The organism is Umezawaea endophytica, assembly GCF_025061645.1.
GTDB classification, from domain to species: Bacteria; Actinomycetota; Actinomycetes; order Mycobacteriales; family Pseudonocardiaceae; genus Umezawaea; species Umezawaea endophytica.
The window spans coordinates 25,561-81,560 of record NZ_JANYMP010000007.1 but is presented as its reverse complement, the minus strand read 5'-3'; the positions used below and the strand labels follow the sequence as shown (position 1 = coordinate 81,560).

The following is a 56,000-nucleotide window of genomic DNA, read 5'->3' as shown; positions in this document are numbered from 1 at the left end:
CCAGGACCACGTCCAAGCGGGCGCGCAGGTCCCGGTCCATCCGTTGTTCGTCCACTTAGGATCCTTCCAGGAAGCGGAACAGTTCCCCGGTCACGAAGTCCGGGTTCTCCTCGGGGAGCCAGTGCCCGGAGCCGGGGACCTCGACCGCGCGGACGATGGTCGTGGCGAGCGGTTCCAGCGTCGGACGGGTGGCGGAGAGGGTGCCCTCGGCCGTCATGAGCATGGTCGGCACGGTGGTGGGGCGAGCCGCGGTGTTGTCGCGCTCGTCCTGGTCCAGGGTCCGGTACAGCTCGAACCCGCCGGTCAGCACCGAGGGGCGTCGGTACGTGCGGGCGAACTCGTCCACCTGCTCCGGGGAGAACGGCGACCGCGCTCCCGGACCGCCGAAGCTCACGCCACCGTGCGCGACCAGCGGGTAGAACGACGCCAGGTACTCGCGGACGTCGTCGTCGACCAGCATCTCCGGGATGGTCGCCTGGGTGTGGAAGGCCATGTGCCAACTGAAGGTCTGGTACGCCGCCGCGCTGAGGGCGGGGCCGGGCACGGGGTAGTCCAGGTGGGCGTAGCGGACCACCTCGTCGGGGTACTGGATGGCGTAGCGCAGTCCCACACCGGCGCCGAGGTCGTGCCCCACCAGCCGGATCGCGTCGAGCTCGAGTTCGTCGGCGACCAGGCGGTGCACGTAGCGGGCGAGGGTCGCCTTGTCGTACCCGGTGGGCGATCCGGTGCTGTCCCCGAGCCCCGGCAGGTCCAGCGCGTACACCGTGTACTTCCGCGCCAGGTCCGGCATGATGTCGCGCCACTCGTACCAGGACTGCGGCCACCCGTGCAGCAGGACGAGCGGTTCTCCCGTCCCGCCCTTGACGTAGTGCAGACGCACCCCGTCCACGTCGGCGAACTCGTGCGTGAACTGGCGGTTGAACGCCTCGTCGTTGCGGGTGGCCGCGTCGAACGCCTCCGCGGCCTCGCTCGACGACGGGGCGGCCGTGCATCCCAGTGCGCACAGCAGGATTACCACCGCGGCGACCAAGCGACGACACGTTCGGGTCTTGCTTCCGACCATCAGGTCTCACCTCCGCCGCGGAGTCTTTTCCGCCGGGTGACCCACTGGCAAGATTCGTTGCCGATCGGCAAGATGTGCGGTCGTGGACGACAACGAGGACTCCGTGCTGGCCGACTTCGGCCCCCGCCTGCGCGCGCTGCGCCTGGCTCGCGGCGCGACCCTGGCCGACCTGGCCGCCCGGACCGGACTGACCACGAGCACCCTGTCCCGCCTGGAGAACGGCAAACGGCGCCCCACGCTCGAACAGCTCCTGCCGCTGGCGCGGGTGCACGGCGTCCCGCTCGACGACCTCGTCGGCTCGCGCCACACCGGCGATCCGCGCGTGCACCTCCGCCCGGTGACGCGCGACGGCATGACCTTCGTGCCGCTGACCAGGCGCGCGGGCGGCATCCAGGCCTTCAAGGTCGTCTACCCGCCCGCGTCCCGGTGGGGCTCGCCCGCGCCGAAGACCCACGACGGCTACGAGTGGATCTACGTCATGAACGGTTCCGTCCGCTTCCTGCTTGGCGAGCGGGAGTTCCTCCTGCGGCCCGGTGAGGCCGCGGAGTTCGACGCGGGGGTCCCGCACTGGATCGGCAGCGCCGACGAGCACCCCGCCGAACTCCTCACCCTGATCGGGCCGCAGGGGGAAAGGGCTCACCTCACCGTCTCGTCCGGGTGATCCGGGGGAGCGAGGACGACGAAGGTGAAGTCCTCGCGCGCCCTCGCGCCGACGGCCAGTGGCAGGCGGACGCGGCCGGAGTCGACCAGGTCGGCCACGGCGGACCGGCTCAGGCCGAGCCCCGTCGTGAGCAGCTTCTCGACCCGAACGGGCACCGGGAGCTCGAACCTGACGACGACCTCGACCGACGCCCCGCGCTCGAGGTCGTGGAACGGCGAGTCGGTCTCCAGGTCCCACGTGCCGTTCCAGTCGAGCCGGTGCCCCGCCTTGCCCGCCAGTGCCGTGTCCGTGGCCAGCGCGCGCACCATGGCCGGGGCGTTGTCCTCGAACATCAGCAGCCGCTCGTGGTCGAGCGACCGCACGTGGACGCGCTCGTGGACCGGGATCTTCGACGTGCGGCCGCACAGCTCGCAGCAGATCAGCATCCAGACGTCGAGGAGCTTGCCGCTCGCGTTCACCCGGAACTTCCCGGTGGGGTGGTGGCGGGTCGACCTGCACGACACGCAGGCCTTGACGACGGCGGGCAGTCCCAGCTCTCGGACCACCCACAGCGCTTTCCGGTCGACGTCGGCGGGCGCGCGGGTATCGCGGGATTCGTTCATGGTTTCGGTGGGGTCCAATGGTGACGGAGGCGCCAGGCAGCGCTTCGCCGCGCTGTGAGCGCCTTCCGGGATCCGGTGGCGACCGGCCGACGCCTGACGGGCACGTCGACCGGCACGACGTGCTGCTCCACGTCGCGTGGGGAAACCCGCGCCGATCAGCGGGGCGGGTTTCGGGCGTTGCGTCGGAGGGGACGGGGAGAAACCCGCCCCGACTCCGCGGTGTGCCACCGGTTACAGGTCCATGGTCGCCATGGTGGTCAAGCGGTGCGCCTTCGGGCAACGCATTTTCCGGAGCCCGGTCGGAGATCCGGCCGGTATGTCCTAATCGGACATCGTGAGGGCGCGGCGCCACTGGGCCGCGACGACGTGGCGCAGCCGTTCGGTGTCGATGGCGTCGGGGTCCAGCAGGCGTTGCAGGCCGATCCCGCGCAACTGCCCCATGATCGCGATGGCGACGTCGCCGGGGTCGGTGTCGGGGCGGACGCTCCCCTCGGCGATCGCGGCCTCGACGTCGGCGCGGAGCCTGGTCCGGAAGCCCTCGTCGCGGTCGCGGAAGATCTCGGTGAGTTCGGGCGCGGTGGCGGCTTCCGCCCACAGCAGCAGGAACGCGCGGTTGATCACGGTGACGCCGCCCAGCGCGCCGATGTAGCGCTCGACCACGGCCAGCAGGCGTTCCAGGCCCGGCGCGATCCGGTCGATCCCCGGCACGAAACCGGTCTGGGTGGCGTGGGCCAGTGCTTCGACCAGCGCCTGCTTGGAGCCGAAGTGGTGGTTGACGATCCCGCGGCTGTACCCGGCGCGTTCGCCCACCCTGGCCAGGGTGAGGGAGCGCAGGCCGGTTTCGACCACCAGTTCCGCCGCGGCGGTGATCAGGGCGGATTCGGTCCGCTCGCGGCGCTCCTGCTGGGTGCGCCTCCCGGTGGGGCTGTCGACGGCCATGGCACGAGTGTAGAGGATTAACTTGCGTGTTGGTTGACAAGTATGTGAGGCTGGCGGCTCCCGAAGACCTGAGGAGAACTCGTGAACGACCTGACCGACCACGCCCTGGACGTGCTGCTCGCCGAAGATCCGGGTGGCCCCGTGGTCATGCTCAACCTGCTGCGCTTCCGGCCGGACGGCGGCCGTGAGACCTACCAGCGCTACGTCGACGCGGTCGGTGAGCGCATGGGCGTGAAGTACGGCCTGACCATCGACTACCTGGGCGAGGGTGGACGGGCGCTGGTCGCCGAGGAGGGCCAGGCGTGGGACATGGTCGCCCTGGTGCGCTACCCGAGCAGGCGGGCGTTCGCCGACATGGCCCGCGACCCCGAGTACCGCGCGGTCGCGCACCTGCGCACCGAGGCGCTGGTGGAGTCCGTGCTGCAACCGACGGTTCCGCTCGGGGGCTGAGGGTGGCACACGTGGTGTTCGTGCACGGCAACGCCGAGACGGCCGCGGTGTGGGAGCCGCTGCTCGCGGAACTCGGGCGCGACGGGGTGACGTGCCTGTCACCGCCGGGGTTCGGCGCGCCGCTGCCGGAGGGCTTCGGCGCCACGGCGGGGGAGTACGACCGGTGGCTGGTCGGGGAACTGGAGGGGTTCGGCGAGCCGGTGGACCTCGTGGGGCACGACCTCGGCGGCGCCCACGTCGTCCGGGTCGCCATGAGCCGCCCCGACCTGGTGCGCAGTTGGGCCTGCGACGCGGTCGGCGTGTTCCACCCCTCCTACGCCTGGCACTTCCTGGCCACGCTCTGGCAGACGCCGGGGGTGGGTGAGGTCGACGTGGCCAGGCGGTTCGGCGGGTCAGCGGCCGAGCGGGTGGAGACGTTGGTCCGCCGCGGGTTGCCCCGCGCGGTGGCGGAGCGCATCGCGCCCGCGCAGGACGCGGCCATGGGGCGGGCGGTGCTGGCGTACCACCGGTCCACGGCCCAGCCCGTGATGGCGGAACTCGGGCGGGACCTGCCTGCCGCCGCCGCGCGGCCGGGCCTCGCGATCCTCGCCCGCCAGGACGTCCTGCTGGGCACGGAGGCCCAGCGGCGCGAGGCGGCCGTGCTCGCCGGGGCGCGGGTGGAGGTGCTTGCCGGGCTCGGGCACCGGTGGATGGTGCAGGACCCGGTCCGCGTGGCGGAGGTGCTGACGGGTTTCTGGGAGGCGACCGGGGCGTGTGTCGGAAGCGCCGGTCACGGCCACTCGACGGGGTAGATCGCTATCTCGGCCAGACCGGACCACCAGCCCGGCGACGGACGCCGCCAGGCCACCCCTTCCGCCTGACGTCCTCCTGACCCGGCGTCGCGCGGATGAGGCCCTAACGCCCTCGCAGCCCAGGGGACACCAGCCCCGCGACCGCGACGACGACCAGCAGCACACCCATCACCAGTGCGATGACGGGCAGCACGGCGGCCTCTCCCGCCGAGACCATTCGCGCGGCCGTGCTGATGACCACGGCGACGCCCAGGAGCAGGCTGACCCAGCAGGCGCGAGCCGTGGGCGGGACGACGTGCCACTTGGTTCCGCTGTTCACGAGGACCTCCCGAGACTGGTGATCACCGACCCGGCCGAGGTGCCCCCTCCGCGCGCGGGGCAAACGGGGACCGTCTCAGTCGGTCAGCACCACGATCTTCCCGGTCGCCTCACCCGCCTCCATCCTGGCGTGGGCCTGGACGATGCGGGAGAAGGGGAACACCAGGTCCAGCGGGACGACCGCCGTGCCGTCGGCGACGGCGTCCAGGAACTCCTGGAGCACGTCGGCGGGCAGGTCGCTCGCGTCACCGCCGTACGCGCTGAGGCGGACACCGCGCGGCAGGTAGCCGATGGGGTAGAAGTCCGGCACCGTCCACTCGTTCGACAGCATCCCGGCGAAGCACACGACCCCGCCCTCCCTGGTCGCCCGCAGCGTGTCCGGGAGGGTGGGCGTGCCGACGAGTTCCAGCGCCGCGTCCACGCCCTCGGGGAGGACGCGGCGGACCTGGTCGGCCACCGCGCCGTCGTCGATCAGCACGTGGTCGACGCCGAGGTCGGTCAGCGCCTTCGCCTTGGCGGGGTTGCGGGTCGTCGAGAACACGGTCATGGAGCGCTGCTTGGCGAGCACCGCCACGGCCATGCCGACCGACGCGGTGCCGCCCCTGACGAGGATGGACTGCCCTTCCCGGACGCCGAGGCCGACGGTCATGGCGCCGTAGGCGGTTTGCAGCATCTCCGGCACCGCGCCCAGCGTGGACCACGGCAGGTCGCTGCGGAAGCGGCTGACCTGGGTGGCGGGCACGCACGTGTAGTCGGCGTAGCCGCCGTCGAACGTGCGACCCATGCCGCCCATCATCGCGAACACCTGCGCCCCCACCGGGAACTCCCCGCCGGGGCAGGCTTCCACGACACCCGCGGCCTCGATGCCGAGCACGCGGGGGAAGGTGACACCCTCCGCCAGGCCCAGCCGGGTGTGCAGTTCGGACCGGTTCAGGCCGAACGCCCTGACCCGGATGAGGACCTGGCCGGGCTCCGGCTCGGGAACCGGGAGTTCGCGGATGGCCAGTGCTTCCGGCGGGCCGGGGGCGTCGAGCACGATCGCGCGCATGGTGCGGTGTCCGTTCATCGTGGGTGAGTGGACAGGCCCAGCGCGATGTCCACGATCATGTCTACCTGGCGACGATCTCCGCGTACGGCCGTCCACGCCGTTCAGGCCCGCGCCGCCGTCACGTGACGACCTGGAGGAACGCCTGGTCGATCTCGCGGTGCGTGTAGTTGATGCCCCGCGCGGCCTGGTCCATCGTCCAGGTGATGGGCCGGAAGTCCGGGCCCGTGCGGTAGCCGCCGGAGAAGACCTCGTTGCGGTTGCCCGACGGGTCGAAGAAGTAGATCGTCCCGCCTCGGGTGATGCCGTGCCGGGCGGGGCCGAAGTCGATCGGCACGTCGTCCATCGACATCACGTCACCCGCCCGCAGCAGGGCGCTCCAGTCGTCGACCTCGTAGGCGAAGTGGTGCAGCTTCCCGTTGGGGCCCTTGACGAACGCGATGTCGTGCGGCTGGTCGCCGCAGTACATCCAGGACCCCACCAGGTCGGAGTCCTCCGCGCCTGCCACGAGTCGCTCGGCCGGGCGGAACGCCAGCGCCTCCTGGAAGAACCGCTCCAGCAGCGCCGGGTCCTCGGTGGTGATCAGCGCGTGGTTGATCCTGGGGACGCCGATCCCGCGCAGGCCGCGGGGCCACGGGTCGGGGTTGAGCTTGCCGACCTTCGTGCCGAGGTAATCGACCTCGGAGTACAGCTCCAGCACGTGCTCGGACGGCAGCGTCACGCGCAGCCCGTCGCCCACGCCCGCGTTGTCGCCCTTGGACATCCGCTCGCACGTGGCGCCGAACGCGCGCACCCGGTCCTCGACCGCGTCGAGGGTGCCGTCGCCGGTGACCTTGTAGCCGAACTTGACCAGGCCGACGCCTCCCTCCTCCAGCACCACCGAGTGGTGGTCGTCCTCGTCCCACGACTTGAGGTAGACCCGGCCGCCCTCCTCGTGCACGACGTCCATCCCCAGCGTGTCGAGGTAGTGCTGCCGCGCCTGCGCCAGGTCGGTGACCCGGACGTGCACGTAGCCCAGCCTGATGACAGCCATGGGTACCGCCCTTCGTTCCGTAAAGTTCTGGTAGTTCGGCGAGTGTATGACCACTTCAATCGATTGTTCAAGTCTGAACTTCATCAAATGTGCCGGAATCTTGTGCAACTATCGAGAGGTGACCGAGACCAACGAGGAGATCGGCCGGACCGTCGACGTCGGCGGTGTGGCGACCAACTACCACGACCTGGGCGACGGGCCGCCGGTGCTGCTGGTGCACGGGTCCGGGCCGGGGGTGTCGGCGTGGGCGAACTGGCGCACGGTGCTGCCGGTGCTGGCCCGTCGGCACCGCGTCGTCGCGCCCGACGTGCTCGGGTTCGGCTACACGCAACGACCTCCGGACGTCGCCTACGGCCCCGACGTGTGGCTCGACCACCTGCTGGGGTTCCTCGACGCGCTCGACCTGCCGAAGGTTTCCGTCGTGGGCAACAGCTTCGGCGGCGCGCTGGCCCTGCGGCTGGCGGCGAAGGCCCCGGAACGCGTGGACCGGCTCGTCCTGATGGGCAGCGTCGGCGTGCCGTTCGACCTCACGCCGGGGCTGGACGCGGTGTGGGGGTTCGAGCCGTCGTTCGCCGCGATGCGCGACCTCATGGGGGTCTTCACCTACGACGGCGCGGCGGTGGACGACGACCTCGCGCGGCTGCGGCTGGACGCGGCCACGCGGCCCGGTGTGCACGAGGCCTACTCGCGGATGTTCCCGGCGCCCCGGCAGGACGGCGTGAACGCGATGGCGCTCGACGACGGGGTGATCGGGGCGCTGCCGCACGAGACGCTGATCGTCCACGGCCGCGACGACCGGGTGATCCCGCTGGCCACGTCGTTGCGGCTGCTGGACCTCATCGACCGCTCGCAGCTCCACGTGTTCGCCCGGTGCGGGCACTGGGTGCAGATCGAGCACGGGGCGCGGTTCGCGGCCCTCGTCGAGGGGTTCCTGGCGGAGGGGTCAGGCGCTGCGGCCCGGTGACCGGGACGGCTCGGAGATCCTGACCAGGTCGGCCCGGTGCTCCACCAGCGCCTTGGCCAGCGCGCCGTGGTCGCGGGTGGTGATCGCCCTCGCCAGGCGGGCGTGCACCTCGACGTTGTGGTCGATCACCTCCTCGACGGCCGGACCGGAGAACTCCGCCCGCACGAGGGTGCCGCGCAGGAGCGTCACGATCGACTCGTACATGCCCGCCAGGACGGGGATCCGCGCCGCCCTGGCGATGGCGCCGTGGAAGCGCATGTTCGCCTCCAGGTAGGCCCTCGGGTCCTGCTTCGCGTTCCGCAGCTCCTCCAGGGCCCACGCCAGGTCGCGCGCGTCCTCCGGGGTCGCCCGCTCGGCCGCCGCCGTCGCGAAGCCGTCCTCCAGGAGGGACCTGGCCTCGAACAGGTCCACCGCGTCGACCAGGAGGCCGCGGAACCACAGGTCGATCACGCCGAGGCGGACCTGCGGGGGCGGCTGGGAGATGAAGACGCCGCCCTGGGCGCCCGGCCTCACCTGGACCACGTCGCGTTCCCGCAGGATGCGCAGCGCCTCGTTCATGGCGTTCGCGCTGACGCCGAAGCGTTCGATCAGCTCGGTGCGCAGGGCGAAGCGGGCGCCCGAGTCGAGCCGCTGCGCCAGGATCTCCTGTTCGAGGTCGGCGGCGATCCGTTCGGGGATGGACGACATGGTCGGAGTCTTCCACAGCGAGTGGTCTGGTCGCCCGCGGTGCCGTGGGGTGTCGGAGTCGCCGAAGTGGTCGTGCGGTGGGATGGCTCTTGGCATCATGGCCCCGACGAGGAGGACCACTTTCATGAGCGCGGCGTCGACCGGTGGCTGGGTGGCGGCGCACGACGCCGTGGTCGGGTGCGCGGTCTACGTGGACGGGCTGCGGCTGCCCGGCCCGTGGACGCACGAGACCGCGGCGGCCGAGGTGCGCGAACGGGGAACGGGCTTCGTGTGGCTCGGGTTGCTCGAACCCTCGGCCGAGCAGGTGCGCCCCGTCGCCGAGACCTTCGGGTTGCCCGCGCGGTCGGCGGGGGACGCAGTGCGCGGCTACCTGCGGCCGAAGGTGGCGCGGTACGGGGAGGTGACGTTCCTGGTGCTCAAGACGGCTCGGCACGTCGCCCACGCGTCGCCGGGCGGTGGCGGGGAGATCGTGGAGACCGGCGAGGTGATGGCGTTCCTCGGGGCGGACTTCATCGTCACGGTCCGGCACGGGTCGCACTCCAGCCTCAGCGGGTTGCGGGCCGAGTTGGAGGCGGCGCCGGAACGGCTCGCGCTGGGGCCTTCGGCGGTGCTGCACGCCATCGCGGACCACGTGGTGACGAGCCACCTCGACGTGACGGAGGCGTTCGAGGGGGACATCGACGCGATCGAGGCACTGGTGTTCGCGCCGGGCAATCCCGTGGGCGCCGAGCAGATGTACCTGATGAAGCGCGAGATCGTGGAGTTGAGCCGGTCGGTGACGCCCCTCGCCGTCGTGCTGCGCGGGGTGGTGGAGAGCCCGGAGGTGCGGGAGGAGGTCCGGGAGGGGTTCCGGGACCTGCTCGACCGGCTGGCCGCGGTGTCGGAGCGGATCGGGTCGTTCGACCAGTTGTTGACCAGCCTGCTCTACGCGACGCTGGCGAAGATCACGCTGCGGCAGAACGACGACGTCCGGAAGATCACCTCGTGGGCGGCGATCGTGGCGCTGCCGACGATGGTGTTCGGGCTGTACGGGATGAACTTCGAGCACATGCCCGAGCTGCGGTGGGAGTACGGGTACTACGGGGTGCTCGGGTTCGTCGCCGTCGGGTGCTTCGTGCTGCACCGGATGTTCAAGCGGAACCGGTGGCTGTAGGGGGTTCGGAGCCGCGGGGTCCACTGTGGATGGTGGAGATCGACCTGAGGATCAGGTCCGTGAGCTTGTCGAGGTAGTCGGGTTCCGCTGCCGCGCCGCGCACGCTCAGGCGCCAGTACAGGGGTGACGCGATCAGGTCCTGCACCAGTTCCAGGTCCGCGTCCGGCGCCAGTTCGCCGCGTTCGGCCGCTCGGTGCAGCATCGCCGCCGAGTGCTCGCGCCTCGGTGTGCCGATCATGTCCTTCACGAACTCGCCCAGCTCCGGGTTGCGGGCCGTTTCCGCCACCAGGTCCGGGAGGATCCTGGCGAAGTGCTCGTCGGTCAGCCAGGCGTGCAGGCTGTCCAGCGCTTCGCGCAGGTCGCCGCGCAGCGAACCGGTGTCCGGGGTCGCGGCGCGGGTGACGCTGAAGTCGGCGATCACGGACATCGCCATCTCCTGCTTGGACGGCCAGCGCCGGTAGAGGGCGCTCTTGCCGACGCCCGCCCGTTTGGCGACGGCCTCCATCGACAGCCTGGCGTAGCCGTTCTCGGCCCACTCGGCCAGCACGGACTCGGTGATGGCCTTGGTGACGGCCGGTTGCAGCAGGGCTGCCCCGGTGGGCGCGCGGCGGGTCATCGGGCGAGTGTAGCGACGAGACGGTGCCGTCCCGTCCTGTGCTAGGTTGGTCGGGACGCTACCGTCTCGTCCTGTTTGGAGATGTCATGAAGTCAGAGGACCTCGTGGTCCACGCGCTGGGCCTGCTGCTCCGCAACGACATGGCGGGCTTCGCCGCGCTGTGGGCGGAGGACGGGGTGCTGGAGTTCCCGTTCGCGCAGCCGGGCGCGCCACGGCGGGTGGAGGGGCGCGCGGCCGTCCAGGAATACCTGCGCGAGTACCCGGATCTGCTGAACGTGCGGGAGATCCCCGAGCAGGTCGTGCACCTGACCGCCGACCCCGACGTGGTGGTCGTGGAGTTCACCGTCAACGGCGTCGTGGTGCCCACGGCGAAGCCGTACACGATGTCCTACATCGCGGTGATCACGGTGCGGGACGGGGAGATCCGGCACTACCGCGACTACTGGAGCCCGGCCGCCGCTGCCGACGTCATGGGCGGTCTGGACAGCGCGTTCTCCGGAGCGGCTGATGTCTGAGGTCCTGGTCGTCGGGTCCACCGGGACCACCGGCTCGCGGGTCGTGGACTTCCTCCGCGAGCGGTCGGTGCCGGTTCGGGCCGCCACTCGGGCGCCCCGGTCGGAGGGGCAGGTCCGGTTCGACTGGGCCGAGCCGGGGACGCACGCCGCCGCGGTGCGCGGGGTGTCGTCGGTCTACCTCGTCGCGCCGATCGGGGTGATCGATCCCGTGCCGCTGGTGGAGCCGTTCCTCGCGACCGCGCTGCGGTCGGGGGTTCGGCGGGTGGTGCTGCTCAGCTCGTCGGCGCTGGAGGAGGGCGACCCGCCGCTCGGTGCCGTGCACGCACTGGTGCGGGCGCTGGTGCCGGAGTGGGCGGTGTTGCGGCCGTCGTGGTTCATGCAGAACTTCACCGGTGACCACGCCGCGGGAGTGGGCGTGCGCACCGGGGAGATCGTGAGCGCCACCGGGGACGCCAGGGTCGCGTTCGTCGACGCGGGGGACATCGCGGCGGTCGCCGGGCACGCGCTGGTGGACCCGGTGCCGCACAACGCGGAGCACGTGCTGACCGGGCCCGAGGCGCTGAGCTACGCGGAGGCCGCTGAGATCATCGGGAAGTGGACCGGGAAGGTGGTGCGCCACCGGGCGCTCGACACCGCGGACCACGCGCGGCACCTCGCGGAGTCGGGGCTGCCCGTCGAGTTCGCCGCCTTCCTGGCCGCGCTGGACGAGGACGTCCGGGGCGGGTCCGAGGACCGCGTCACCGACGCGGTCGAACGGGTGACCGGGCGGCCCGCGCGGAGCTTCCGCGAGTTCGTGGAGGCGGAGATCCGCTGACGCGGCGCCCGACCCCGTGGTGCCTAGCCTTCGCAGGGTGTGGTTGGGCGTCGTCCACGACCCCAGAATTCGTTGTGACCAAAGGAATTCTGGAGGAACCAGTGGACGAGATCAGGTTGGGCGACGTCACCGTGACGCGCGTGGAGGAGATGCACGGGCCGGTCGGCATGACGCCGGACCAGTTCTTCCCCGGCTCGCCGGAGCGGGCGTGGGCGGAGCAGCGGGACGTGCTCGTGCCGGACCACCTGAACCCCGAGGACAACGTGGTGCAGGTGGCGATGCAGACGTGGCTGCTGCGCAGCGAGGGGCGGACGATCCTGGTCGACACCGGCGTCGGCAACGACAAGTCGAGGCCCGCCGTCGCCGGGTGGGACCACCTGGACCTGGACTACCTCGGCAACCTGGAACGGGCCGGTGTGCTGCCGGAGGACGTGGACCTCGTGGTCAACACGCACCTGCACGTCGACCACGTCGGCTGGAACACCCGGCTGCGCGACGGCGGGTGGGAGCCCACGTTCCCCAACGCGACGTACCTGGTGCCCAAGGCGGACTTCGAGTTCTGGAACCCCGCCACGAACTCGGCGGTCAAGGGCGGCGTCAACGAGAACGTGTACGAGGACAGCGTCGCCCCCGTGCACGCCAACGGGCAGGTGCTGCTGTGGGAGGGCACCCACCGGATCGACGCGAACCTGACCCTGGAGGCGGCTCCGGGCCACACGCCCGGCTCCAGCGTGCTGAAGCTCCACTCCGGGACGGACCGGGCCCTGTTCGCGGGCGACCTGGTCCACACCCCGTTGCAGGTGGCCGAACCCGACCACAACAGTTGTTTCTGCGAGGACCCGGTCGAGTCGCGCAAGACCAGGCGAGAGCTGCTCGGCTGGGCGGCCGACCACACCGCGCTGGTGCTGCCCGCGCACTTCAGCGGCCACAGCGCGTTCACCGTCGAGCACCGCGGCTCCGCGTTCGCCATCTCGGCGTGGGCCCCGTTCTCCCGGTACGCGACGCTGTGACCACCGTCCGCACGACCACCGGCGCGGTGCGCGGAAAGCGGGGCGAGCACGGCACGGTGTTCCTCGGCGTGCCGTACGCGGCCCCGCCGGTCGGAGCACTGCGCTTCGCCGCACCCCGGCCGCACGAGCCGTGGACGGGGGTCCGGGACGCGACCCGGCACGGCCCGACGGCGCCCCAGCCCGTCCGGGGCGGGTTCGCGGGCCTGGACCTGTCGCCGTACTTCGCGCCGGGCTGGCGCGAGGGCGACGACCACCTGGTGCTCAACGTCCACGCTCCCGACACCCAGGGCGCGCCGGTGGTCGTGTTCGTCCACGGTGGCGGGTTCGTAGCCGGGTCGGCGAGCGCGGACCTCTACGACGGCACGGCTTTCGCGCGCGACGGCGTCGTGCTGGTGACCGTGGAGTACCGCCTCGGCCTCCACGGTTTCCTGCACCTGCCCGACGAGCCCGACAACCGCGGGGCACTCGACGTCCTCGCCGCCCTGCGCTGGGTGCGTGACAACATCGAGCGCTTCGGCGGCGATCCGACCGCCGTGACCCTGGCGGGCCAGTCCGCCGGGGCCACGATCGTCGCTGGTGTCCTGGCCACTCCGGAGTCCGATGGCCTGGTGCGCCGGGCCGTCGTGCAGAGCGGCAGCGGAACGGGCGCGTTCACCACGGAGCAGGCGCTCATCGTCACGAGGGCGGTCGGGCGGGAACTCGGACTGGACCCCACCGCGGCGGCGCTGGCCGAGGTGCCCGACCAGCGGCTGGTCGACGTCATCCCGAAGCTGGCGGGGCTGGACCTCCGGACGGCGACCCACCACGACCCGCTCGGCGGCATCACGGCGTTCGGCCTCGTCCTGGACCGGCAACCCGCGGACGCGCTCCGCGGCGGGGTGGACCTGCTCATCGGGACCAACCTCGACGAGGGGAGCCTGTACCTGCGGCCGGACGAGGACGTCCCGGCCATCGCGGCCCGCTTCGCCCTGCGGCCGGACGACCTGGCCCTGGCCGAGCGGCCCCACGGCTCGGAGTGGGAACGGCGGTCCGCCGTCCTGGGGATGGGCTTGTTCGGCGCGGGAACGCGGCGCCTGGCCGACGCGAACGCCGCGACCGGCACGCCGACGTTCGTCTACGAGTTCACCTGGCGGTCCGACGCACTGGGCGGCGGGTTCGGCGCGGGCCACGTCGTGGAACTGCCGTTCGTGTTCGACCGGCTCGACCTGCCGTCGCTGCACGGGCCGAACGCGCTGCTGGGCACCACCGCGCCACCCGCCGACCTCGCCGCCCGGACGCACCGGGCGTGGGTGGACTTCGCCACGACCGGTGATCCGGGCTGGCCCCGGAGCGAACCGGGCCGCCGGGTGGTGCGGCGGATCGGCTCGACCTGGGACCTGGTCGACGACCGCGGCTAGCGCTGCGCCAGGTCCGGCACCTCGGCGACCAGCGACTCGGGCGCGGACAGCCGCCACGCCTCGAACACCAGCTCCGCCAGCTCGTCCGCCTCGATCCCGTCGAGGTGGACGACCACCCAGCCGAACCCACCGGAGGTGAACTGCACCTCGAACACCTGCGGCCGTTCGGCCACCAACGCCAACTGCTCGGAAATGGTCTGCTTCAACCCGACCGTCCGGGTGCGCGGCCAGTAGTAGCCGAACCGCTTGCCGCTCACGCTGAACGAGCTGTACTGCTCGCCCTCCGCACGCGTCACGTCGACGAGCGTGTCGAGGATGTCGAAGAACCCACCACTGTCCACCACGGCCCCCAAAGTCAGGTTTCGCAGTATAGGCGGCCTCCGTCAGGAGCGGTGGAAACGCTGGAAGAACTGCCACATCAGGGAGTTCGCGGAGATCTCCCGCGTGGTGGTGCCGTTCCCGGCCGACTCGCTCGGCGCTCCGGGCCACGTGTGCCCGCCGTCGGAGACCGAGTAGAGGACGACCTCCGCGCCCTGCCCGCAGCCGGTGTAGGTGGACCGGCTGACGTGCGAGGAAACCTGCGCGGTGGCCGGGTTCGCGCCGCAGCCGCCGATGGTCGCCCATCGCTGCTGCGCCGCGGGGACGGAGTACTTCCACACGTCGCTGCCGCCGCCGTCGTACGGGTTGGTGGCGTCCTGCCGACCGTGGAACGCGACCACGGGCACACCACGACCCGGTTGGCAGGACTGGGTTTCCGGCCGGGTGGTGTTCGACGGGTCGGGGCGTCCGGCCCGCAGTCCCGCCACCGGGGCGATGGCGGCGATCCCGCCGGGACGGGCGCACGCGTAGGCCGAGATCATCCGGCCGCCGCCGGAGTAGCCCGTGCCGTACACGCGGGTGGTGTCGGCGCACAGGGGACCGGCGAGGGTGGCGACCACCTGGTCGAGGAACGCGACGTCGTCCCGTGCGCCCGCGGGAGGAGCGCCTACGCCGGGCACGTTCCACACGTACCCGCTGCCGCTGGGGATCGCGCCGGACGGTGCCACGACGAGGTACCGGTCGCGGTCCGCGGCGGCCTTCATGTCGCTGTAGGACAGTTGGCCCGCGCCCGTTCCGGTGCTGCCGTGCAGGTTCAGCACGAGCGGCAGCGTGCCGGTGGCGGCGGGTACGTACGCGGTGACCTGGTACGTGGTCCCGGCGAACGTGACCGGCAGGGTCCGTTCGCCGGGGGAGACGGTGCGCGTGCATGACGTCGAGGTACCGGGGAGCGTCCAGTTCTGGTTGGTCTGGCCGTTGCACGCCCAGATCTGCAACGGGGTGCGGTCGGCGCTGGACTGCCCGGTGGCGTCCAGGCACCTCCCGGTCTCGGGGTTCACCAGCGTGCTCCCGTTCGCCGTCCACCGCTGGTGGGTGTTGCCCGCGACGCACGTCCAGAGCTGGACCCTGGTGCCGTTGGCGTTCGTGCCCCCGTTGACGTCGAGGCACTGGCCGAGCGCCCGGATCGTGCCGTCCGCGCCGACCGTCCACTGCTGCGCCGTGCCGCCGTCGCAGGTGTACAACTGCACCTGCGTGCCGTTGGCCGGGTTGGCCCCGGCGACGTCGACGCACTTGCCCCCCAACCCGGTGATCGGACCGACGCGCGTGCCTCCGCCGCCTCCGCTCGCGGGGATGGTGAACTCGCCGCGGTTGAGCACGCGCGGGGAGAAGTAGGACGCCTGCACGGCCGCGTTGCTGTTGTACGCCGGGTTGGTGAGCCACTCCGCCCACACCATCCACCACGCCCAGCGCGGCTGCGCGTCCATCAGCGCCGGGCTCGGCACGCGGCCGACCTCGGCCAGCGCGATGGGCTTGCCACCGGCGACGTTCAGCATCGCCTGGTAGTCCGACGCGCTCGGGTCGTACTTGGCCCACACGTCGAGGCTGGCGACGTCCACGTAGGACGGTCCCGGCCAGTAGTCGGCGATCGATCCCATGGAGACGTCCTTGACGTTCCACACCCACACCAGGTTCGTCAGGCCCTGCGTCCTGGTGTAGAAGTCGTGGGCGATCTGGTACAGCTTGCGGCTGCCGTTCGCGCCGGGCTTGCCGCCCCACCAGGACCAGCCGTCGTTCATCTCGTGGATCGGCCGCCACAGCACGGGGACACCGGCGTCCTGGAGCCTGCGCAGGTGGGGGACGGCCTCGTTGAGTCGGTTCTTGTACGCCGTGTTGAGCGCGGTGCCGTCGGTGACGATCTGGCTCCACTGGTCGGCGTTCAGGCTGGAGTTGATGTCGTTCGCCCAGTCGCAGGTGGATCCCTTGGTGGGCGGGCAGAGGTGCCACGTCAAGGCGACGACCGAACCGCCCTGCCACTGCCGGATGGCCTCGTCGACCATCGACTGGCGGTGGTTGACGTCGTCCGGCAGGAACAGGAAGTCGCCGCCCCACAGTCCGGGCGTCTGGCCGGTGATGCCCTGGGCGACGCGGGTGTACTTCGTCGGGTCGGAGTTGGGTTCGCGGTTGTGCTGGCCGGACAGGGTGGACCGGCCGGAGATGCTCGTGAGGTAGTCGATCAGCGCCGTTCGGGTCGACGCGGGGAACGCCCGTGCGGACAGCGGGGTGAGCAGGGACGCGACCAGCAGGAGCACGCCGACGACGGTCAGGTGTCGTCGCCGGGGCGCAGGGGTGGGGTGCATGGAACGGCCTCCTTGGCTTCGCAGGGTGGTGACCGTGGTACCGCGGTGAACTTAACCGCATAAGCATCCTGACCCTAGGATCGTGTTCGCTTGGTGTCAACGTTTGAGCACGCGCTGCGATTCATCGGCGATCTGGATTGATTAACCGCAAAAGTTCCCGTGGCGAAGCTCGGAGCCGAGCGCCGATGATTTAGGCGCGGCTCGGGAGTCTGTTCGTGTGTTGTTGGACTTCGCACACCGAGACACACCACGGAGGACACCCATGACGGCCACGCCGAGTGACCAGACCACCGCGCTGCCCGGCGCCCCGCCCGTCGTCGACCTGGCCACCTGGCAGGCCGCCCGTGACGAGCTGCTGGTCCGGGAGAAGGCCCACACCCGTGAGGGCGACGCCATCGCCGCGGCCCGCCGCCGGCTGCCGGTGGTGGAGTTCGACGGGACGGTCGAGGTCGTCGGAGCCGACGGCCCGGTCCCGTTCCTCGACCTGTTCCAGGGTCGCGAGGAACTCGTGGTCTACAAGCACATGTGGTACGACGGCGCGCCGCACCAGGGGCAGTGCGAGGGCTGCACCACCACGGCCTGGCACCTCGACGACTCCGCCTACCTCAACGCTCGCGGGGTCTCGTTCGCGACGGTGACGACGGGCCGGTGGGACGAGGTCGCCGCCTATGTCGAGTTCATGGGCTACATCCAGCCCTGGTACTCGGTCCGCGACGCGCCCGCCCCTGTCGGGGACCGCATGGGGCACCTCACCTGCTTCCTGCGCGACGGCGACCGCGCGTTCCTCACCTACGCCACGACGGGCCGCGGCAACGAGCGGGCCAACCCGGCGCTCGGTCTGCTCGACATGACGCCCAATGTCCGGGGGGAGGCGTGGGAGGACAGGCCCGACGGTCGGCCGGAGGGGCGCCACGCGTGCTGGTCCTGGCGCTCGGACGCGGACGGGAACTCGACCTGGGGCCCGACCAGCCGCCCCGTCCCGCAGTGGACCCGCCCCGGCGCGACCCCCGTGGACACCCTTGGCAGGCGAGGCGACTGCCACTGACGCACGATTCCGGCAAGGTCGGTGGTGGGCGGGTCTTCCCGCCTGCCACCGAGCCAGGCCGTCGCGGGCCATGACGGCCTGTCGAGGCATCGGGTTCCCCCGCGCCGGTGTGCGAGCGCTGGGCCGAATGGTCCCGCCGTTCGAGGCAGGGTTCGACCTGCTCCCCACCATGGCGGTTGACGTCTGTGATGGCGATCACTTAGCTTCGTCATGTCAGCGTAATTGAAACGTTTTAATTGCGTGGACCCCTGCCCTCGACCCCTCGCGGAGCCCAGCATGCGACGCGCACCAACCGCCCGGAGAGGACGCCTGCACGTCCTCGTGGCGAGCCTCGTCCTCCTCCTGATCTCGACGACCCTGGCGGGTCCGACCGCCTCGGCCGCCACCCCCGTCAGCCTCGCCGACGCCCACTGGGTCTGGTTCCCGGAGGGCAACCCCGCCGTGTCGGCCCCGGCGGGCGACCGGTACTTCCGCCGGACGTTCACCGTCCCGACCGGAGGGGTCACGGAGGCCCAGTTCGTCGTCACCGGCGACGACACGGTCGACGTCTGGCTCAACGGCACCCCGCTTGCCTCGTCCGTCCGCGAGGTCGACTCGTGGACGAAGTCGCTGCACGTGGACCTGCGGTCCGCGCTGACCTCCGGCGCGAACACGCTGGCCGTCGTGGCGCGCAACTCCTCCGCGGGGCCTGCCGGCCTGCTCGGACGGGTTCGCGTCGTCACCGCGGGCGGCACGGTCGACTTCGGCACCGACAACGCCTGGAGGGTCTCGCAGACCCCGGCCGACGGCTGGGAGAAGCCGGGCTTCGGTGACGGCGGCTGGTCCGCCGCGGCCGACCTCGGCGCCAACGGCACCGGGCCGTGGGGGACCAGGGTGGTCGCGCCCGACCCGAACGCCGCGTCGCCGCTGGGCGTCGGCGCCACGACCACGGAACGCCGGGTCGACCCGCTCGGCGTCGACACGCCACGCCCCCGGTTCGGCTGGAAGCTCACCGGCGGCGGTGGCCAGGCGCAGGGCGCCTACCAGGTGCTCGTCAGCACCAGCGCGGACGCCGCGACCGGCAACGTCTGGGACAGCGGTCCCGTGGCGAGCGGCCAGTCGGTGGACGTCGTCCACGCGGGCGGCGCGCTGGCGTCGCACACCCGCTACTACTGGCGCGTCAAGGTCTGGGACACCCAGGGGCGGGCGAGCGGCTGGAGCGCCGTGCGGTCGTTCGAGACCGGTCTGCTCACCCCCGCGACGGAGTGGCAGGGCGCGTTCATCGGGCAGCCCGGCACCTCGCCGGGGCTCGGCGGCGCGAACTGGATCTGGTACCCCGAGGGCGATCCGTCCGCCGGGGTGCCCGCCGCGACCCGCTACTTCCGCGCGAACGTCACCCTCGCCTCGGCGCCCCAGGTCGCGAGCCTGATCGCCACCGGTGACGACACCGTGGACGTGTGGATCAACGGCACGCAGGTCAGCACGTCGCCGCGGGTCGCGGACTCGTGGAAGACGGCGGCCGTCGTCGACGTCGCGAGCAGGCTGCGCGCGGGCGCCAACACGATCGCCCTGTCCGGCCAGAACACCAGCCAGTCGCCCGCCGGGGTCATCGCGCGGCTCGTCGTGGGCAGCGATGTCGTCGCGAGCACCGACGGCTCCTGGAAGTCCTCGCAGACCGCGCCCGCGGGCTGGGAGCAGCCCGGTTTCAACGACTCCTCCTGGGCCGCGGCCAGGGTGGCGGCCGCCTACGGCGCGGGGGCGTGGGGGAGCGGCGTCAGCGTGCCGCAGACCACGCCGTCCCCGTTGCTCCGCAAGGCCTTCACGGTCGGCAAGCCGGTCGCCAAGGCCCGGCTGTTCACCACGGCGCTCGGCTTGCAGGAGACCAGGCTCAACGGCGCCAAGGTCGGTGACGACGTCCTCGCCCCCGGCTGGACCGACTACCGGAAGCGGTTGCAGTACAAGGAGTACGACGTCACCAGCCGGATCGTCCAGGGCTCGAACGCGCTCGGCGCGTGGCTGGGCAACGGCTGGTACGCGGGCACGATCGCCTGGTACGGCGGCAGCAACTACGGCCCCAAGCCTTGGTACTCCGCCCAACTGCGGTTGACCTACACCGACGGCACCACCTCGGTCGTCGCGACGGACAGCTCCTGGAAGTACGCGGCGGGCCCGATCACCGCGGACGACATGCAGATGGGGGAGCGGTACGACGCCCGCAAGCTCCCCGCGGGCTGGGACGGGGCCGCGTTCAACGACAGCTCCTGGGGCGCGGTCGGCGTGCGGTCCGACGCGCCGCCGAAGCTGGTGTCCCAGGCGGACGAGGGCGTCCGCGTCCAGCAGGACCGGACCCCGATCGCGATCACCCAGCCGAAGCCCGGCGTGTGGATCTTCGACCTGGGCCAGAACGCCACCGGCTGGAACCGGCTGCGCGTCGCGGGCCCGGCGGGCACCGTGGTGACGATGCGGCACGGCGAGATCCTCAACGCCGACGGCACGCTCTACACCGACAACCTGCGCATCGACGGCCTTGGCACCGACAAGTACACGTTGTCCGGCAACGGGACCGAGACCTACGAGCCCCGGTTCACCGTGCACGGCTACCGCTACGTCGAGGTGACGGGCTTCCCCGGCACCCCGACCACGTCGGCGATCACCGGCCGCACCGCGTGGACGGCGGCGCCCGAGGCGGGCACGCTGACCACGTCCAACCCGATGCTCAACAAGGTGCAGCAGGCCATCGTGTGGGGGCAGCGCTCCAACATGCTCTCCCTGCCGACGGACTGCCCGCAGCGCAACGAGCGGCTGGGCTGGACCGGTGACATCGCGTCGTTCGCGGCCACGTCGACGTTCAACATGGACATGTCGACGTTCCTGGACAAGTTCGCCGACGACCTCACCGACGCGCAGCACGCCGACGGCGCCTTCACCAACACCGCGCCGGACCTCGGTGCGGGACAGGGCATCGCGGGCTGGGGCGACGCCGGGGTGATCGTGCCCTACACGCTGTGGCAGCGTTCCGGGAACCTGCGGGTGGTCGACGAGAACTTCTCGGCGATGACGCGGTGGATCGAGTTCCTGCGCTCCACCGCCGACGGGAACCTGATCCGCGACGACAACGGCTTCGGCGACTGGCTCAACGTCCAGGACGACACGGCCCGCAACATCATCTCCACGGCGTACTTCAGTTGGTCGGCGCGGCTCGTGTCGCGGATGGCCGAGGCGACCGGGCGCACGGCGGACGCCTCGAAGTACGCGGCGCTCGCCGACCAGGTGGCGGCGGCGTTCACCTCGCGGTTCGTGGCGGCCGACGGCACGGTGTCCGGCAACACCCAGACCGGGTACGTGCTGGCGCTCGCGTTCGGCCTCGTGCCGCAGAACCGGAAGCAGTCGTTGGTGGACAAGCTGGTCGCGAGGATCGGCGCTTCCGGCGGACACCTGACGGTCGGGTTCCTCGGCGTGGAGAACCTGCTGCCGGTGCTGGTCGACCACGGCCGTTCCGATGTCGCGTACCAGGTGCTGCTGCAACCCGGTTACCCCGGCTGGGGCTACATGGTGAACACCGGCGGGACGACGATCTGGGAGCGCTGGGACAGCATCCGACCGGACGGGAGCTTGCAGGACAAGGGGATGAACTCCTTCAACCACTACGGGTTCGGCTCGGTCGGCGACTTCCTCTACCGCCAGGTCGGCGGCCTCGGCCCGGCCTCGCCCGGTTACCGGTCGCTGCTGATCGCACCCAAACCGGGCGGTGGGCTGACGTCGGCGAAGTCCGCCTACGAGACGCCGTACGGCCAGGCGGTCAGCGACTGGTCGATCTCCGGCGGCGTGCTGACGCTCCGGGTCACGGTGCCCGCCGGGGCGTCGGCGACCGTCCGGGTACCGGCGGGGTCGGCGGCGGCCGTGACGGCCCCGGCCCAGGCCGTGCCGTTCGGGTACGGGGGCGGCGCGGCGGCGTACCGCCTGCCCGCCGGTAGCTACACCTTCACCGCCCCGGCGTAGCCGGGACCAGGGAGGGCGCTACCCCGACCGGGGTGGCGCCCTCCCGGTGCGGTGGTGGCGCTAGGCGCGCACCGCTCGGTCCACCGGGGACGGACGCCGCCACTCGGGCGCCAGGACGGACCAGACCTCGATGTCGTACCGCTTGCCGCGGTGCGGGTAGCTCTCCCGCAGCACGCCCTCCCTGGTGAACCCGAGTCGCCGCGCCACGGCGGTGCTGGCCGTGTTCTCCGCCGCCGCCAGCCACTCCACGCGGTGCACGCCCCGTTCGTGGACCGCCCAGTCCACGAGCACCCGCACCGCCCTGGTCACCAGGCCCCGGCCCGCCGCCGACGGCTCCAGCCAGCAGCCGGCCTCGGCGACGCCGAGAGTGAGGTCCATCGTGCGCAGCACCACCCCGCCGACCAGGGCGCCGTCCACCCAGATGCCGTCGATCCGCCCGGTGTCCGACGCGGCCTTCTCCGCGTACGACCGGAGGTAGGCCCGGCTCGACGCCAGGTCGGTGACGACGTCGGGCAGCGAGACGAAGCGGCCGACGAACTCGCGGCCGCGGTCGAGGTGGGTGAGGAACTCCTGCGCGTGCCAGGGGGTGAGCGGACGCAGTTCCGCGCCGTCGTCGCCCAGGGACATGGCGTACATCGGCACCCTCCGCGGTCGAACCCGGTCACCTCGGAGGGATCTTCGCACGGGCCGGGGCCGCCACCCGCCGATCGACCTCGTCGGGGCGAACGGAGAGCTGGGAGCGTTCCCAGAGTTCGCGCGGAGGGGGACGCCGAGCGCCTCCTGTGGTCTGGACCGCGGCGCCGTCAAGGCCGATGTCGTGGCCACCGGCGGAATACTGGGTAATACTGGTTCCGGTCGGGGTCCACAGCGCGGAGGTGGCTGACGAGTGGCGTTGCGCGATCAGGAGATACGGCAACTCGCGGAGATCGAACGGCGGTTGACCGAAGGCGATCCCCGGTTCGCCGCCACGGTGCGGAAGCTGAACGGGCGGAGGCCACGAGCGCCTCGCGCGGTCAGGGACGTGGTGGTGCTGCTGGCGACCTACCTGGTCGGTCTGGCCGTGATCGTCCTCGGTACGTGGTGGTCGTCGGTGGTCGTGGTGGCGGTGGGCGCGGTCGTGACCGCGAGCCTGCCGGTGCTGGTCGGCTACCGGGCGTTCCACGCGTGGCGGGAGGACCGAGCGGGCTGACGCCCGTTCGGTGAGGCGGTGGGACGTCGACCTCCGTCGACGTCCCGCGCTCCACCCTGGCCGCGTGGTCACCCCGCCCCGGTCAGCTCCGCCACGGCGGTGAGCAGCCGGTCGACGTCCGCGCGGTCGTTGTAGTGCGCCAGGCCCGCCCGCACCGCGCCCCCGGAGTCCCGCAGGCCGAGCGCCCCGGTCAACTCCCACGCGTAGCTGTGCCCGTGCCACACGTTCACCCCGCTGACCGCCAGGTGCTCGGCGACCGCGGCCGGGGTGCGGCCCGCGACCCGGAAGTAGGCGATGGCGGTCCGCTCGGCGGGCTTGCCGTACAGGGTCACGTCCGGCAGCCCGGCGAGGCCGCCCAGCAGCACTTCGAACAGGTCGCGCTCGTGCGCCCCGACGGCCTCCATCGACACCCGCAGCCGCTCGCGGCGGGACAGCGACGGGCGCGGCAGCGCGAGTCCGGCCAGGTGTTCCACGGCGGCCGTGACGCCCGCCAGGTCGGCGAACGGGGCGGTGCCCGTCTCGAACCGGTCCGGCACCCGGTCCGGCGACGGCATCAGCTTCTCCGGGTGCAGCGTCTCCAGCAGCGCCGGGTCGGCGATGAGCGCGCCGATGTGCGGGCCCGCCCACTTGTACGCGCTGGTGACGTAGAAGTCGGCGCCGAGCGCCCGGACGTCCGGCAGGTCGTGCGGCGTGGAGTGGACGCCGTCGACGAACGTCAGCGCGCCCGCGGCGTGCGCCTTCGCGGTGATCGCGGCGACGTCCGGCCGGGTGCCGAGGATGTTGCTCGCCGCCGTCACGGCCACCAGCTTGGTGCGGTCGCCGATCAGCGCGTCGTACTGGTCCGCAGGCAGTTCGCCGGTGTCGACGTCCACCTCGGCCCAGCGGACCACGGCTCCGGCGCGGGCCGCGGCCTGGACCCACGGGCGGACGTTCGCGTCGTGGTCGAGGCGGGACACGACGATCTCGTCACCCTCCTGCCAGTCCGCGGCCAGGGTGTGCGCGAAGCGGTAGATCAGCGTGGTGCTGTTCGGCCCGAACACCACCCCGGACGGGTCGCCGCCCACCAGGTCCGCGACCGCCTGCCGCGCGTCGGCGACGATCGCCGTCGACCGGGCGCTCGCCGGGAACGGGCCGCCCACGTTGCCGATCCCGACCCGGTAGGCCGTCGAGATGGCGTCGATCACGGAGGACGGCGTCTGCGTGCCCGCCGCGCCGTCGAGGTACGCGTACCCGTCGAGCAGCGCGGGGAACCGGGAGCGGATGGCGGCGATGTCGAAGGTCATGGCGGCCAGCCTCGTCCAGTGCGGACGGACACGGAAGTGGTGATGGACGCGAAGTGATGTCACTCGACGTGAAGTTAGGTTAGCCTTCGCTTTCTTTCCGGTGGTCAACGGCTCAAAGGATCTGCTCATGGGTGATGGCGCCTTCACAGTCCGTGTTCTCTCCCGAGGTGACGTGGTGCCGTTGCGCCACGTCCTCGCCGGGGCGTTCCTCACCGATCTGGACGAGGACCGGCCGGAGCGCGTCGAGCACGTCCTCGAGTACGACCGGACCCGCGGTGTCTTCCACGGCGACGAGATGGTCGGGGTCGGAGCCGTGCTCACCCGTGAGATCACCCTGCCCGGCGGTGTCGTGGCGCCGACCGCCGCACTGACCGCGGCGGGTGTGCGGCCCGGCTACCAGCGCAGGGGAGCGCTGAGCCTGCTGGTGTCGAGCCTGGTGGACAGCGTCCGGAGCCCGGAGGGCGAGGCGTTCGCGATCCTGTGGGCCTCCGACGGCGCGATCTACAGCCGCTTCGGCTGCGGGTCGCTGGCGTCGGACCTGCTGCACGTGGCCCTGCCGCACGGCGCGGAGTTCCACGCGGGGGTGGACGTCGGCGACGCCATCGTCCGCGAGGTCGCCCGGCACGAGGCCGTTCCGGTGCTCAAGGAGGTGTACGAGCGCGTGCGGACCTCGCGCGTCGGCTGGCTCGGCCGGACCGACGGCTCGTGGGAGTTCCACCTCGCCGACGAGGACCGGTACCGCGACGGGCTCTCGGCGTTTCGCTACGCCCTGCACCCGCAGGGGTACGCCGTCTACCGGGTGAAGACCGCGTGGGACGCGCGCGGACCGCAGGACGAGATCCACGTGCACGAACTGGTCGCGGAGACCGACGTCGCCCACGCCGCCCTGTACCGCCACCTGCTCGACCTCGGGCTCGGCGGCGAGGTCACGCACTACACGTCCGCGGACGACCCGATCACGCACATGCTGGCCAACCCCCGCGCGGCGGTCCGGCGGCGCAACGACGCCCTGTGGGTGCGGCTCGTCCACCTCGACCGCGCCCTGGAGCAGCGGCGCTACCTGGCCGACGTGGACGTGGTGGTCGAGGTGGACGACCCGCTGTTCCCGTGGAACGCGGGCCGGTGGCGGTTCACCGTCGAGAAGGGGCGCGCGACGGTGCGAAGAACCCACGACGACCCCGACGTCACCGCGGACGTCGCCGCGCTCGGCTCGGCGTTCCTCGGCGGCACGCGCCTGACCGTGCTCGCCCGAGCCGGGCGCGTGCGGGAGCACACCTCCGGCTCGGTCGGGGCGCTGTCGGTCGCGTTCCTCGCCGAGCACTCCCCGCACTGCCCGGAACTGTTCTGACCCGCCCGCGTCACTTCTCGGCGGTGGCTCCCCGGCGCCGGGTGCGGGTCGTCTTCCGGTAGGCGTTCGCCACCTCGGTCGCGATCCGGTTCCACGAGTAGCGCGCCCGTGCGCGGTCGGTGCCGTTGATCGCGCAGACGTCCCGCTTGATCGGGTCCTCCAGCAGTTCGCGCAGCGCCCGGCGGAGCGCGACCGCGTCGCGGGGTGGGACCAGCACGCCGGTGACGCCGTCGATGATGACGTCGGTCATCGCGCCCACCGCGGTCGCGATGACCGGGACCCCGCACGCCATGGCCTGCACCACCGCGACGCCGCACGGCTCGTGCCACGGCACGCACACGACGATGTCCGCCGAGCGCAGCAGCGCGGGCAGGTCGTCGGGGTGCACCTCGCCGGTGAACCGGACCCGGTCGGCGACGCCGATCCTGCGCGCGTGCTCCAGGAGGCCGCACTCCTCGTCGGGCGCCGCGGGCCGGGCCGGCCCCGTGATGAGCAGTTCGGCGCCGGGGACGGCCGCCATCGCGGTGATGGCGGTGCGGAGGCCGTTGTACGGCAGCGCGCTCCCCAGCGCGACCACCCGGCGCTCGGCGCCGCGGTGAGCGACGGGACCGTCCGGGCGGAACCGGTCGGTGTCGACACCCCACGGCACCACCGACATCCGCGCGCCCGGCACGCCGATGCGCACCAGCCCGAACACCTCGTCGCTGCTCGCCGCGATGACCCGGTCGGCGCCGAGGGCCACCAACCGCTCCAGGTCGGTCCGCCCCCGCACGACCATGCGGTCGATCCGGTGCTCCACGACCCTGATCCCGTGGAACGACTGCACCAGCGGGGCGGGTGAGTCGCGCACCGCCAGGCCGGAGTGCCAGGAGTGCAGGTGGATCACGTCGGGCGCGTGCTTGGCCCAGTCGCGGTCGAGGTACGCCGCGAACTCGTCGAGGTGGGGGATCAGGGCCGCCTTCGGCAGCCGGGTGGGAGGACCGACGGGCACCCGTACGAGGTCGTAGCCGCGCCGGGTGGGCTCGGACTCGGGGAGGCCGGGGGCGTGGCGCCGGACGTGGAGGGTGACCTCGTGGCCCTGGCGGCTCAACGCGGCGGAGAGGTCCTCGATGTGCGCCACGTGTTCGGCGGGCTCCGCTTCCCACGCGGCCGCCACCATGTCTATCCGCATCCTCGGCTTCGTCACGCGTGTCGAGTTCTTCGCACCGGTTGTTCGCCACCTGCCACCGCCGAACGGGCGGTGGTCGCCTGGAAGGCGCGGCCCGCGAACGCGCGCCGCCCGTCGAACCGCTGGGCGGTGGGTGGCGGGCGCACGGCGGCGATCGCGTCCAGCGCCTCGGCGAGCCGCACGGCGCACGTGGCGGGGGACCGCGTCAGGACGTGCAGCACCGACAGGGCGTCGCACGCGGCCAGGGTGCGCCGAACCGATCGGTTCGGCGCCACCACGAGCATCGGCACGCCGCTGCTCCGCGACCGGTGGTGCTCGACCACCAGCACCCCCACGCCCGCCGCGGACAGGAACTCGACCCCGCTCAGGTCGACGACGACGGCGCGGGGCGCGGCAGGCGGTCGGTGTGCTTGCCGCACCCGCTCGCCGAGCAGCGCCGCCGTGCTGTAGTCCACCTCACCGGTCGCGGAGACCACGGCGGCGCCGGCCGCCGTGGTCGTGGTGTCCACGCACAGCAGCATTTCCATCGATCTGTTCCCGTCGTTCCGGGGTGGCGCGCGACCACAGCCGATTCGGACGCGACTGGCTGCTCAGCCGCAGTGTCGATTGTCGTACCACCGGAGGTAGGGCGCAGACACCTGGACGAGGGTTGTTTTCACTCGGAAGAGTGACGTAGTGCTTGCGATGGCAACTACTGGGAGGCAGGAAGGTGAATTCCTTGGAACATTAGGGTTCCGGAACTGAGCCGTCGGCGCGCGCGGCCGGAAGCCGGTCGTACCAAGGGAGTGAAGTATTCGTGACCGATGCGTCCGCGCGATTTCCCTGCCGGGTCAGGGGATTCCGCCGTGCCACGATCGGGTGTACGAGGCGGCGGGTTCCACGATCCCGCGCTTCCCCACGACCGAGTCGTCGACCTCGGGAAGGGTCGGTGGCACCGGGCGCCCCTTCCCGAGGTCGACGACTCAGCTCACCGCTTGAGCCCGTGCGCCCTCGCCGTCAGCTTGTGCGCGAACGACCGCGGCGCGAGGCGGCGGATGGCGAAGACCAGCGGGGCGCGGCTGCCCACGGCGTACAGCGGGCGCGGGGACGGTGCCCGGACGGCCCGGACGATGGTCTCGGCGACCCGCTCCGCGGTGATGCCCGACGCCTCGTTCGCGTTCAACGTGGACAGCATCGTGCGGTAGTCGTCCGCGTAGGGCGAGTCCTCCGCGATGTACTTGGTGCGCCGCGTGCTGATGCCCGTGTTGATCGAGCCGGGCTCCACGGTCGTGATGCCCACGCCGAACGGCGACACCTCCAGCCTCGCGGCGTCGGCGAACCCCTTGATCGCCGCCTTCGTCGCCACGTAGGAGGAGCGGTAGGCGAGCGGGAAGCTGGCCAGCATGGAGCCGACCATGACGATCCGGCCGCGGCGGCGTTCGCGCATGCCCGGCAGGACGAGCTGGGTCAGGCGCACCGGCGCGAGCACGTTGAGGCGGAACACCTCCTCGATCGCCGCGGTGGGCAGCTCCTCCAGCGGCCCCACCTGGCTCTCGCCCGCGTTGTTGACCAGCACGTCCACGTCGGCGAGCACCGGTGCGAAGTCCTCGACCGCCTGCGGATCCGTCAGGTCGAGGGCCCGGTAGTCGACGCCGTCGAGCCGGTCGTCCTTGGCGATGGCGTCGGGGTTCCGGCTGGTGCCGATCACCCGGTAGCCGAGCGCGACCAGGGCGGCGGCGGTCGCGCGGCCGATGCCGGACGACGCCCCGGTGACGAGCGCGGTGCCCGTCACGACAGTTCCCTGGACAGCGCGCGGCCCGCGGCGCGGCCGGAGAAGATGCAGCCGCCGAGGAAGGTGCCCTCCAGCGCGTTGTAGCCGTGCACGCCGCCGCCGCCGAACCCGGCGACCTCGCCGGCCGCGTACAGGCCGGGGAACGGCTCGCCGTCCGGCCGCACGACCTGCGAGTCGAGGGTGGTCTGGAGGCCGCCGAGGGTCTTGCGGGTGAGGACGTTGAGCCGCACGGCGATCAGCGGGCCGTGCGCCGGGTCGAGGATCCGGTGGGGCTTGACCGTGCGCGCCAGCTTGTCGCCGATGTAGCGGCGGGCGTTGCCGATCGCCATCATCTGGAGGTCCTTGGAGTACGGGTTCGCGACCTCGCCGTCACGGGCCTCGATCTGGCCGCGCAGCACGGCCTCGTCGATCTGCGGGCCGCGGGACAGCTTGTTCATGCCCTGCACCAGCTCCGGCAGAGTCTGCGCGACGACGAAGTCCACGCCGTTCCGCTTGAACGCGTCCACCGGGCCCGGCGCGCCCTTGCTCACCCGGCTGCCGATGGTCTTCTTCAGGTCCTTGTCGGTGAAGTCGGGGTTCTGCTCGGAACCCGAGAGCATGAACTCCTTCTCCAGGATCGTCTGGGTCAGCACGAACCAGGAGTAGTCGTGGCCGGTGGCCAGGATCGCCTTCATCGTCGTGTTGGTGTCGAAGCCGGGGAAGTTCGGGGCGGGCAGCCGCCGCCCGGTCGCGTCGAACCACAGCGACGACGGGCCGGGGATGATCCGGATGGCGTGGTCCGGCCAGATCGGGTCCCAGTTGTGGATGCCCTCGGTGTAGTGCCACATCCGGTCGGCGTTGACGACGTTCGCGCCCGCGTCCTGGGTGATGGCGATCATCCGGCCGTCGACGTGCGCCGGGACGCCGGAGATCATCGTCTTCGGGCACGCGCCGAGCCGCTCGGTAGGCCAGTTGCGGCGGATCAGCTCGTGGTTGTGGCCGATGCCGCCGGACGTGATCACGACGGCCTTCGCCCGCAGCTCGAACTCGCCCGCCTTCTCCCGCGAGGAGGCCTTGCCGCGCTCCTCCTCGCTGGGCACCAGCACCGTGCCGCGCACGCCCACCGCGGCGCCGTCCTCCACGACCAGGTCGTCGACCTGGTGGCGGAACGCGAACTGGACCAGTCCGCGCTTCTCGCCCTCCAGCACGGGTTCGGCGAACACCCGGACGACCTCGGGCCCGGTGCCCCAGGTGAGGTGGAAGCGAGGGACGGAGTTGCCGTGGCCCGTGGCGCTGCCGCCGCGCTCCGCCCACCCGACCAGCGGGGTGATCCGCAGGCCGAGGTCGTGCAGGTACTTGCGCTTCTCCGTGGCCGCGAACCGCACGTAGGCCTCCGCCCACTGCCGCGCCCAGTGGTCCTCGTCGTCGCGGTCGAAGCCCGCCGAGCCCATCCAGTCCCGCAGCGCCAGCTCGTAGGAGTCCTTGATCCCCAGTCGGCGCTGCTCGGGGCTGTTCACGAACATCAGCCCGCCCAGCGACCAGAACGCCTGCGCGCCCAGGTTCGCCCGGTTCTCCTGCTCGACCACCAGCACGCGGCGACCGCTCTTGACCAGTTCGTGCGTCGCGACGAGGCCCGCCAGGCCCGCGCCGACGACGATGACGTCGGGTTCGAAAGTCATGACCGTCCCTTGTTCTCGGTGCTGTAGGCCGTCAACACGTGCGTCGCCAGGTCGGCGCGGCGCTGTCGCACGGCGGGGTTGTCGGGTTCCATCAGGCACTGCACGGCGGTGCCGTCGTGCACGGCGATCAACGCCTGCCCGAGCGCCGCCCGGTCCGGGACCACCCGGCCGACGCGCGCGAGCAGGTCCTCCACGAACGGCGCGGCGGCCTCCACGATCGCGTCCTCGCGAGCGGTCATGACCCGCCGCAGCGCCGGGTTGCGCAGGGCGTGCGCGGTGAACTCGGCGCTGACGCGGAACCACACGTCGTCCACCGGTATCGCGGGCAGCAGGTGGTCCACGACCGACCGCACGTCGGAGACCTCCGCGCTGCCGACGTTCTCGAAGGCCGTCCGCATGGACTCGATCAGGTCGTGCGAGCGCTGCTCCCACATGGCCAGGAACAGCTCGTCCAGCGAGGCGAAGTTCGAGTAGAACGCCCCGCGCGTGAACCCGGCCCGCGCGCACACCTGCTCGACCGTCGACCGCCCGAAACCCTCTTCGGCGAACACCTCGGCCGCGGCGTCCAGCAGCCGCCGACGCGTCTCGGTGCGCCGCTTGGACAGCTCGGTCATCACGCGCACCTCCCGCGGTTGGCTCGGAAGGTAGCAGATACGCGGGTGTATCGGATACATGAATGTATCGAGCGGCGGTGGGGCGCCCCCGCGGCACCGGTCGTCGAGGCCGGGCGCAGGCCGTCGCCGAGCCAGGTGGAGCCCGCCGCGTTCACCCGAACGCCCGAGGTGGCAATGGCGGCATACCAATGCCCTATTGCCCCTGGTGTTGGTCTTCGTTACTTCTTGGTTGACCGTGTGGAGTCTTGGAGGACCCGGATGCGCGCACTCCTGACCGCCCTGCTCTCCGTCTGCCTCGTCGCGAGCGTGGTGACCGAGGCCCAAGGAGCCAGAGCGGTGGCCCCGGACGCCTACGCCTACCTCGACAACCCGCGGATGACCGGCGAGGGCCAGCAGGCGCCGCACGCGGAGCTGCGGCCCTACGCGGACGTGGCCTCGGCGGCGCGGCGGGAGGAGCGGACGCCGTACACCGCGTCGCTCGACGGCCAGTGGAAGATCGCGATGGCCGACGTGCCGCAGGACGTGCCCGACGGCTTCTTCGCGGACGGCTACGACGTCAGCGGGTGGCAGGACACGACGGTGCCGCACACCTGGCAGACCGCCGGGCTCGACCACCCGGTGTTCCGCAACATCTCCGAGGAGATCCAGCCCGACAACCCGCCGTTCGCCCCCAAGGACCTGAACCCGACCGGCGCGTACGCGCGGGACTTCGACGTGCCCGCGAACTGGCGCGACCGCAGCACGTTCCTCCGCTTCGAGGGCGTGACGTCCGGCTACTTCGTGTGGGTCAACGGGAAGTACCTCGGCTACGACCAGGGCGGCTACACGCCCGCCGAGTTCGACATCTCCTCCGCGCTGCGCCCCGGCCGCAACCGGATCGCGGTCCAGGTGCACCGCTGGGGCTCCGGCTCCTACCTGGAGGACGTCGACCAGTGGCGCTACAGCGGGATCTTCCGCTCGGTGTGGCTCTACGCCACGCCCCGGACGCACATCCGCGACGTCGCCGTGACGACCGACCTGGACGACACCTACACCGACGCCACGCTGAAGGCCCGCGTGTCGCTGACCCGCGACCGGAGCGGGCCGCTGACGGTGAACGCCTCGCTGCGCGACCCGCACGGCCGTGAGGTCGCCGCGTTCCGCGGGACCACCGATGCCGACGAGGTGACGTTGTCGCAGCAGGTGCGCGACCCGGCGAAGTGGACCGACGAGACGCCGGACCTGTACACGCTGGTGCTGTCCGTCGGCGGGCACGTCACCAGCGAGGCGGTCGGGTTCCGCGAGATCACCGTCGCCGACCGGCAGCTCAAGGTGAACGGGAAGCGCGTGCTGTTCAAGGGGGTCAACCGGGCGGAGACCGACCCGGACCACGGCCGCCACGTGCCCAGGGCGCGCCAGGAGCAGGACGTGCGGCTGATGAAGCAGCTCAACGTCAACGCGGTCCGCACCTCGCACTACCCGTCCGACCCGTACTTCTACGACCTCGCCGACCGCGAGGGGCTGTGGATCGACGACGAGGTCGACATCGAGACCCACGCCCACGAGTGGTGCCCGACGGAGTGCCTCGCGGACAAGCCGGAGTGGCAGGACGCCTACCTCGAACGCTTCGTCGCGATGGTGCAGCGGGACAAGAACCACCCGAGCGTGTTCCTCTGGGACACCGGCAACGAGGCCGGTCTCGGCGCGGGCCACTACGCGATGGCCGACTGGGCGAAGAAGAACGACCCGACGCGACCGCTGTACCACCAGTCCAACTCGCCGGACGGCGACGCGCCCTACGCCGACGTCTGGGGCCCGCGCTACCCGTCACCGGAACGGCTGGCGCAGCAGGCGGTGTCGACGACGAAGCCGGTGATCCTCGGCGAGTACGCGCACGCCATGGGCAACAGCCTCGGCAACTTCCGCGAGTTCTGGGACGTCATCCGGGCGAACCCGCAGTTGCAGGGCGGCTTCATCTGGGACTGGGCGGAGCAGAACATCCGCCAGGACGTGAAGGTCACCCCGGACGGGTCGGGCAACGACATCCTGACCCACCTCAACGGCAAACCGGAGGTGGTGGACGGGCATCGCGGCAAGGCGCTGGACCTGTCGGGCCTGGACGACTTCGTCGAGGTGTACCGGGATCCGCGGCTGGAGATCACCGGCACCGCGCTGACCCTGGACGCCTGGGTCAAGCCGGACACCTGGACCGGTGACTTCACGATCATCGCCAAGGGCGACCACGCCTACGCGCTGAAGATGAAGGACCGGACCACGCTGGAGTTCTTCGTCCACAGCGGAACGTGGCGGACCGTGCACGCGCAGGTGCCCGCCGACTTCTACGGGAACTGGCACCGGCTCACCGGCACGTACGACGGCGTGGCGCTGAAGCTGTTCATCGACGGCGCCCAGGTCGGCAGCACGCCGTTCACCGGCACGATCGACCGGACGCACTACGAGGTCAACATCGGCCGCAACCCGGAGGTCATGCAGGACAACTACTCGGGCCGGATGGCCAACGGCGTCGTCGACGACGTGCGGATCTACGACCGCGCGCTGCCGGCCGACGTGATCGGCGCGGGCGGCGACCCGGCCTCGGACGCCGTGCTGGCGCTGGACTTCGACACCTTCGAGACGAGGGGCACGTACCTGTCCAACGGTCAGAGCCTGTCCGGTGTGGACGGTCTGATCGGCTCGGACCGCTTCCTGCAACCCGAGACCGCCCAGCTCGCCTGGGTGCACCAGCCGCTGCGGTTCTCCTACGCCGACGGCGTGCTGAGCGTCCACAACGAGCGGTCGTTCGCCTCCACGGCGGGGTCGCGGCTGCGCTGGAAGGTGGTCGAGGGGACCAAGGAGGTCGCCCAGGGCCGTCAGACGCTCGACGTCGCGCCGGGCGCCACCGCGACCGTCCGCGTGCCCGTCCCGGCCAATCCCGGTGACGTGGAGCGCTTCCTGAACGTCGAGGTGTCCGGCGAGGTCCACGCGCACGACCAGTTCCCGCTCGGCGGCACGGTGGTGCCGGGCGTCCGGCCGCCGGACGGGCAGGGGACCGTCGTGCTGGAGGACGACCCCGACCAGGTCGAGGTGTCCGGGCCCGGTTTCCGCTACGCGTTCGACAAGGCCGCGGGCACGCTCGACTCGATGGAGGTGCGCGGCACGCAACTCCTGACGTCCGGGCCGGCGCTCGACGTGTGGCGGGCGCCGATCAGCAACGAGATCTACTCGTGGGGCACGGCCGAGGGCGAGCTGTGGCGCGCGGCCGGGCTCGACCGGCTCCGCACCTCGGTGGAATCGGTGACCGCGACTCCCGACCCGGCCGGGGGAGCCGTGGTCGAGGTGCGCGCCGCGGTCGCGGCCCCCGACCGCCCGGACGCGTCCTTCGGCCAGGTCATGACCTACCGGATCGACGCGGCCGGGACGATCCGGCTGGCGCACCAGGTCAGCCCGCGCGGCGCGGTCCGCACCCTGCCGTACCTGCCGCGGATCGGCGTCACCCTGGCCGTGCCGGACAGGTTCCAGCAGTTCGCCTGGTACGGCCGCGGGCCGCAGGAGAGCTACAACGACCGCAAGGACGGCACCCCGATCGGCGTCCACCGGTCGACGGTCGACCAGCAGTACGTCGACTACTACCGGCCGCAGGACCACGGCAACCACACCGACACCCGGTGGGCCCTGCTCACCGACGGCCGGTCCGGCGGACTCCTCGTGTCCGGCGCGAACGACGTCAGCGTCACGCCGTACGACGAGCTGGACCGCGCGGCGTACCCGTTCGAGCTGAAGCGCAACGCGGGCTGGACCACCCTGCACGCCGACCACGCGGCCACCGGCGTCGGCGACACCCCCAACCCGGTCCGGGCCCGCTACCAGGTCCGCGCCGACCAGGACTACTCCTACTCCCTGGTGATCCGGCCGCTCACCGCCCAGGAGGTGCGCGCCGGGACGCCCCGGTGATGTGACCGGCGGCTCAGCGGCGGGCTGTCACGTCCGCGCGGTCCGCGGTGTCCTCCCTTGTGAGCGGCGTGAACGCCGTCGTCACGAGGGAAGGAGTTCGCCATGCGGGTCGCTGTCGCGGGCGGGACCGGGTTGATCGGCACGATGGTCGTGGACCGGCTCGCGGAGGCCGGTCACGAGCCCGTCGTCCTCTCGCGCTCGCGCGGGGTCGACCTGACCACCGGCGCGGGGCTGGCGGCGGCGCTGGCAGGGTGCGCCGCCGTGGTCGACGCGAGCAACGTGACGACGATGAGGAGGGCGGTCTCGGTCGACTTCTTCGGCGCGGTGGCGAGGAACCTCCTCGCGGCGGGTGTCGACGCCGGGATCGACCACGTCGTGGTGCTGTCCATCGTCGGTGTCGACGAGGTCGACCTCGGGTACTACTTCGGCAAGCGCGAGCAGGAGAAGCTGGTCAGCGGCGGTCCGCTGCCGTGGACGATCCTGCGGGCCACCCAGTTCCACGAGTTCCCCGACTCGCTGATCGAGGGCGCGGTCGGCCCGTTCGTCCCGGTGCCGAGGATGCTCTCCCGGCCCGTCGCCGCGGCCGAGGTCGCCGCGGCGCTGGTCGACCTCGTGCTGAAGCCCGCGGGCGGGTACGTCCAGCCGATCGCCGGGCCGGAGGAGCTGTGGATGGCGGACATGACCCGGCGGTACGTCCGGGCGCGCGGCGAGCGCAAGGTGCTCGTCCCGATCCGGCTGCCCGGACAGGCGGGCAAGCGGATGGCGGCGGGCGGACTGCTGCCGGACGGCCCGTACACCAGGGGCGTCCAGACCTTCGCCGAGTTCCTGGACCACGTGAGGCGCGATCTCACGGGGCCGGTGCGGTGACGCGGAAGACCCGCAGTTGGAGCGCGAGCGTCGCGTAGTAGCCCACCAGGGCGGTCAGCTCGAAGACCGCCCTGGCGCCGATGGCGGATACGGCCTCGGCGTACGTCGCGTCGTCCACGTCCCCGTCGCGGAGTAGGGCGAACACCACGGTCAGCGCCTGGCGCTCGTCGTCGGGGAGGTCCGGCACGGTGGACCGGCGCAGCGCGTCGAGCTGGTCCTCGGTCACGCCCGCCAGCTTCGCGACGGGCTCGTGGGCGTACCGCTCGAACTCGGAGTCCCACCTGGTCGCGACGGCGAGGATCGCCATCTCGCGCACGCGGTCGCTCAGCGTGGTCCGGTAGCGGATGGCCGCGCCGAGGCCCTGGAGCGCCTGTCCCACCGGCGGCGCGACCAGCATGGCGTTGAACGGGCCGTTCAACGCGCCCGCGTCGTCGGTCAGGGGGACCGGCTGCGGCCCGGCCGCGCGTGGTCCACCGGTGATGGCGTCGTACAGCTCGCGCTGGGCCGGGTCGAGGTCGGCGGGCGTCGAGCGGGGCAGCCTGGTCATGCCGCCATCCCAGCAGGTGAGTGCCTGGTCCCGCTCGGTGACGTCACCCCGTGGGGCCCGGCGTAGTTCCCGCTCAGGTGCCGGACGCCTGGAACGCGCCCCGGTAAGCGCTGGGGCTGGTGCCGACGACGCGCTTGAACTGGTCGCGGAACGCCGTGGGGGAGCCGAACCCGACCTGGCCCGCGATCCGGTCGACCGAGTGGGTCGTGGACTCCAGCAGGTGCTGCGCTCGCCGGATCCTGGCCCGGTTCAGCCAGCGCAGGGGGGTGGTGCCGGTCTGCTCGCGGAAGCGGCGGTTGAGGGTGCGGGTGCTCATGTTCGCGTGCGCCGCGATGTCCTCCAGCGTGAGGTCCTTGTCGCAGCTCTCGTCCATCCAGCGCAGCACCGGCTCCAGGAGCGAGCCCCGTGGCGTGGGGAACTGGTCGCCGACGATGAACTGGGCCTGCCCGCCCTCGCGCTCCAGCGGCATGACGGACAGGCGCGCGGCCTGGGCGGCCACCGCGGAGCCGTGGTCGCGGCGGACGAGGTGGAGGCAGAGGTCGAGCCCGGCCGCCGCGCCCGCCGAGGTGAGGAACTGGCCGTTGTCGACGTAGAGGACGTCCGGGTCGACGTCGACCAGCGGGTACCGCTCGGCGAGCGCGGGCGCGGCGAGCCAGTGCGTCGTGGCGCGCAGGCCGTCGAGCAGGCCCGTGGCGGCGAGGATGAACGCGCCCGAGCAGATCGACGCGATGCGCGTGCCGTTGGCCGCGGCGGTCCTCAGCGCCGCGACGACGTCGTCCGGGATCGGCACCGTGACGTCGGAGCAGCCGGGCAGGATGATCGTGTCCGCGCCGACCAGGGCGTCCAGGCCCCAGTGCGCCTTGACGGTGAACGCCCCGGCGTCGACGAGCGGCGTGTTCGCGCAGACCCGGACCCGGTAGGCGGGGTGCCCGCCGGGCAGTTCGGCGCGGGTGAACACCTCGATCGGGGTCGTCAGGTCGAACGGCACGACCTTGTCCAGTGCCAGCACGGCGATGGTGTGCATGGCTGAACCATAGGGAAGCGACGGGTTCTCGCCAAACCTCCTGGCCAGCCATCACCACGGTGAGCCCAGATCAACACTGGTGGCGAGAATCCGTTGTCGGCTGGCAATCGCGCCACTACCCGAACGGGTCACCCGCGGTTAGCGTCGGCCGGGTGAAGAGGATCTTCGTCGTCGGGGCGAACGGCAGGCTCGGGCGGCAGGTGGTGGCCCGTGCGCTCGCCGACGGGCACCGGGTCACCGCGTTCGTCCGGAACACCGCCGGACTGCCGGACCACCCCGCGCTGGCGGTCGCGACCGGCTCGGTCGCCGAGCAGCCGCAGCGCGTCCGCGAGGCCGCCGCCGGTCACGACGCCGTCGTGTCCGCGTTGGGAAACCCGTTGTGGCTCAAGGGGAAACGCGGTCCCACCGTGGTCGCCGCGGCGATGGAGAACCTCGTGGCCGCCGCCGTGCCGCGCGTGGTCGTCCCGCTGGCCTGGGGCAGCGGCCGCAGTCGTGGGGCAGCGTCACCGCTGGTCCGCGCGGTCGCCGCCACGCTGATCCGGCGCGACTACCGCGACTTCGACGCGGCCGAGGAGGCCGTGACCACCTCCGGTCTGCTGTGGACGGTCGCGTACTTCGGCGCGCTGACCGACGGCGACCCCACGGACCGGTGGCGGGCGGCCACCGCCGTCACCACCCCGAGCCCGCTCGGGATCGCCCGCGCCGACGTGGCGCGGTTCCTGCTCGACGCCGTGGACGACGACTCCGTCGTCCGGCGGCACGTCGTCCTCCACGGAGCGAAGTGAAAGACCTCACCGGCAAGATCGTCGTCATCACCGGCGCCAGTTCCGGCCTCGGGGCCGAGGCCGCTCGCGCGCTGCACCGCCTCGGCGCACGGGTCGTCCTGGTGGGCAGGTCGCCCGACCGGACCGCCGCGCTGGCGGCGGAACTCGGCGTCACCGGCCACACCGCGGACTTCACCCGGCTCGCCGACGTCCGCGACCTCGCGAGCAGGCTGCTCGACACGGTGCCGCGCGTCGACGTCCTCGCCGCGAACGCGGGCGGCATCCCACGGGACAAGGCCCTGACCGCCGACGGGATCGAGCCGGTGCTCCAGGCGAACGCCCTCGGCCCGTGGCTGCTGACCCGCCTGCTCCTCCCGCTCCTGGACGGCGGCCGGGTCGTCGCGACCTCGTCGCGCTCCCACACGGGTGCCACCCTCCCCGCGCCGGACCACCTGGACCGGATCGCCCTGAGCGCCAACGGTCTGGGACCCCACCAGGTCTACGCCCGCGCCAAGCTCGTCGGCGGGGTGCTGCTCCGCGAACTCGGCCGACGGCACCCCGGAACCACCGTGGCCGACTTCCACCCCGGCATCATGGCCTCGAACTTCGGCCGCTACCTGGGCGGTCTCGGCGCCGTGCTGAAGGTCGTCGCGTCACCCGTGCTCGACTCCCCGGCCCAGGGGGCGCGCCGACTCGTGGACCTCGTCGGGTCCGAAGAGGACGTCGACGGCCGCTACTTCGTCCGCGGTCTGCCCGCCGAGGGTTCGCCGCTGCTCGCCGACCAGGCGCTCGGCGGCAGGCTGTGGGCACTGGCCGAGCGCCTGGTGGACGGGTGACTGGTCAGTCGCCCCAGCGGGCGGGGAGGATCTCGTCGTCCGTCGACTCGGTCACGAGGAAGAGGTGCGCGAGCGAGGCCAGCGGTGCCTTGGCCGGGTTCTCCTTCGCCTGCCCCAGGATCTCGGTGTGCAGGGTCGACCCCGTCCCGAGCCGCGGGTACTCGGCGTGGATGCCCGCCGCCACCTCGTCGGTGACGAACTCCGAGTCCACGCCGAAGTCCAGCGCGGTGCCCGCGGCCGTCAGTCGGCACACCAGCCCCCGCCGGGAGCTGATCCCCGCCGACGTGTGCAGCGCGATGGCCTCCCAGACGTCGTCGACCGTCTCCTGCGCGACGCCGTTGTCCTGGAGGAACTCCGCGGCGATGTCCGCGCCCGCGACCTCGAACCGGTCCGGCCGCTCGGCGCCCCGGCGGCTGAGCCCGATGTCGTGGAGGACGGTGGCGTAGAACAGCGCCTCCGGGTCGTACCGCCCGCGCACGTCCCAGTGCCCGGCCAGCAGGTCCGCGAACAGGAACGCCCGCACGCTGTGGTTGGCGACGGGTTCCGAGACCGAGGCCCGCAGGAGCGCGAGGGCCTCCGTGGCCCACGGGGTGGTCGGCAGCGTCAAGGTCGGCCGCCTTCCGGGGCGGCGCGGTGCCCGCTGACCTTGGACCGGGGGAGCCTGCCCGCCTTCGAGTGGCCGGTCATCTCGTCGCCGCCCACCGTGACGTCGAACGCGAGGTTCAGCCGCATGGGCTTGGTGATGCTCTGCGTCCAGGTCAGGCGGTCGCCGTCGACCACGAGGTCGACCAGTTCGACCTCCTCGCCGTGCTTGAGGTCGCGGGCGGTGCCGCGCAACTCACCGTCCCGAGTGGACAGTTCGAGCACCGCCCGCTGCTTGCCGAGCGGCGTGTCGACCACGAGGTCCCAGGTGCCTTCCACCGACATGGTCAGACCCCCACCGTCGGTTCGACGCCGGTGGGGCGCCACACCACGCCGCGGCGCTCGTGCGCGATGAGCTTCTCCACGGCGTGGGCCACGCGGGGACCCAGTTCGCGTTCCACCAAGTGCAGTGCCAGGTCCAGGCCCGACGTGACCGACGAGCCGGTCACCAGGTCGCCGTCGTCGACGACGCGGGCGTCGACGGCCACCGCGCCGGTGGCGCCGAGCAGGTCGAGGCCGAGGTGGTGGGTCGTCGCCGGACGACCCTCGATCAGCCCCGCCATCGCCAGGACCAGCGAACCGCCGCACACCGTGGCCACCGTCAGCCCCGGCCGGTCGAGCGCCTCCCCGAGCAGGGTGGGCAGCGCGGTTTCGAGCGTGCGGGCCAGGATCACCGGGATGCTGTCGTCGGTTGGCTCGTCATCGTCGGGGAGCCGTCCCAGCGCGCCCGGCACGACGACCAGGTCCGCACGGGCTGGGTCCAGCGCCGCGGTCGCCCGCAGCGACACCGACGCGAGCCCGCTCGGCACCTCGCGCGGGCCTTCGGCCGACACCAGTTCGACCGTCAGCAACCCTTCGGTGGCCGTGCCCGCGGCCTCCAGCACCTCGTACGGGGCGATGACGTCCAACGGGTCAAACCCGTCGAACAGAACGACTTGCGCGTGCACCATCGAGCCGGTCCTCCTCGTTTCGGTGACTCGACGCTAACGACGGCGCTCACCCGGTGGAACTGGCCGGAAAGCCATGATCCACCGGATTCCCGCCGGCCGCCGCCGCTCCGAGGAGGACCGCCGGGGTGCTCAGCCGGTCACGGTGATGTCCGCGTCGTTCAGGTCGAAGAAGACGTTGCCCACGGCCTCGACCCTGATCCGGCCCTTGGTCGTCGAGATCCTGGGCAGGGTCACGGTCTCCGACCCGTCGTTGCGGGTCCGGCTCGCCAGCACGTGCGGGAACGTCAGGCCGCCGTCGGTGGAGAACGTGATCCGCACGGCCTTCGTCCCGATCGGCGCCGCGCCGGTGCCCGCCACGTCCCAGGTGACCGCCTGCCTCGACCCGCCCCGGTAGGCGGTCGCCGAACCCTGCGAGGTCACCAGGAACGGGCCGGTGCCCGGTGCGACGACCAGTGCCGTGTCGGCGCTGCCGATCCCGCCCCCGCCCTGCGCGCCGTCGCGGGCGGTGAGCTTGAAGTGCAGGGTGCGGGAGCCGTCGACGCCGACCCAGTCGCTCGTGGGCAGGAACTCCGAGTAGCAGTCGACCAGGTCGGGCGTCAGGTTCGTCCCGCTGCCGGTCGTGGGCGGCGGGGGTGCGGCCGGGCACGCGCCCGTGGCCGCGTTGGTGTGGCCCGCCGCGATCTGCGCCAGGTCGGGGAAGACGCGCCTCGGGTCGGTGGTCACCGTGTTCTCGCCGGGGGAGTAGTACTTCAGCGCGTCCGCGTCGGTGACGACGGCGGTGGTGCCGAACACGCGGAACAGCGGACCGGCGGTCTTGGTGTTGTCCACCAACGACGTGCCGTTGTCGTCACCGAGGTCGTTCTGCTCCCACAGGTAGGTCACGGGGTCGCCGTCGGGGTCGATAGCCCTGCCGGTCAGCGCGAACGGCGTGCGCGCCGGGATCGTGTGCTTCTTCGCCGTGACCACGACGGGCGGGTGGTTGCGGGTGGACTGGACGCGGTGGCCGCCGTTGTCCTGCGGCCCGCCCTGGGTCGTCTCGCCGACGAAGCCGGTCGCGCCGGTCGCCACGACGCCGAGCGCGGGCACGTCCAGGCCCGCGAGGGTGCCGCCGAACGTGACCTGGAAGCCGGTGTCGTCGAACGGGGTCGGGCGGTAGTCGTTGTCGCCGAAGCCCGCGACGGAGACCTCCGCGCCCCTGGGCAGGATCGCCTCGACGGCGGCCTTGATCGCCTCCGGGGTGTAGCCTGCGCCGTGCGCGATCGGGGTGGACGTCCGGCCCCGGTAGGTCACCGAGAACGAGTCGGCGCCGTCGAAGTCGCGCAGCGCGACGTTCTGCACCTCGGTGTCGCGCGGCAGGGCCGCCGACACGTACGAGGTGATCTCGGTGTGGCTGCCGTGCGACCAGTACGGGTCGCTGTGGCGCTGGAGGTTGTCCTGGCGGCAGATGCCCGCGTACGCCATGATCGACGACCCGCTGCCCGGCTCGTAGGACGTGCCCGCGCTGCGGTTGCCGCCGCCGCAGCTCCACTGGTCGCCGTCGAACGTGTGGTTCGCGGAGAACTGGTGGCCCATCTCGTGCGCCACGTAGTCGACCGCGAAGAAGTCGCCGACGGGCGTGGGCAGCCCGGTGCACCCCACGGCCTTCTCGGCGCCGCCGACGCCCTGCCCCGCGACGCCGCCGCCGTTGACGCCCAGCGCGATGTGCCCGATGTCGTAGTTCGCGGCGCCGATCAACTGGCCGAGCACGGTCGCGTTGCGGCCGAGCGTCTCGATCCCGCAGGTCGACAGCTCCTTGGGCGTGTAGCAAGGCGCGGCGCCGCACGGACCGTTCGGGCCGGTGGCCAGCGCTTCGGTGTCGAGGTTCGTCTTGTCACTGTCCTTGACGAGCAGCAGTCGGATCGCGGTCTCGTCCTCGTAGACCTGCGCGACGCGGTTGACCAGCGTCACCTTGGCGGCGGTCACGTTCTCCGCGCCGAAGTAGCGGGCGTAGGACGGGTCGGTGACGAGCGCCAGCCGGTAGGTGCGCAGGCGCACGACCGGTGAGGTGCCGACGGGGTGGACCGCCCGCGCCACGCGGTCGACGTCGGTCTCCCGCAGCGGCCCGACCGGGTTGAGGTCGTGGCCGTAGAAGCTCGCGTAGAGCCCTTGGTCGCGGTGGGAGTACGGGTCGACGAACCACTGGCCCCGCGGCGACCGCACCGAGGCGTGGAAGCCCAGCGGCGTCAGGTCCGCGCGGACCGACGCGGTCGGGTCGTCCAAGCCCCGGCCGGCGTACGTCCTGATCTCCGGGTGCCTCGCCGCCAGTTCGGGCTCCATCACCGGCGCGTCGGCCAGCGCGAAGCGCTCGAACGTGCCCGCGGGCGTCGGCAGCACGACCTCCAGCTCCGCCGACCCGTCGAGGTCCGCCGCCAGCGCGGCCCGGTCGAGGGTGTACCCGGTGAACCGGTCGGTGCGGACGTCGGCCTGCGCGGCCGACCGGGCCGCGGCGCCGTCGACCTTGGTCCACGGGTTGTCCGCGGCCGAGGCCGTGCCTGCGAAGGGCATCAGGGCGCTGGCGGTGGCGGCCACCACCAGCGCGGTCAAGCCGCGGCGGGTCGGGGAAGGTCGTGCCACGTCGGGTCTCCCGTCGGAACAGGTGCGCGGACAACCCGCATTGTTTCGACGGCCGGTGTTCGGGAGAACTGACGAAAGTAGTGAGTCCTCGCCAGTCAGTCTCGAATGGCGGACAGGGCGGTGCTCAGCTTCACCAGCTCGTCGAGCATCACCTTCGACGCCGAGGTCATCACGTCATTGGGCGTCAGGACGCCGTCGGCGACGAACTGCTGGATGAACGGGATGTTCACCGCGTCCTGGACCGGCACCATCCGGAGCGTGGTCACGACCTGCTTGAGCTGCGCCACGGCCCGCGTGCCCGCCGACACGCCGCCGTAGGACACGAAGCCGACGGGCTTGTCCCGCCACTCGGCGTTGAGGTAGTCGATCGCGTTCTTCAGCGGCGCGGGGTAGCCGTTGTTGTACTCCGGCGTGACGAACACGTAGGCGGAGGCGCGGCGGACGACCTCGCTCCACGCCTCCGTGTGGTCGTGCACGTACTTGCCGGTCATCGGGTGGTTCGGCTCGTCGAACATCGGCAGCGCCACCTCGGCGAGGTCGACCACCTCGACGGTGAACCCGCCGTGCGCCCTCGCCTCCCCGGCGAACCACGCGGCGACGGGGCCACCTGCCCTGCCCGGCCTGGTGCTGCCGATGACGATTTGCAGGACGGGTTCCGGCATGTGCGCCTCCAGTGTTGTCGGTGGTGATCGTCATTGTGTTGCCCGAACGGCCGTGCCGCACGGTGGGCGGACGCGCGAGGGCCCGGTGCGGAGTCCGCACCGGGCCCTCGAAGCCTGGTATCGCTAGAGGATCGGCGAACCGCTCGCCAGCGGCGGCTCACCGCGACCGTCCTCGGGATGGCCGGTGCGGTGCTGCGGCGCCGCGTCGACGTCACCGCGCCAGGCACCCGTCTCGGTGCCCTGCTGCTCGATGAAGTCCTTGAAGCGGTCCAGGTCGCCCTTCACCCGGCTGCCCACCACGCCGAGCGCGGCTCCGGCCTTCTCGACGAAGGACTCCGGCTGGTACTCCATCTGGAGGTTGACCCTGGTGGTGGTGTCGCTGATGCGGTGGAAGGTCACCACACCGCCGTGCGACGTGCCCTCTTCCGTGTCACCCACGGTGTGCCAGGCGATCCGCTCGTCCGGGTGCTGCTCGGTGATCTCGGCGTCGAACTCGCGGCTGACACCGCCGATCTTCGTGACCCAGTGGGTGCGGGTGGCGCTGAGCTGGTTGATCTTCTCGACGCCCTCCATGAACGCCGGGAGGGACTCGAACTGCGTCCACTGGTTGTAGGCGGTCGTGACGGGGACTTCCACGTCTACCGACTTCTCGATCGTCGTCACGCTTCCTCCTGTTTGTCCGTTGTGGTACTTGGGTGGGGCATACCCGACCTCGCCGGGTTCACACGTGCCGGGGATCACCGTTCGCGATCTCCACCGGAAGCGTGGAACTTGCCCGCCTTGTGGGTTCCGTCGCACAGCGGCTTGATCGCGGAGAGTCCACAGCGGCACAGCGCCACGGTGCCACGTCCTCCGTCGATCACCTCGCCCGACTGCGTGCGCAGCTCGAAATCACCGCGCACGAGCAGCGGTCCGTCCTCATAGGACGTGATGGTCGCGCGGCTTTCCGTTGATCTGCCCACAAGAACGGGTTACCCGCTCCCGCTCGATCCCACACAACCCGATCTCAGGCCGTGCGGGACAAGGGATTCCCGGCCCACCGGTCCAGCAGGTGGCGGCCGAACTCGGCCTCGACCGCGAGGCACGCCGCGGCCCCGAATAGGATCTCCGACGCCGCCTCCGGGTGCTGTCGCGCGTAACCGCCGCACAGGTCGTGCGCGGCGATCTGCTCGTGCACCGCGTCGGCCTCCACGTGCTCGTCGTAGAACCTGGTCGCCGTCGCGTCCCCGCCCAGGCGGCGCAGTCCGTTGCCGTAGCGGCGGTTCGGCAGCGAGGAGGTCATCTCGAACGCCGCCAGGTGGCCGACGAGCGCGCCGCCCAGTTCCCGGCGCAGGCCGAACAGCGAGATCGTGTTGGTCACGGCCAGCGTCACCGCGGCCGCGTCGTCCACGTACCGGCCGTAGGCGTCGTCCAGGTCGAGCGCGCGCATGACGGCGCGGAACAGCTCGGAGTGCATCCGCTCCACCCGCCCGCCGCCGTACTCGTCCGCCTGGATCTCCACCAGCGCCGCCTTGGTCGGGCCCGTCATCCGGGGGATCGCCCACGAATGGGGGTCGGCCTCCTTCAGGTGGTAGACCGAGCGCTGCGCCACGAACTCCCGGAACTGCTCGACCGTGGCCTCCCGCTGGAGGAAACCCGCGAGCGGAGGACCGTCGTCGGCCGCGACGAGTTCGGCCAGCGCGGCGGGCACCGCGTCCGGCTCCACGACCCGCGGCGGGGCGAGCCGTCGCAGGGCGCGCAGCCACGGCGCTTCCAGCTCCCGGCGGAGCGCGATCAGCGACGGGTCCCACTCCCAGGAGTCGGCGACGCCGTCGAAGCCCCGGTAGTGCATCTCGTAGCAGATCCACAGCGAGAGCTGGAGGTCGTCGTCGTGCAGGACTCGATCCACCGGGACGTCGGGAACCGCGATCGACAGGGGGGTGGACCCGCGCAGTCCGTCCGCGAGGGCTTCGCTCACCGGACCTCGTGGCGTGGGAAGGCGCATGGTGCACTCCTGGGGTTGGGCTTTGGACACCCAGGCCGAATACCCCGAACGGCCCAACAGCAACCCGTCCGGAACTCGCGGTTCCAGGGGTTTGGCCGGTCCGGGAACGGGAACCCCGGTCTTTTGGTGTGCGTCGCGCCGTGGAACTGGGACGGCTGTTCACCCGTCCGATGAGCACGACGAGCCGGCCGTCAGCGGACCGGCGGGGGATCACTGGGGGACGACGGGCGTGAGGTCGAAGTGCGATGACGGGCTCTAGGGCGCACCCGGCGCGGATCGACGTGGATCTCCAACGCCACGCGGTACCGCCGCTGGCCGATCTGCGCGCGCGGATCCGGGTGATGCTGGCGGCCGAGGACCCGGACTGCGTCGAGGACGTCGAACTGCTCGCCACCGAGCTGGTCAGCAACGCCTACGACCACGGCGTCCAACCGCTGTTCGCCCGGCTGTGGGTTCCTGACCAGCGGAAACTGGTGCGTATGGAGGTCGCCGACGCGGATCCGTCGCACCTGCCGGTGCTCGGGTTGTCCCGCTTCGGCGCGAACCGCGGCCGTGGTCTGGTCATGGTGGACCAGTTGGCGCAGCGGTGGGGGAGTGCCGTGCGGTCGTGGGGGAAGACGATCTGGGCCGAGGTGGTTTGCGGTCACTCGGCCGGGTAGCGGCTCGGCGGATCAGGCCACGCGCGAGTCGTGGCTGGTCCGCTGGTGGTAGGTGCTGCGGGGCTGAGGTCCACGGCACGTGCGAGCCGTGGCCGGTGCGGCGGATCTCGTGCGCGGTTTACGGCACGTGCGAGTCGTCGCTGATCCGCCGGTGGTCGGCTGAGCGGGCCCCGGTCGTCGTCACGCGCGAGTCGAGGCCGAACCGCCGGCGGACCAGCGAGGTGTCCACCGGCCTTCGTCGTGCGGCTCCGTCGTCGGGGTCGGGCGCGCTAGCTCCGCGTCAGCGCGTCGAGCGCCGCCCGTGCGGGCAGCAGCATCACGCCCAGGCCGCGCGCCGAGCCCGGTGACTGGTCGGGGTCCGTGGTCACGCGCTCGTCCAGCGCCTTGAGCTGGTCCCTGGTGCGGGTGACCGCGTGCTCGAACTCCTCGCCCCGGACCTCGACCTCGCCGACGACGTCCGCGAGCGCGTCGAGCAGGTCGGCGTACTCCGCGCGCGACTCGCGGCCGGGGTAGCGGTCGACCGGGCCGGAGTCGGCGCCGGAGCGCACCGCCTCAGTGATCTGCACCAGCCGCGGCCAGGCCTCGCGCAGGCCCGCTTCGGCGGTGTCGTGGGAGTTGCGGTCGCGGCGCGCGCGGCGCACGTTCAGGTGGTCGGCCTCGTCGCTCCAGCCGACCGCCTCCTCCGCCCGCCGCACGAGGTGTTCGGACCGCCGCACCCGCCGCACCCAGGCCTGCGGGTCGCGCGGCGTCTCCGTGTCGCGCAGGGCCCTCGCCAACCCGGTCAGCACCCCGCGCAGCTCGCGGACGAGGTCGGAGGTCGCCGACCCGGCCCACCGCGAGTACGTCGGGGGCAGCACGAGCGCGTTGACGACCGTCCCGAGCGCGACGCCGAGTGCGGTCTCCAGCAGCCGGTCCACCAGCAGCACGCCGTCGGTGGCGCCGCTCGTGGTGAGGACCAGCACCGCCGTGACGCCGATCCACCGGCCCCCTTCGCCGAAGACGGACCACCGGCCGAGCAGCACGCCCGTGAGCACCGCCACGCCCAGCGCCGCTGCGGTGTCCGGGACGATCCGGGATACCACGAACGCCAGCAGCACGGCGGACGCCGTGGCCGCCACCTGCTGGACCGAGCCCTTGACCGACCGGTAGACGGTCGACTCGATCATCAGCACGGCCGCGTACGGCGCGAGGAACGGTTGGGGCAGACCGAGTACCCGGTCCGCGAGCAGCCAGGCGAGCACCGCCACGAGCGCGCACTTGACCGCTTGGACGACCGCGTGACGCGTCACGGCGCCGGGATGAGCACGCGCGGCGCGGAGTGCTTCACCCGCGCGCGCAGCCACACGAGCTGCCGGTCCGTCTCCTGCTCGCACGACTCCGCCACGTCCAGCAGCGCGCTGTCGCGCAGACCGCGCGCCACGTGGGCCACGATCGTCCACGTCAGGTCGACGAACGACGCGAGCGCGTAGACGTCCAGCAGGTCGCGCAGCAGGCCTGGCCCGCCGGGGCGGGTGGTCTTGAGGCCCATGGCCTTCGGTTCGACGCCATCGCGCTCGCCGTAGCGCCGCACGACGGGGGCGAGCCGGTCGACGTGCCGGTCGCTCGCGGCGGCCAGGCTCTCGCAGGCGCGAGCGACGTCCGGGTCGACCGCGTCGTTCGTCGCGACCAGTCGGAAGGCGTCGGCGAGCGAGCGCTCGGCGTGGTCGAGCAGGCCCACGTACGTCGCGAGGTGCACGGTTCACTCCTTGTCTCCCAGGCCGAGTGGGCATACCCGTGTGGATCACCCTTGAAACACCGATGCCCGGCGACCTCGGGAGGTCGCCGGGCATCGGTGGGATGGTTCAGGCGCTGAAGTTCCAGAACAGCAGGGCCGCCAAACCCAGTGCTGCCAGCAGGTTCACCACGGTCGCCGCGGCGAAGACGCCGACCGGGCGCCACCCGGCCTGCCGCAGCGTGGACACGCGGAACTCCAGTCCGATCGAGACGAACGCGAGGATGAGGAACCACGTCCGCAGGTCGTTCACGACGCCGATGGCGGCCTTGCCCTCCGCGGCGGGGACGGCGGCCAGGTACACCGTCGCGATGACCGACGTGGCGAGGAAACCCAGGACGAACTTGGGGAAGCGCCGCCACAACTGGCGCGCGACCGGCTCGGTGGTCGCGGCGGCGCGGTCGACGCGCAGGGCGAAGTACGCCGTGAGGGCGACCGCGACGACGCCGAGCAGCGCGTTCTGCGTGACCTTCACGATGGTCGCGATCTGGAGCTGTTGCTCGCCCGCCAGCGCCCCGGCGGCCGTCACCGCCGCGGTGGTGTCGATGTTGCCGCCGATCCACGCGCCCGCGACCGCGGCGGGCAGGCCGATCAGCTCGGCCAGCCACGGCACCAGGAAGATGGACGGCAGCGCGAACACGATGACCAGGCTCGCGCTGTAGGCGAGCTGCTCCTTCTTCGCCTGCACCGCACCGGCCGCGGCGATGGCCGCGCTGACACCGCAGATGGCCACCGCCGACGCGAGCAGCGCCCGCAGCTTGTCGTCGAGGCCGGCGCGACCGCCGAGCCACCAGGCGAAGCCGAACACGATGGAGATCAGCAGCACCGACTGGACCAGCGCCGGGCCCGCAGCCTGGGCGATGACGGACAGGTTGATCGACGCGCCGAGCAGCACCAGGCCGGTCTTGATGAAGAACTCGGTGCGGAAACCGCCGGAGAGCCGGTCGCGCAGCCCGGTCGCGCCCAGGACCGCGTTGCCCAGCAGGCCCAGCAGGATCGCGTAGACCGGGTACTCGATCGCGGCGCCGACGCCCTCCAGCCCGGTGCCCTTGGTCCACGCGGGCACGGCCTTCGACAGCCAGCGGACGACGGCCGACAGCGCGAGGACCGCGACGACGCCGAGCAGGGCCCACAGCAGCGGGGACCGGCGGGTGGTGCCCGTCGAGGCCGTCATCACGGCACCAGCCCGGTCGGGATGACGCCGAGCAGGGCGAGCGCGACCAGAGCCAGGCCGACCACCACCGCCAGCCAGTCCTCGTCGAGCCTTCGGGAGGGTGGGGGAGACGCGGTCTCGTCCCCGGAGTTCTGCTGCGCCATCGGTTTCTCCCCATGCAGGTGGGCCCGTGCAGCGGCGAACCTAGCGGCCACCGCGCGGCCGGTGCAGAGTAAGATCAACTGTCCCACGAAGTGAAACCTGTGCTCGATGATCCACTGTGGACTTGGCAAGTGCGCTGCCGAGGAGTCCACTGGGTGGAACGAGGAATAGTCGCGGCCCGCGGTCGTTCGAGTGTTTGGAAGGTGTGCGGTGACGGACGAGGGGACGGCGATGAGCGCGCGGCAGTTCGTGGACGAGTGGCAGGAGTGGAAGACCGAGCGGGAGCGGGCGCTGGCCGACCCGCACGGCTGGCTGGCGCTGGTGTCGCTGGACTGGCTGGACGACACCCCGCGGCGCTACGGGGACCTGCCCGGCCTGTGGTGGCAGGACGCGGAGGCCGCCTACCTCGACCCCGAGGGGGCCGAGCTGGTCCACGAGGGCGAGCCCGTCGTCGGCCTGCGCCGCTTCGAGCTGGTCAACAGCGGCGCGGGGACGCGCGTGTCGGCCGGTGACGTGGAGATCGAGGTGGCGAACCGGTCGGGCTACCTGATCCGGGTGCACGACCCGAAGGCGCCGGTGCTGCGGGACTTCCACGGCGTGCCCGCGTACGAGCCGAACGACGAGTGGGTGCTGCGGGGCCGGTTCGAGCCGTTCGACGAGCCCCGGCCCACCACGGTCGGCGCGGTCGTCGCGGGGCTGAGCCACGTGTACACCGCCCCCGGTGTCGTGCGGTTCACCCACGACGGCGTCGAGCACGCGCTGACGGCGTTCAACGGCAAGGGGAGCGGGCTGAGCATCCTGTTCACCGACGCCACCAGCGGCGTCACCACCTACGCGGCGAACCGGTCGCTCGGCGTGGGGGAACCGGACGCCGACGGCGGGGTCGTGCTCGACTTCAACCGGGCGGTCAACCTGCCGTGCGCGTTCACGGACTTCGCCACCTGCCCGCTGCCGCCCGAGGGCAACCGGCTCGCGTTCGCCGTGGAAGCGGGCGAGAAGCTGCCCCACGAGCGGTCCTGACGTCGGCGGCTGACCGGGGTGGCGCGCATGACGGCGGGCCACCCCGGTCGGGTCAGCCGACGGTCCGGGCCCAGTCCTTGACGACCTGGTGGTAGGTCGGGGCGTTGGGCGCGTAGTTGATGGAGTGCCCGTAGCCGGGCAGCACATAGGTCTCCAACCGCGCCGAGGTGGAGAAGAACGGCGCTTCGGACGCGCGCAGCGCGGCGGCCGACGAGCAGTCGCTGCCCAGCGGTTGGCCGCAGAAGTGCGTGTCGCCGTCGCCGACCACGAGCAGCACGGGCACGGTGATCCGCTGGGTGAACGGGATCACCACGTTGGTCAGCAGGATCGTGTCGACGGCCTCGGTGGCGGCGAAGACGTCCTTTGTGGACTCGTCGTAGGCCATCGCGCCCGCGACGTTCTGGCCGGGGTTGTGGAACGCCCGGTAGCGCGTGCCGGGAGCGGTCGTCAGGTAGCCCAGGTCAAGCGTCGAGCCGAGGAACTTGAGGTCCAGCGGCGCCGGGATCATGTTGGCCAGCACGGGGAGCACGGTGATCAGGTTCATCCGGTGCGTCATGCCGGTGACGATCACGCCGTCGACGTCCTGGTACGTGCCCGCCTCGATCATCGCCATCGCCGAGCCGATCGAGTGACCGCCGACGAACACCTTGGCGAACCGCGGTCGCAGGGTCTGGATCACCTGGTGCACGGCGGAAGCCTGCGCGCTCGCCGTGACCAGCGCGCTGAGCGGCTTGGAGCTCCTGCCGGTGCCCAGCCGGTCGACGGCCAGGGTGGCGTAGCCCGCGTTGTTCATGCTCTGCCGGTACGAGCGGGTCTCCGGCGTGTACGCGATGTCCCAGTAGGACCCGTTGTAGGTCCCGCCGGGGATCAGCACCTGCACCGCCGTCGCGCCCTGCGGGGCGCACAGCTTGCCGTACATGGTCTGCGCCGTTCCCGCGACCGTGACCGGAACGCGCACCTCCTCGCAGGTGGTGGTGGCCGAGGACGCCGGTGCGGCGGGTGCGACGAGACCGGTTCCGGCGGCGAGCAGCGCGGTGGCGCACAGCCGGCGGAATAACAGCGAACGCACGGAGAACTACCTCCAACTAGTGACGGGGAACTGCTTTCATCGCCAGCCCGACGGGATAGGCGGCGGAGGTGAACTTCACCCGAACCGGTCGTTCCGGAACGGGGACCAATCGCCATTTCGCGAGCACCGTGGCCGCGGTGATGACGATCTCGGTTTGCGCGAAGACGTTGCCGACGCACTGGCGCGTGCCCGCGCCGAATGGAATAAAAGCGCCTTTCGGCACGTCATCGGCTCGATCGGGCGACCACCGGTCCGGATCGAATCGATCGGGATCGGGGAACGAATTCGGATCGAAGTGGAGGGCGTGCGGGCTCACGATCACTTCGGCGCCCTCGGGAATTCGCTCACCACCGAGGTCGACGTCCGCGGTGGCCCGGCGCATGATGAACCAGATCGGATACATCCGGAGGACCTCGTTCACCACCCGGTGCGTGTAGACGAGCCTCGGCACGTCCTCCGCGGAGACCGGGCGGCCACCCAGCACCTCGTCCAGCTCGGCGACCAGCCGCCGCTCCACCTCCGGGTGGCGCGCGACCTCGTGGAAGATCCACGCCAGCGCCAGCGCCGTCGTCTCGATCCCGGCGGTGAGCAGCGTCAGCACCTCGTCGTAGGTCTGCTGGTCGGTCATCCCCGAGCCCGCGTCGTCCTGGGCGAGCAGCAGCATCGACAGCACGTCGCCGTGGTCGCGGCCGTCGTTCCGCCAGCTCGCGACCACGTCGAGCACGATGGCGCGCATGCGGGCGACGGACCGGTCGAACTCGCGGTTCCCCGGAACGGGCAGCTTCTCCACGAAGGCGGGCGACAGGGCGCGGACCATGCCCTGCTTGATCACCACGAAGATGGACCGGCGGACCTCCTCGATCGCCCGCGCCCCCATCTCGGTGGAGAACAGGGCCTCGCCGACGACGGTGACCGCCAGCCCCTGCATGTCCTCCTCGACCACGCGCACCTCGCCGGGCGTCCACGAGCCGGCCAGGTCGGCCGCCGCGCGGACCATCGTCGCGGCGTAGCGGGTGATCCGCTCGCGGTGGAACGCGGGCAGGACGAGCCTGCGCTGCCCGCGGTGGAACGGGCCGTTCGAGAGGAGCAGCCCATTGCCCAGGTAGGGGACGAACTTGTCGAACATCGCGCCTTTGCGAAAACTGCCACCCTTGGTGACCAGCACTTCGTGCGCCAGTTCCGGACTCGTCACGAAATACGTTTCCATCGGCCCGAGATAGATCCGCACGATGTCGCCCTCGGCGCGCAGCGACGAGGTGAAGCGGAACCGCTGCCTGAGCATCGACGGGGTGTGTCCGACGAAAGGCCAGCGGCCGTGAGCCACCGGGACGGACATCGTCGCTCCTCGAAGGGAAGCCGAATGGAGTCGCCAACCATAGGGGCTATTCGGCGGAAACGCACAGCACCCGATCGGGTGGCATCCGATCACACGGTTGCCATAACCCTTTCGGATGGGGTGGAGCTAGGATCGTGCGCTCCACCAGCCGAATGAGGTGCGACCGTGGCGCAGCAGCGGGACTGGGTCCCCCAGGACGTCGACATTTCCGTTCCGAGCATGGCGAGGACCTACGACTACATCCTCGGGGGCGGTCACAACTTCGCCGTCGACCGCGCCGTGGGCGTCCAGATCGAGCAGATCATGCCGGGGCTGAGACAGGCCGCCAGGGTGAACAGGGCGTTCCTCGGGCGGGCGGTGCGGTTCATGGCGGACCAGGGCATCCGCCAGTTCCTCGACATCGGCTCGGGCATCCCGACCGTGTCCAACGTGCACGAGGTCGCGCAGTCGCGGGACCCGGAGTGCCGGATCGTCTACGTCGACCGCGACCCGATCGCGGTGGCGCACAGCGAGTTGATGCTGGCGGGCAACGACCGCGCCGCCATCGTGCACGCGGACATGCGCGACCCGGAGAGCATCCTGGCCAGCCCGGAAGCGCGGCGCCTGCTGGACTTCGACGAACCGGTCGGCCTGCTGATGCTGCTGATGCTGCACTGGGTCGACGACGAGTCGGACCTGCCCGGTCTGCTGGCCCGCTACGGCGACGCGCTCGCGCCCGGCAGCCACCTGGCCGTCACCCACGCCTCCGGCGACCACCAGGGCCGGGAGGTGACCGACGCGACCGAGGTGATCAGGCGGAGCAGGAGCCAGGACCAGATGAACCTGCGCACACACGCCGAGATCGGCGCTCTGCTCAAGGGTTTCGACCTCGTGGAACCCGGTCTGGTCGGCTGCGGCGAGTGGCGGCCGGAAGGGCCCGCGGACATCTCGGATTCCCCCGACATGAACATGCTGGTGTACGCGGCCGTCGGGGTGAAGTCCTAGAAATAGCGCAGAGTCACTTGACCGGCGGTGATCTCACGATCGTGTGGTTCTGCTTCACGCTGTCGGCCGAACGTGGGAAGTCCGCCAGTGGGTAAACTCCCGCGCACCCCGATATCCGAGTAGGCCAGCGAACATGCCCAACCCAGGCCACAGTCCGGACACCCCCTCTCCACAGCCCGACGCGGAGCGCAGGCGGCGAGCCCTCGCCCGCAAGTGGACCTACCTCCTCAGCGGTGTCGTCGTCGTCCCGCTGACCGCCGAGGAGCTCGACCGCGAACTGGGCGAACAACTGGACGCCGTGTGCGACGGCATCGGGGCCGGGCAGTACGACCCCAAGGTGCTCGAACGGGTGGGCGACCGCTTGTGCGCCTTGGGTTACATCGGCGAACCGGGGCTGCGCTGCACGCTGGAGGTGCTCGGCAAGGGCCTGCTGGCGCTGCCGGAGTTCCAGCCGGTCGAGTCGACGGCGGAGCGCATCGTCCTGGGCCTCGGCGCGCTGGCGGTCGGCTTCCTCGCCTCGAACCAGCGCGCGGTCATCGAGCAGCAGGAGAGCATGCAGCTCTCGCTGTTCAAAGCCGTGCGGGACGCGAAGTCCAACCTGCGCGAGAGCGAGGCCCGCTTCGACGAGGTGGCCACGTCCTCGTCCAGCGGCATCATGATCATCAGCCTGGACGGCCAGCTCGTGCGCGCGAACGCCGCGATCGGCGACATCCTCGGCTACCTCCCGGCCGAGCTGACCGGCACCACGCTGTTCGACCTCGTGCACCCGGACTCGGCGGACGTGCTGCGCGACGCGATGCGGCAGCTCCTCGACGGCACCGAGACCAGGATCCGCCAGTCGCAGCGCCTGCTCCGCAAGAACGGGGAGACCGCGCGGATCTCGCTGACCACGTCGCTGCTGCGCGGCACCGACGACGAGCCGAGCCACCTCGTCATCGTGGTGGAGGACGGCACCGAGCTGATGCTGCTCCAGGGCGAGCTGAAACGACAGGTCCTGCACGACGTGCTGACCGGGCTGCCGAACCGGCAGTACTTCGGCAGCAACCTGGAGGCCGCGCTGCGGCGGGCCGACCCGGAGCACGGCGTCACGCTGCTGCACCTCGACCTGGACGCGTTCGGCATGGTGTGCAACAGCCTCGGCAGGCAGGCGGGCGACCGGCTGCTGGTCCACGTCGCCCAGTGCCTGAAGGTGGTGCTGTCGCGGGAGAAGGCCATGATCGCCCGCTTCGACGGCGACGAGTTCGGCGTCCTGCTGGAGAACTCGGCCACGACACCGGACGTCGCGACCATCGTGGCGGACATCAACGCGGAACTCGCCGAGCCGACGTTCGTGGACGGCCACGGGCTGGCGGTGTCGGTCAGCGTCGGCGTGGTGCACCGCCCGTCGCCGGACCTCGACCCCACCGAACTGCTGCGCGCGGCCGACTTGGCGCTGCGCCGCGCGAAGACCAGGCGCGGCCAGTGGGAGCTGTACCACCCGGACCAGGACGCGCACGACCGCGAGGCGCAGGCGCTCGCCGTGTCGATGCCCGGCGCGTGGGAGCAGGGCGAGGTCGTCGCGGTCTACCGGCCCGTGGCGCGGCTCGCCGACGGCGCGACCGCGGGCGTCGAGGCGCTGCTTCGCTGGGACCACCCCGACCTCGGCCCGCTGGACCACGACCGGTGCGCGGCCCTCGCCGAGCAGACCGGGCTGATCCTGCCCCTCGGCGAGTGGCTGCTGCGGGTGTCGAGCGGTCAGGCGGTGTGGTGGAAGAACGTGCCGCTGATCGTCGGCCTCACGGCTCACCAGGCCGCCGACGCGGACCTGACCAACCGCGTGGTCCGGGTGCTCAAGGAGACCGGGCTGCGGCCGGGGCAACTGACCATCGGCATGTCGGTGCAGGCGCTGCGGGTGCCCGAGGCGGCCGAGAACTTCGGCGTGCTCGCCGACATGGGCGTGGCCACGATGCTCGACGGCTTCGGTGGCGGCGCGGCCGACCTCGTGCTGCTGGACGAGCTGCCGGTGAGGTCCGTGCGGCTGGCCCCGTCGCCGTTCGCGACCGAACTGGCGGCGATGGTGCACGGGTCGGGCGCGACGATCCTCGTCAGCGGGGTGGACACCGAGGAGCAGGCCGCGTCGTGGCACTCCGCCGGGGCCGACCTGGCGTCCGGCGACCTGTTCGGCACCGCTCGCCTTCCGGGTGACCTGAGCTTCTGACCTGCTAGGACGACCGGCGTGGGGGGCCGCTGAAGGCCTGCCA

General features: G+C 71.8%; 55 protein-coding genes (1 of these 55 running past the window's edge). 21 read left to right on the top strand and 34 right to left on the bottom strand.

From position 1 onward, the window contains the following. A protein-coding gene (locus NZH93_RS16635) for a DinB family protein (protein ID WP_259624265.1) crosses the window boundary here: on the bottom strand, positions 1 to 40 show its start. It extends 431 nt beyond the left edge of the window; the window shows 40 of its 471 coding nt (coding positions 1-40); the start codon lies at positions 38 to 40; its stop codon lies off the left edge, out of view. A 15-nt stretch (positions 41 to 55) separates the two neighbouring features. Continuing rightward, complete coding sequence (locus NZH93_RS16630; RefSeq protein WP_259623997.1) at positions 56 to 1,063, bottom strand: alpha/beta fold hydrolase; 1,008 nt, start codon at positions 1,061 to 1,063, stop codon at positions 56 to 58. Positions 1,064 to 1,145: 82 nt separating this feature from the next. Between NZH93_RS16630 and NZH93_RS16625 the strand changes: the two genes are divergently transcribed. Continuing rightward, complete coding sequence (locus NZH93_RS16625; protein WP_259623996.1) at positions 1,146 to 1,724, top strand: helix-turn-helix domain-containing protein; 579 nt, start codon at positions 1,146 to 1,148, stop codon at positions 1,722 to 1,724. Here NZH93_RS16625 and NZH93_RS16620 read toward each other — a convergent pair. Both NZH93_RS16620 and NZH93_RS16615 read right to left on the bottom strand, forming a co-directional pair. Further along, on the bottom strand, positions 1,700 to 2,326 hold the full coding sequence (locus tag NZH93_RS16620) for a DUF1062 domain-containing protein (protein ID WP_259623995.1): 627 nt from the start codon (positions 2,324 to 2,326) through the stop codon (positions 1,700 to 1,702). The two genes, NZH93_RS16625 and NZH93_RS16620, sit on opposite strands and share 25 nt — an antisense overlap. Positions 2,327 to 2,647: 321 nt before the next feature. Further along, positions 2,648 to 3,265, bottom strand: a complete 618-nt coding sequence (locus tag NZH93_RS16615) for a TetR/AcrR family transcriptional regulator (protein WP_259623994.1) — start codon at positions 3,263 to 3,265, stop codon at positions 2,648 to 2,650. 81 nt (positions 3,266 to 3,346) lie between these two features. On the opposite strand from NZH93_RS16615, the gene NZH93_RS16610 reads away from it, so the two are divergent. Together NZH93_RS16610 and NZH93_RS16605 are read left to right on the top strand one after the other, a co-directional pair. Beyond that, a complete protein-coding gene (locus NZH93_RS16610) occupies positions 3,347 to 3,715 on the top strand; it encodes a DUF1330 domain-containing protein (protein ID WP_259623993.1) in 369 nt (122 codons plus the stop codon). Between the two features lie 11 nt (positions 3,716 to 3,726). Next, positions 3,727 to 4,506, top strand: coding sequence for an alpha/beta fold hydrolase (locus NZH93_RS16605; RefSeq protein WP_259623992.1), 780 nt, complete (start codon positions 3,727 to 3,729; stop codon positions 4,504 to 4,506). Between the two features lie 103 nt (positions 4,507 to 4,609). Here NZH93_RS16605 and NZH93_RS16600 read toward each other — a convergent pair whose 3' ends face one another. From NZH93_RS16600 to NZH93_RS16590, 3 genes are all read right to left on the bottom strand, one after another. Beyond that, positions 4,610 to 4,825, bottom strand: coding sequence for a hypothetical protein (locus tag NZH93_RS16600; RefSeq protein ID WP_259623991.1), 216 nt, complete (start codon positions 4,823 to 4,825; stop codon positions 4,610 to 4,612). A gap of 75 nt (positions 4,826 to 4,900) precedes the next feature. Next, the gene (locus NZH93_RS16595) at positions 4,901 to 5,890 is read right to left on the bottom strand and encodes a zinc-binding alcohol dehydrogenase family protein (RefSeq protein WP_308214209.1); all 990 of its coding nucleotides are present in this window, start codon (positions 5,888 to 5,890) and stop codon (positions 4,901 to 4,903) included. Between the two features lie 100 nt (positions 5,891 to 5,990). Then, complete coding sequence (locus NZH93_RS16590) at positions 5,991 to 6,902, bottom strand: catechol 2,3-dioxygenase (protein WP_259623990.1); 912 nt, start codon at positions 6,900 to 6,902, stop codon at positions 5,991 to 5,993. Positions 6,903 to 7,020: 118 nt separating this feature from the next. On the opposite strand from NZH93_RS16590, the gene NZH93_RS16585 reads away from it, so the two are divergent. Then, the gene (locus NZH93_RS16585) at positions 7,021 to 7,866 is read left to right on the top strand and encodes an alpha/beta fold hydrolase (RefSeq protein WP_259623989.1); all 846 of its coding nucleotides are present in this window, start codon (positions 7,021 to 7,023) and stop codon (positions 7,864 to 7,866) included. Here the strand turns inward: NZH93_RS16585 and NZH93_RS16580 are convergent. After that, the gene (locus NZH93_RS16580) at positions 7,846 to 8,553 is read right to left on the bottom strand and encodes a FadR/GntR family transcriptional regulator (protein ID WP_259623988.1); all 708 of its coding nucleotides are present in this window, start codon (positions 8,551 to 8,553) and stop codon (positions 7,846 to 7,848) included. The two genes, NZH93_RS16585 and NZH93_RS16580, sit on opposite strands and share 21 nt — an antisense overlap. A gap of 124 nt (positions 8,554 to 8,677) precedes the next feature. On the opposite strand from NZH93_RS16580, the gene NZH93_RS16575 reads away from it, so the two are divergent. Further along, on the top strand, positions 8,678 to 9,706 hold the full coding sequence (locus NZH93_RS16575) for a magnesium and cobalt transport protein CorA (RefSeq protein WP_259623987.1): 1,029 nt from the start codon (positions 8,678 to 8,680) through the stop codon (positions 9,704 to 9,706). Here the strand turns inward: NZH93_RS16575 and NZH93_RS16570 are convergent. Next, positions 9,684 to 10,322 carry a TetR/AcrR family transcriptional regulator gene (locus tag NZH93_RS16570; RefSeq protein ID WP_259623986.1) on the bottom strand — a complete coding sequence of 213 codons (639 nt, stop codon included), beginning with the start codon at positions 10,320 to 10,322 and terminating at the stop codon, positions 9,684 to 9,686. The two genes, NZH93_RS16575 and NZH93_RS16570, sit on opposite strands and share 23 nt — an antisense overlap. 86 nt (positions 10,323 to 10,408) lie before the next feature. On the opposite strand from NZH93_RS16570, the gene NZH93_RS16565 reads away from it, so the two are divergent. The 4 genes from NZH93_RS16565 (at position 10,409) to NZH93_RS16550 (ending at position 14,058) form a co-directional block, all read left to right on the top strand. Further along, complete coding sequence (locus NZH93_RS16565; RefSeq protein ID WP_259623985.1) at positions 10,409 to 10,837, top strand: nuclear transport factor 2 family protein; 429 nt, start codon at positions 10,409 to 10,411, stop codon at positions 10,835 to 10,837. Continuing rightward, positions 10,830 to 11,651 carry a Rossmann-fold NAD(P)-binding domain-containing protein gene (locus NZH93_RS16560; RefSeq protein WP_259623984.1) on the top strand — a complete coding sequence of 274 codons (822 nt, stop codon included), beginning with the start codon at positions 10,830 to 10,832 and terminating at the stop codon, positions 11,649 to 11,651. Before NZH93_RS16565 ends, NZH93_RS16560 begins: the two co-directional genes overlap by 8 nt. Positions 11,652 to 11,752: 101 nt before the next feature. Next, entirely contained in the window at positions 11,753 to 12,661 is a 909-nt protein-coding gene (locus tag NZH93_RS16555; RefSeq protein WP_259623983.1) for an MBL fold metallo-hydrolase, read from the top strand. Next, complete coding sequence (locus NZH93_RS16550) at positions 12,658 to 14,058, top strand: carboxylesterase/lipase family protein (RefSeq protein WP_259623982.1); 1,401 nt, start codon at positions 12,658 to 12,660, stop codon at positions 14,056 to 14,058. Before NZH93_RS16555 ends, NZH93_RS16550 begins: the two co-directional genes overlap by 4 nt. Here NZH93_RS16550 and NZH93_RS16545 read toward each other — a convergent pair. Continuing rightward, positions 14,055 to 14,402, bottom strand: a complete 348-nt coding sequence (locus NZH93_RS16545; RefSeq protein WP_372506657.1) for an MmcQ/YjbR family DNA-binding protein — start codon at positions 14,400 to 14,402, stop codon at positions 14,055 to 14,057. The genes NZH93_RS16550 and NZH93_RS16545 overlap by 4 nt on opposite strands. A 39-nt stretch (positions 14,403 to 14,441) precedes the next feature. Next, positions 14,442 to 16,733 carry a glycosyl hydrolase gene (locus tag NZH93_RS16540; protein ID WP_259623981.1) on the bottom strand — a complete coding sequence of 764 codons (2,292 nt, stop codon included), beginning with the start codon at positions 16,731 to 16,733 and terminating at the stop codon, positions 14,442 to 14,444. Positions 16,734 to 16,995: 262 nt separating this feature from the next. Between NZH93_RS16540 and NZH93_RS16535 the strand changes: the two genes are divergently transcribed. Together NZH93_RS16535 and NZH93_RS16530 are read left to right on the top strand one after the other, a co-directional pair. Continuing rightward, on the top strand, positions 16,996 to 17,778 hold the full coding sequence (locus NZH93_RS16535) for a DUF899 family protein (RefSeq protein WP_259623980.1): 783 nt from the start codon (positions 16,996 to 16,998) through the stop codon (positions 17,776 to 17,778). 276 nt (positions 17,779 to 18,054) lie between these two features. Continuing rightward, a complete protein-coding gene (locus NZH93_RS16530) occupies positions 18,055 to 21,756 on the top strand; it encodes a family 78 glycoside hydrolase catalytic domain (protein ID WP_259623979.1) in 3,702 nt (1,233 codons plus the stop codon). 60 nt (positions 21,757 to 21,816) lie between these two features. Here NZH93_RS16530 and NZH93_RS16525 read toward each other — a convergent pair whose 3' ends face one another. Beyond that, positions 21,817 to 22,392 (bottom strand): GNAT family N-acetyltransferase, encoded by a 576-nt coding sequence (locus NZH93_RS16525; protein WP_259623978.1) that lies wholly within the window; start codon positions 22,390 to 22,392, stop codon positions 21,817 to 21,819. A gap of 250 nt (positions 22,393 to 22,642) precedes the next feature. On the opposite strand from NZH93_RS16525, the gene NZH93_RS16520 reads away from it, so the two are divergent. Beyond that, positions 22,643 to 22,945, top strand: a complete 303-nt coding sequence (locus NZH93_RS16520; RefSeq protein WP_259623977.1) for a DUF3040 domain-containing protein — start codon at positions 22,643 to 22,645, stop codon at positions 22,943 to 22,945. A 68-nt stretch (positions 22,946 to 23,013) separates the two neighbouring features. Here NZH93_RS16520 and NZH93_RS16515 read toward each other — a convergent pair whose 3' ends face one another. After that, positions 23,014 to 24,228, bottom strand: a complete 1,215-nt coding sequence (locus NZH93_RS16515) for a cysteine desulfurase-like protein (protein ID WP_259623976.1) — start codon at positions 24,226 to 24,228, stop codon at positions 23,014 to 23,016. 127 nt (positions 24,229 to 24,355) lie between these two features. Between NZH93_RS16515 and NZH93_RS16510 the strand changes: the two genes are divergently transcribed. Further along, positions 24,356 to 25,576 carry a GNAT family N-acetyltransferase gene (locus NZH93_RS16510; protein ID WP_259623975.1) on the top strand — a complete coding sequence of 407 codons (1,221 nt, stop codon included), beginning with the start codon at positions 24,356 to 24,358 and terminating at the stop codon, positions 25,574 to 25,576. Between the two features lie 10 nt (positions 25,577 to 25,586). Here NZH93_RS16510 and NZH93_RS16505 read toward each other — a convergent pair whose 3' ends face one another. The 5 genes from NZH93_RS16505 to NZH93_RS16485 all read right to left on the bottom strand — a co-directional run bounded on the left by NZH93_RS16505 (position 25,587) and on the right by NZH93_RS16485 (position 30,787). After that, positions 25,587 to 26,747 (bottom strand): glycosyltransferase, encoded by a 1,161-nt coding sequence (locus NZH93_RS16505; RefSeq protein WP_259623974.1) that lies wholly within the window; start codon positions 26,745 to 26,747, stop codon positions 25,587 to 25,589. A gap of 11 nt (positions 26,748 to 26,758) precedes the next feature. Next, positions 26,759 to 27,271, bottom strand: a complete 513-nt coding sequence (locus NZH93_RS16500) for an STAS domain-containing protein (protein ID WP_259623973.1) — start codon at positions 27,269 to 27,271, stop codon at positions 26,759 to 26,761. A gap of 440 nt (positions 27,272 to 27,711) precedes the next feature. Beyond that, on the bottom strand, positions 27,712 to 28,515 hold the full coding sequence (locus tag NZH93_RS16495; protein WP_259623972.1) for an SDR family oxidoreductase: 804 nt from the start codon (positions 28,513 to 28,515) through the stop codon (positions 27,712 to 27,714). Continuing rightward, positions 28,512 to 30,173: an FAD-binding dehydrogenase gene (locus tag NZH93_RS16490; RefSeq protein WP_259623971.1), complete on the bottom strand. Its 1,662-nt coding sequence runs from the start codon at positions 30,171 to 30,173 to the stop codon at positions 28,512 to 28,514. The genes NZH93_RS16495 and NZH93_RS16490 overlap by 4 nt, the downstream gene beginning before the upstream one ends. Beyond that, complete coding sequence (locus NZH93_RS16485; RefSeq protein ID WP_259623970.1) at positions 30,170 to 30,787, bottom strand: TetR/AcrR family transcriptional regulator; 618 nt, start codon at positions 30,785 to 30,787, stop codon at positions 30,170 to 30,172. Before NZH93_RS16485 ends, NZH93_RS16490 begins: the two co-directional genes overlap by 4 nt. 258 nt (positions 30,788 to 31,045) lie before the next feature. Here NZH93_RS16485 and NZH93_RS16480 point away from each other — a divergent pair, with 258 nt between their 5' ends. Together NZH93_RS16480 and NZH93_RS16475 are read left to right on the top strand one after the other, a co-directional pair. Beyond that, a complete protein-coding gene (locus NZH93_RS16480) occupies positions 31,046 to 34,717 on the top strand; it encodes a glycoside hydrolase family 2 TIM barrel-domain containing protein (RefSeq protein WP_259623969.1) in 3,672 nt (1,223 codons plus the stop codon). Between the two features lie 102 nt (positions 34,718 to 34,819). Then, positions 34,820 to 35,584 (top strand): SDR family oxidoreductase, encoded by a 765-nt coding sequence (locus NZH93_RS16475; RefSeq protein WP_259623968.1) that lies wholly within the window; start codon positions 34,820 to 34,822, stop codon positions 35,582 to 35,584. Here NZH93_RS16475 and NZH93_RS16470 read toward each other — a convergent pair. Together NZH93_RS16470 and NZH93_RS16465 are read right to left on the bottom strand one after the other, a co-directional pair. Beyond that, the gene (locus NZH93_RS16470; protein ID WP_259623967.1) at positions 35,565 to 36,131 is read right to left on the bottom strand and encodes a carboxymuconolactone decarboxylase family protein; all 567 of its coding nucleotides are present in this window, start codon (positions 36,129 to 36,131) and stop codon (positions 35,565 to 35,567) included. The two genes, NZH93_RS16475 and NZH93_RS16470, sit on opposite strands and share 20 nt — an antisense overlap. Positions 36,132 to 36,204: 73 nt before the next feature. Continuing rightward, the gene (locus tag NZH93_RS16465) at positions 36,205 to 37,155 is read right to left on the bottom strand and encodes a GlxA family transcriptional regulator (RefSeq protein WP_259623966.1); all 951 of its coding nucleotides are present in this window, start codon (positions 37,153 to 37,155) and stop codon (positions 36,205 to 36,207) included. 152 nt (positions 37,156 to 37,307) lie between these two features. On the opposite strand from NZH93_RS16465, the gene NZH93_RS16460 reads away from it, so the two are divergent. Further along, positions 37,308 to 37,940: an NAD(P)-dependent oxidoreductase gene (locus tag NZH93_RS16460; protein ID WP_259623965.1), complete on the top strand. Its 633-nt coding sequence runs from the start codon at positions 37,308 to 37,310 to the stop codon at positions 37,938 to 37,940. After that, complete coding sequence (locus NZH93_RS16455) at positions 37,937 to 38,755, top strand: SDR family NAD(P)-dependent oxidoreductase (protein ID WP_259623964.1); 819 nt, start codon at positions 37,937 to 37,939, stop codon at positions 38,753 to 38,755. Before NZH93_RS16460 ends, NZH93_RS16455 begins: the two co-directional genes overlap by 4 nt. A gap of 4 nt (positions 38,756 to 38,759) precedes the next feature. Here the strand turns inward: NZH93_RS16455 and NZH93_RS16450 are convergent, their stop codons facing one another. From NZH93_RS16450 to NZH93_RS16415, 8 genes are all read right to left on the bottom strand, one after another. Next, the gene (locus tag NZH93_RS16450; protein WP_259623963.1) at positions 38,760 to 39,362 is read right to left on the bottom strand and encodes an HD domain-containing protein; all 603 of its coding nucleotides are present in this window, start codon (positions 39,360 to 39,362) and stop codon (positions 38,760 to 38,762) included. Further along, on the bottom strand, positions 39,359 to 39,682 hold the full coding sequence (locus NZH93_RS16445; RefSeq protein WP_259623962.1) for a hypothetical protein: 324 nt from the start codon (positions 39,680 to 39,682) through the stop codon (positions 39,359 to 39,361). The genes NZH93_RS16450 and NZH93_RS16445 overlap by 4 nt, the downstream gene beginning before the upstream one ends. Before the next feature lie 2 nt (positions 39,683 to 39,684). Then, positions 39,685 to 40,344: a DJ-1/PfpI family protein gene (locus NZH93_RS16440; RefSeq protein ID WP_259624262.1), complete on the bottom strand. Its 660-nt coding sequence runs from the start codon at positions 40,342 to 40,344 to the stop codon at positions 39,685 to 39,687. Between the two features lie 132 nt (positions 40,345 to 40,476). After that, positions 40,477 to 42,960: a reprolysin-like metallopeptidase gene (locus tag NZH93_RS16435; protein WP_259623961.1), complete on the bottom strand. Its 2,484-nt coding sequence runs from the start codon at positions 42,958 to 42,960 to the stop codon at positions 40,477 to 40,479. Positions 42,961 to 43,055: 95 nt separating this feature from the next. Continuing rightward, positions 43,056 to 43,622 (bottom strand): NADPH-dependent FMN reductase, encoded by a 567-nt coding sequence (locus NZH93_RS16430; RefSeq protein WP_259623960.1) that lies wholly within the window; start codon positions 43,620 to 43,622, stop codon positions 43,056 to 43,058. 123 nt (positions 43,623 to 43,745) lie between these two features. After that, entirely contained in the window at positions 43,746 to 44,285 is a 540-nt protein-coding gene (locus tag NZH93_RS16425) for an SRPBCC family protein (RefSeq protein ID WP_259623959.1), read from the bottom strand. A gap of 74 nt (positions 44,286 to 44,359) precedes the next feature. Next, complete coding sequence (locus NZH93_RS16420) at positions 44,360 to 44,584, bottom strand: CDGSH iron-sulfur domain-containing protein (protein WP_259623958.1); 225 nt, start codon at positions 44,582 to 44,584, stop codon at positions 44,360 to 44,362. A 44-nt stretch (positions 44,585 to 44,628) separates the two neighbouring features. Continuing rightward, positions 44,629 to 45,579: an iron-containing redox enzyme family protein gene (locus NZH93_RS16415; protein WP_259623957.1), complete on the bottom strand. Its 951-nt coding sequence runs from the start codon at positions 45,577 to 45,579 to the stop codon at positions 44,629 to 44,631. 272 nt (positions 45,580 to 45,851) lie between these two features. Here NZH93_RS16415 and NZH93_RS16410 point away from each other — a divergent pair, with 272 nt between their 5' ends. After that, complete coding sequence (locus NZH93_RS16410; RefSeq protein ID WP_259623956.1) at positions 45,852 to 46,265, top strand: ATP-binding protein; 414 nt, start codon at positions 45,852 to 45,854, stop codon at positions 46,263 to 46,265. Between the two features lie 269 nt (positions 46,266 to 46,534). Here the strand turns inward: NZH93_RS16410 and NZH93_RS16405 are convergent, their stop codons facing one another. From NZH93_RS16405 to NZH93_RS16390, 4 genes are all read right to left on the bottom strand, one after another. Continuing rightward, complete coding sequence (locus NZH93_RS16405) at positions 46,535 to 47,554, bottom strand: FUSC family protein (RefSeq protein WP_259623955.1); 1,020 nt, start codon at positions 47,552 to 47,554, stop codon at positions 46,535 to 46,537. Further along, positions 47,551 to 48,000: a hypothetical protein gene (locus tag NZH93_RS16400; protein ID WP_259623954.1), complete on the bottom strand. Its 450-nt coding sequence runs from the start codon at positions 47,998 to 48,000 to the stop codon at positions 47,551 to 47,553. Before NZH93_RS16400 ends, NZH93_RS16405 begins: the two co-directional genes overlap by 4 nt. 106 nt (positions 48,001 to 48,106) lie before the next feature. Then, positions 48,107 to 49,210, bottom strand: coding sequence for a YeiH family protein (locus NZH93_RS16395; RefSeq protein ID WP_259623953.1), 1,104 nt, complete (start codon positions 49,208 to 49,210; stop codon positions 48,107 to 48,109). Then, entirely contained in the window at positions 49,210 to 49,353 is a 144-nt protein-coding gene (locus NZH93_RS16390) for a hypothetical protein (protein ID WP_259623952.1), read from the bottom strand. Before NZH93_RS16390 ends, NZH93_RS16395 begins: the two co-directional genes overlap by 1 nt. 229 nt (positions 49,354 to 49,582) lie before the next feature. Here NZH93_RS16390 and NZH93_RS16385 point away from each other — a divergent pair, with 229 nt between their 5' ends. After that, on the top strand, positions 49,583 to 50,371 hold the full coding sequence (locus NZH93_RS16385; RefSeq protein WP_259624261.1) for a DUF1684 domain-containing protein: 789 nt from the start codon (positions 49,583 to 49,585) through the stop codon (positions 50,369 to 50,371). 52 nt (positions 50,372 to 50,423) lie between these two features. Here NZH93_RS16385 and NZH93_RS16380 read toward each other — a convergent pair whose 3' ends face one another. Continuing rightward, entirely contained in the window at positions 50,424 to 51,440 is a 1,017-nt protein-coding gene (locus NZH93_RS16380; protein ID WP_259623951.1) for an alpha/beta hydrolase, read from the bottom strand. 16 nt (positions 51,441 to 51,456) lie between these two features. Then, positions 51,457 to 52,776: a cytochrome P450 gene (locus NZH93_RS16375; RefSeq protein ID WP_259623950.1), complete on the bottom strand. Its 1,320-nt coding sequence runs from the start codon at positions 52,774 to 52,776 to the stop codon at positions 51,457 to 51,459. A gap of 165 nt (positions 52,777 to 52,941) precedes the next feature. On the opposite strand from NZH93_RS16375, the gene NZH93_RS16370 reads away from it, so the two are divergent. After that, on the top strand, positions 52,942 to 53,760 hold the full coding sequence (locus tag NZH93_RS16370) for an SAM-dependent methyltransferase (RefSeq protein ID WP_259623949.1): 819 nt from the start codon (positions 52,942 to 52,944) through the stop codon (positions 53,758 to 53,760). Between the two features lie 133 nt (positions 53,761 to 53,893). Further along, positions 53,894 to 55,957, top strand: coding sequence for a putative bifunctional diguanylate cyclase/phosphodiesterase (locus NZH93_RS16365; RefSeq protein ID WP_259623948.1), 2,064 nt, complete (start codon positions 53,894 to 53,896; stop codon positions 55,955 to 55,957). The last annotated feature ends 43 nt before the right edge of the window (positions 55,958 to 56,000 follow it).

Excerpts from the sequence above, each read along its gene's own strand:
- NZH93_RS16620 (WP_259623995.1), bottom strand. The coding sequence starts at position 2,326 with ATGAACGAATCCCGCGATACCCGCGCGCCCGCCGACGTCGACCGGAAA.
- NZH93_RS16510 (WP_259623975.1), top strand. The coding sequence starts at position 24,356 with ATGGGTGATGGCGCCTTCACAGTCCGTGTTCTCTCCCGAGGTGACGTG.
- NZH93_RS16445 (WP_259623962.1), bottom strand. The coding sequence starts at position 39,682 with ATGTCGGTGGAAGGCACCTGGGACCTCGTGGTCGACACGCCGCTCGGC.
- NZH93_RS16470 (WP_259623967.1), bottom strand. The coding sequence starts at position 36,131 with ATGACCAGGCTGCCCCGCTCGACGCCCGCCGACCTCGACCCGGCCCAG.
- NZH93_RS16580 (WP_259623988.1), bottom strand. The coding sequence starts at position 8,553 with ATGTCGTCCATCCCCGAACGGATCGCCGCCGACCTCGAACAGGAGATC.
- NZH93_RS16540 (WP_259623981.1), bottom strand. The coding sequence starts at position 16,733 with ATGCACCCCACCCCTGCGCCCCGGCGACGACACCTGACCGTCGTCGGC.
- NZH93_RS16500 (WP_259623973.1), bottom strand. The coding sequence starts at position 27,271 with ATGGAAATGCTGCTGTGCGTGGACACCACGACCACGGCGGCCGGCGCC.
- NZH93_RS16530 (WP_259623979.1), top strand. The coding sequence starts at position 18,055 with ATGCGACGCGCACCAACCGCCCGGAGAGGACGCCTGCACGTCCTCGTG.
- NZH93_RS16590 (WP_259623990.1), bottom strand. The coding sequence starts at position 6,902 with ATGGCTGTCATCAGGCTGGGCTACGTGCACGTCCGGGTCACCGACCTG.
- NZH93_RS16485 (WP_259623970.1), bottom strand. The coding sequence starts at position 30,787 with ATGACCGAGCTGTCCAAGCGGCGCACCGAGACGCGTCGGCGGCTGCTG.
- NZH93_RS16565 (WP_259623985.1), top strand. The coding sequence starts at position 10,409 with ATGAAGTCAGAGGACCTCGTGGTCCACGCGCTGGGCCTGCTGCTCCGC.
- NZH93_RS16430 (WP_259623960.1), bottom strand. The coding sequence starts at position 43,622 with ATGCCGGAACCCGTCCTGCAAATCGTCATCGGCAGCACCAGGCCGGGC.
- NZH93_RS16395 (WP_259623953.1), bottom strand. The coding sequence starts at position 49,210 with ATGACGGCCTCGACGGGCACCACCCGCCGGTCCCCGCTGCTGTGGGCC.
- NZH93_RS16490 (WP_259623971.1), bottom strand. The coding sequence starts at position 30,173 with ATGACTTTCGAACCCGACGTCATCGTCGTCGGCGCGGGCCTGGCGGGC.
- NZH93_RS16615 (WP_259623994.1), bottom strand. The coding sequence starts at position 3,265 with ATGGCCGTCGACAGCCCCACCGGGAGGCGCACCCAGCAGGAGCGCCGC.
- NZH93_RS16535 (WP_259623980.1), top strand. The coding sequence starts at position 16,996 with ATGACGGCCACGCCGAGTGACCAGACCACCGCGCTGCCCGGCGCCCCG.
- NZH93_RS16575 (WP_259623987.1), top strand. The coding sequence starts at position 8,678 with ATGAGCGCGGCGTCGACCGGTGGCTGGGTGGCGGCGCACGACGCCGTG.
- NZH93_RS16525 (WP_259623978.1), bottom strand. The coding sequence starts at position 22,392 with ATGTACGCCATGTCCCTGGGCGACGACGGCGCGGAACTGCGTCCGCTC.
- NZH93_RS16570 (WP_259623986.1), bottom strand. The coding sequence starts at position 10,322 with ATGACCCGCCGCGCGCCCACCGGGGCAGCCCTGCTGCAACCGGCCGTC.
- NZH93_RS16385 (WP_259624261.1), top strand. The coding sequence starts at position 49,583 with ATGAGCGCGCGGCAGTTCGTGGACGAGTGGCAGGAGTGGAAGACCGAG.
- NZH93_RS16515 (WP_259623976.1), bottom strand. The coding sequence starts at position 24,228 with ATGACCTTCGACATCGCCGCCATCCGCTCCCGGTTCCCCGCGCTGCTC.
- NZH93_RS16630 (WP_259623997.1), bottom strand. The coding sequence starts at position 1,063 with ATGGTCGGAAGCAAGACCCGAACGTGTCGTCGCTTGGTCGCCGCGGTG.
- NZH93_RS16375 (WP_259623950.1), bottom strand. The coding sequence starts at position 52,776 with ATGTCCGTCCCGGTGGCTCACGGCCGCTGGCCTTTCGTCGGACACACC.
- NZH93_RS16595 (WP_308214209.1), bottom strand. The coding sequence starts at position 5,890 with ATGAACGGACACCGCACCATGCGCGCGATCGTGCTCGACGCCCCCGGC.
- NZH93_RS16390 (WP_259623952.1), bottom strand. The coding sequence starts at position 49,353 with ATGGCGCAGCAGAACTCCGGGGACGAGACCGCGTCTCCCCCACCCTCC.
- NZH93_RS16480 (WP_259623969.1), top strand. The coding sequence starts at position 31,046 with ATGCGCGCACTCCTGACCGCCCTGCTCTCCGTCTGCCTCGTCGCGAGC.
- NZH93_RS16410 (WP_259623956.1), top strand. The coding sequence starts at position 45,852 with ATGACGGGCTCTAGGGCGCACCCGGCGCGGATCGACGTGGATCTCCAA.
- NZH93_RS16475 (WP_259623968.1), top strand. The coding sequence starts at position 34,820 with ATGCGGGTCGCTGTCGCGGGCGGGACCGGGTTGATCGGCACGATGGTC.
- NZH93_RS16560 (WP_259623984.1), top strand. The coding sequence starts at position 10,830 with ATGTCTGAGGTCCTGGTCGTCGGGTCCACCGGGACCACCGGCTCGCGG.
- NZH93_RS16465 (WP_259623966.1), bottom strand. The coding sequence starts at position 37,155 with ATGCACACCATCGCCGTGCTGGCACTGGACAAGGTCGTGCCGTTCGAC.
- NZH93_RS16505 (WP_259623974.1), bottom strand. The coding sequence starts at position 26,747 with ATGCGGATAGACATGGTGGCGGCCGCGTGGGAAGCGGAGCCCGCCGAA.
- NZH93_RS16365 (WP_259623948.1), top strand. The coding sequence starts at position 53,894 with ATGCCCAACCCAGGCCACAGTCCGGACACCCCCTCTCCACAGCCCGAC.